Annotated in this window: 49 protein-coding genes (1 of these 49 only partly in view); 32 read left to right on the top strand and 17 right to left on the bottom strand. The window is 70.8% G+C overall.

The genetic code is table 11. The features are described 5' to 3' along the window. Nucleotides 1–1,834: the 5' portion of a CARDB domain-containing protein gene (locus AB0H21_RS33650; RefSeq protein WP_358524937.1), read on the bottom strand. It extends 1,799 nt beyond the left edge of the window; 1,834 of the gene's 3,633 nt are visible here — the first part of the coding sequence; it begins with the start codon at nt 1,832–1,834; its stop codon lies beyond the left edge, outside the window. Nucleotides 1,835–2,489: 655 nt separating this feature from the next. Between AB0H21_RS33650 and AB0H21_RS33645 the strand changes: the two genes are divergently transcribed. Beyond that, nucleotides 2,490–2,699, top strand: coding sequence for a multicopper oxidase domain-containing protein (locus AB0H21_RS33645; RefSeq protein ID WP_358524934.1), 210 nt, complete (start codon nt 2,490–2,492; stop codon nt 2,697–2,699). Between the two features lie 371 nt (nt 2,700–3,070). Then, nucleotides 3,071–4,477: a multicopper oxidase family protein gene (locus tag AB0H21_RS33640; protein WP_358524931.1), complete on the top strand. Its 1,407-nt coding sequence runs from the start codon at nt 3,071–3,073 to the stop codon at nt 4,475–4,477. An 81-nt stretch (nt 4,478–4,558) separates the two neighbouring features. Here AB0H21_RS33640 and AB0H21_RS33635 read toward each other — a convergent pair whose 3' ends face one another. Both AB0H21_RS33635 and AB0H21_RS33630 read right to left on the bottom strand, forming a co-directional pair. After that, on the bottom strand, nt 4,559–5,164 hold the full coding sequence (locus AB0H21_RS33635; RefSeq protein ID WP_358524928.1) for a Uma2 family endonuclease: 606 nt from the start codon (nt 5,162–5,164) through the stop codon (nt 4,559–4,561). Nucleotides 5,165–5,319: 155 nt separating this feature from the next. Continuing rightward, nucleotides 5,320–5,967 (bottom strand): FHA domain-containing protein, encoded by a 648-nt coding sequence (locus AB0H21_RS33630; RefSeq protein ID WP_114031322.1) that lies wholly within the window; start codon nt 5,965–5,967, stop codon nt 5,320–5,322. A 183-nt stretch (nt 5,968–6,150) separates the two neighbouring features. Between AB0H21_RS33630 and AB0H21_RS33625 the strand changes: the two genes are divergently transcribed. The 4 genes from AB0H21_RS33625 (at nt 6,151) to AB0H21_RS33610 (ending at nt 11,005) form a co-directional block, all read left to right on the top strand. Then, nucleotides 6,151–7,272, top strand: coding sequence for a citrate/2-methylcitrate synthase (locus AB0H21_RS33625; protein WP_358524925.1), 1,122 nt, complete (start codon nt 6,151–6,153; stop codon nt 7,270–7,272). Next, nucleotides 7,259–7,543, top strand: coding sequence for a DUF3017 domain-containing protein (locus AB0H21_RS33620; protein WP_358524923.1), 285 nt, complete (start codon nt 7,259–7,261; stop codon nt 7,541–7,543). The genes AB0H21_RS33625 and AB0H21_RS33620 overlap by 14 nt, the downstream gene beginning before the upstream one ends. 101 nt (nt 7,544–7,644) lie before the next feature. Continuing rightward, nucleotides 7,645–8,862, top strand: a complete 1,218-nt coding sequence (locus AB0H21_RS33615) for an NADP-dependent isocitrate dehydrogenase (protein WP_358524920.1) — start codon at nt 7,645–7,647, stop codon at nt 8,860–8,862. A gap of 220 nt (nt 8,863–9,082) precedes the next feature. Next, nucleotides 9,083–11,005, top strand: a complete 1,923-nt coding sequence (locus tag AB0H21_RS33610) for a serine/threonine-protein kinase (protein ID WP_358524917.1) — start codon at nt 9,083–9,085, stop codon at nt 11,003–11,005. Here the strand turns inward: AB0H21_RS33610 and AB0H21_RS33605 are convergent, their stop codons facing one another. Next, nucleotides 11,006–11,572: a PadR family transcriptional regulator gene (locus AB0H21_RS33605; RefSeq protein ID WP_358524914.1), complete on the bottom strand. Its 567-nt coding sequence runs from the start codon at nt 11,570–11,572 to the stop codon at nt 11,006–11,008. It abuts the gene before it with no gap. A gap of 91 nt (nt 11,573–11,663) precedes the next feature. On the opposite strand from AB0H21_RS33605, the gene AB0H21_RS33600 reads away from it, so the two are divergent. Both AB0H21_RS33600 and AB0H21_RS33595 read left to right on the top strand, forming a co-directional pair. Continuing rightward, the gene (locus AB0H21_RS33600) at nt 11,664–13,166 is read left to right on the top strand and encodes an MDR family MFS transporter (protein ID WP_358524912.1); all 1,503 of its coding nucleotides are present in this window, start codon (nt 11,664–11,666) and stop codon (nt 13,164–13,166) included. 184 nt (nt 13,167–13,350) lie between these two features. Then, nucleotides 13,351–14,064: a hypothetical protein gene (locus tag AB0H21_RS33595; protein ID WP_358524910.1), complete on the top strand. Its 714-nt coding sequence runs from the start codon at nt 13,351–13,353 to the stop codon at nt 14,062–14,064. A 69-nt stretch (nt 14,065–14,133) separates the two neighbouring features. Here the strand turns inward: AB0H21_RS33595 and galE are convergent, their stop codons facing one another. Further along, nucleotides 14,134–15,096: a UDP-glucose 4-epimerase GalE gene (gene galE, locus AB0H21_RS33590; RefSeq protein ID WP_358524908.1), complete on the bottom strand. Its 963-nt coding sequence runs from the start codon at nt 15,094–15,096 to the stop codon at nt 14,134–14,136. Between the two features lie 154 nt (nt 15,097–15,250). Here galE and AB0H21_RS33585 point away from each other — a divergent pair, with 154 nt between their 5' ends. The 3 genes from AB0H21_RS33585 (at nt 15,251) to AB0H21_RS33575 (ending at nt 18,721) form a co-directional block, all read left to right on the top strand. Further along, nucleotides 15,251–16,564, top strand: coding sequence for a hemolysin family protein (locus AB0H21_RS33585; RefSeq protein WP_358524906.1), 1,314 nt, complete (start codon nt 15,251–15,253; stop codon nt 16,562–16,564). 84 nt (nt 16,565–16,648) lie between these two features. Next, complete coding sequence (gene trpS / locus AB0H21_RS33580) at nt 16,649–17,653, top strand: tryptophan--tRNA ligase (protein ID WP_358524903.1); 1,005 nt, start codon at nt 16,649–16,651, stop codon at nt 17,651–17,653. A 126-nt stretch (nt 17,654–17,779) separates the two neighbouring features. Beyond that, nucleotides 17,780–18,721, top strand: a complete 942-nt coding sequence (locus AB0H21_RS33575; RefSeq protein WP_358524901.1) for a YihY/virulence factor BrkB family protein — start codon at nt 17,780–17,782, stop codon at nt 18,719–18,721. Between the two features lie 7 nt (nt 18,722–18,728). On the opposite strand, the gene AB0H21_RS33570 is transcribed toward AB0H21_RS33575, so the two are convergent. Further along, the gene (locus tag AB0H21_RS33570; RefSeq protein ID WP_358524898.1) at nt 18,729–19,868 is read right to left on the bottom strand and encodes a D-alanyl-D-alanine carboxypeptidase; all 1,140 of its coding nucleotides are present in this window, start codon (nt 19,866–19,868) and stop codon (nt 18,729–18,731) included. A 110-nt stretch (nt 19,869–19,978) separates the two neighbouring features. Between AB0H21_RS33570 and AB0H21_RS33565 the strand changes: the two genes are divergently transcribed. The 9 genes from AB0H21_RS33565 to AB0H21_RS33525 all read left to right on the top strand — a co-directional run bounded on the left by AB0H21_RS33565 (nt 19,979) and on the right by AB0H21_RS33525 (nt 30,325). Beyond that, complete coding sequence (locus AB0H21_RS33565; protein ID WP_358524896.1) at nt 19,979–20,191, top strand: hypothetical protein; 213 nt, start codon at nt 19,979–19,981, stop codon at nt 20,189–20,191. 191 nt (nt 20,192–20,382) lie between these two features. After that, entirely contained in the window at nt 20,383–21,564 is a 1,182-nt protein-coding gene (locus AB0H21_RS33560; RefSeq protein WP_358524893.1) for a glutamate--cysteine ligase, read from the top strand. Beyond that, nucleotides 21,551–22,786 (top strand): M20 family metallopeptidase, encoded by a 1,236-nt coding sequence (locus tag AB0H21_RS33555; RefSeq protein WP_358524890.1) that lies wholly within the window; start codon nt 21,551–21,553, stop codon nt 22,784–22,786. The genes AB0H21_RS33560 and AB0H21_RS33555 overlap by 14 nt, the downstream gene beginning before the upstream one ends. Nucleotides 22,787–23,006: 220 nt before the next feature. Beyond that, nucleotides 23,007–24,083, top strand: coding sequence for a BMP family ABC transporter substrate-binding protein (locus AB0H21_RS33550; RefSeq protein WP_358524887.1), 1,077 nt, complete (start codon nt 23,007–23,009; stop codon nt 24,081–24,083). Between the two features lie 302 nt (nt 24,084–24,385). Beyond that, nucleotides 24,386–26,020, top strand: a complete 1,635-nt coding sequence (locus AB0H21_RS33545; RefSeq protein WP_358524884.1) for an ABC transporter ATP-binding protein — start codon at nt 24,386–24,388, stop codon at nt 26,018–26,020. Continuing rightward, nucleotides 26,017–27,210, top strand: coding sequence for an ABC transporter permease (locus AB0H21_RS33540; RefSeq protein ID WP_358524881.1), 1,194 nt, complete (start codon nt 26,017–26,019; stop codon nt 27,208–27,210). Before AB0H21_RS33545 ends, AB0H21_RS33540 begins: the two co-directional genes overlap by 4 nt. Next, on the top strand, nt 27,207–28,475 hold the full coding sequence (locus tag AB0H21_RS33535; RefSeq protein WP_358524879.1) for an ABC transporter permease: 1,269 nt from the start codon (nt 27,207–27,209) through the stop codon (nt 28,473–28,475). The genes AB0H21_RS33540 and AB0H21_RS33535 overlap by 4 nt, the downstream gene beginning before the upstream one ends. Nucleotides 28,476–28,509: 34 nt before the next feature. After that, nucleotides 28,510–28,923, top strand: coding sequence for a cytidine deaminase (locus AB0H21_RS33530; RefSeq protein ID WP_358524877.1), 414 nt, complete (start codon nt 28,510–28,512; stop codon nt 28,921–28,923). Nucleotides 28,924–29,047: 124 nt separating this feature from the next. Further along, entirely contained in the window at nt 29,048–30,325 is a 1,278-nt protein-coding gene (locus AB0H21_RS33525; RefSeq protein WP_358524874.1) for a thymidine phosphorylase, read from the top strand. Between the two features lie 181 nt (nt 30,326–30,506). Here AB0H21_RS33525 and AB0H21_RS33520 read toward each other — a convergent pair whose 3' ends face one another. Then, the gene (locus tag AB0H21_RS33520; RefSeq protein WP_358524873.1) at nt 30,507–30,899 is read right to left on the bottom strand and encodes a MarR family transcriptional regulator; all 393 of its coding nucleotides are present in this window, start codon (nt 30,897–30,899) and stop codon (nt 30,507–30,509) included. 86 nt (nt 30,900–30,985) lie between these two features. Between AB0H21_RS33520 and AB0H21_RS33515 the strand changes: the two genes are divergently transcribed. The 5 genes from AB0H21_RS33515 to AB0H21_RS33495 all read left to right on the top strand — a co-directional run bounded on the left by AB0H21_RS33515 (nt 30,986) and on the right by AB0H21_RS33495 (nt 35,757). Further along, nucleotides 30,986–32,431 (top strand): MFS transporter, encoded by a 1,446-nt coding sequence (locus tag AB0H21_RS33515; protein WP_358524871.1) that lies wholly within the window; start codon nt 30,986–30,988, stop codon nt 32,429–32,431. A 303-nt stretch (nt 32,432–32,734) separates the two neighbouring features. After that, nucleotides 32,735–33,421 carry a hypothetical protein gene (locus AB0H21_RS33510; protein ID WP_358524868.1) on the top strand — a complete coding sequence of 229 codons (687 nt, stop codon included), beginning with the start codon at nt 32,735–32,737 and terminating at the stop codon, nt 33,419–33,421. 48 nt (nt 33,422–33,469) lie between these two features. After that, entirely contained in the window at nt 33,470–33,823 is a 354-nt protein-coding gene (locus AB0H21_RS33505; RefSeq protein WP_358524866.1) for a cupin, read from the top strand. 96 nt (nt 33,824–33,919) lie between these two features. After that, complete coding sequence (locus AB0H21_RS33500) at nt 33,920–34,999, top strand: adenosine deaminase (protein WP_358524865.1); 1,080 nt, start codon at nt 33,920–33,922, stop codon at nt 34,997–34,999. Nucleotides 35,000–35,133: 134 nt separating this feature from the next. Further along, nucleotides 35,134–35,757, top strand: a complete 624-nt coding sequence (locus tag AB0H21_RS33495) for a hypothetical protein (protein WP_358524863.1) — start codon at nt 35,134–35,136, stop codon at nt 35,755–35,757. Nucleotides 35,758–35,839: 82 nt separating this feature from the next. Here the strand turns inward: AB0H21_RS33495 and AB0H21_RS33490 are convergent, their stop codons facing one another. After that, complete coding sequence (locus AB0H21_RS33490) at nt 35,840–37,471, bottom strand: phospho-sugar mutase (RefSeq protein ID WP_358524860.1); 1,632 nt, start codon at nt 37,469–37,471, stop codon at nt 35,840–35,842. Between the two features lie 99 nt (nt 37,472–37,570). After that, nucleotides 37,571–38,374, bottom strand: coding sequence for a purine-nucleoside phosphorylase (locus tag AB0H21_RS33485; protein WP_358524981.1), 804 nt, complete (start codon nt 38,372–38,374; stop codon nt 37,571–37,573). A gap of 238 nt (nt 38,375–38,612) precedes the next feature. Between AB0H21_RS33485 and AB0H21_RS33480 the strand changes: the two genes are divergently transcribed. Then, a complete protein-coding gene (locus AB0H21_RS33480) occupies nt 38,613–39,134 on the top strand; it encodes an RDD family protein (protein ID WP_358524858.1) in 522 nt (173 codons plus the stop codon). A gap of 193 nt (nt 39,135–39,327) precedes the next feature. Beyond that, nucleotides 39,328–39,639, top strand: a complete 312-nt coding sequence (locus AB0H21_RS33475; protein WP_358524856.1) for a hypothetical protein — start codon at nt 39,328–39,330, stop codon at nt 39,637–39,639. A gap of 61 nt (nt 39,640–39,700) precedes the next feature. On the opposite strand, the gene AB0H21_RS33470 is transcribed toward AB0H21_RS33475, so the two are convergent. Together AB0H21_RS33470 and AB0H21_RS33465 are read right to left on the bottom strand one after the other, a co-directional pair. Beyond that, entirely contained in the window at nt 39,701–40,195 is a 495-nt protein-coding gene (locus AB0H21_RS33470; protein WP_358524854.1) for a DUF6114 domain-containing protein, read from the bottom strand. Beyond that, nucleotides 40,186–40,785, bottom strand: a complete 600-nt coding sequence (locus tag AB0H21_RS33465; RefSeq protein ID WP_358524852.1) for a DUF6230 family protein — start codon at nt 40,783–40,785, stop codon at nt 40,186–40,188. The genes AB0H21_RS33470 and AB0H21_RS33465 overlap by 10 nt, the downstream gene beginning before the upstream one ends. Before the next feature lie 466 nt (nt 40,786–41,251). On the opposite strand from AB0H21_RS33465, the gene AB0H21_RS33460 reads away from it, so the two are divergent. Both AB0H21_RS33460 and kynU read left to right on the top strand, forming a co-directional pair. Next, complete coding sequence (locus AB0H21_RS33460) at nt 41,252–42,715, top strand: PHB depolymerase family esterase (protein WP_358524849.1); 1,464 nt, start codon at nt 41,252–41,254, stop codon at nt 42,713–42,715. A gap of 108 nt (nt 42,716–42,823) precedes the next feature. Further along, nucleotides 42,824–44,005 (top strand): kynureninase, encoded by a 1,182-nt coding sequence (kynU, locus tag AB0H21_RS33455; protein ID WP_358524846.1) that lies wholly within the window; start codon nt 42,824–42,826, stop codon nt 44,003–44,005. Nucleotides 44,006–44,055: 50 nt separating this feature from the next. Here kynU and AB0H21_RS33450 read toward each other — a convergent pair whose 3' ends face one another. After that, nucleotides 44,056–44,508, bottom strand: a complete 453-nt coding sequence (locus AB0H21_RS33450; RefSeq protein WP_358524844.1) for a gamma-glutamylcyclotransferase — start codon at nt 44,506–44,508, stop codon at nt 44,056–44,058. Between the two features lie 220 nt (nt 44,509–44,728). Between AB0H21_RS33450 and AB0H21_RS33445 the strand changes: the two genes are divergently transcribed. After that, the gene (locus AB0H21_RS33445; RefSeq protein WP_358524842.1) at nt 44,729–46,123 is read left to right on the top strand and encodes an NAD(P)H-quinone dehydrogenase; all 1,395 of its coding nucleotides are present in this window, start codon (nt 44,729–44,731) and stop codon (nt 46,121–46,123) included. A gap of 16 nt (nt 46,124–46,139) precedes the next feature. Here AB0H21_RS33445 and AB0H21_RS33440 read toward each other — a convergent pair whose 3' ends face one another. The 3 genes from AB0H21_RS33440 to AB0H21_RS33430 form a co-directional block, all read right to left on the bottom strand. Beyond that, the gene (locus AB0H21_RS33440) at nt 46,140–47,414 is read right to left on the bottom strand and encodes a pentapeptide repeat-containing protein (protein ID WP_358524839.1); all 1,275 of its coding nucleotides are present in this window, start codon (nt 47,412–47,414) and stop codon (nt 46,140–46,142) included. Between the two features lie 257 nt (nt 47,415–47,671). After that, nucleotides 47,672–49,081, bottom strand: coding sequence for a hypothetical protein (locus AB0H21_RS33435; protein WP_358524836.1), 1,410 nt, complete (start codon nt 49,079–49,081; stop codon nt 47,672–47,674). A gap of 237 nt (nt 49,082–49,318) precedes the next feature. Further along, entirely contained in the window at nt 49,319–51,064 is a 1,746-nt protein-coding gene (locus tag AB0H21_RS33430) for a biotin carboxylase N-terminal domain-containing protein (protein WP_358524833.1), read from the bottom strand. 255 nt (nt 51,065–51,319) lie between these two features. Here AB0H21_RS33430 and AB0H21_RS33425 point away from each other — a divergent pair, with 255 nt between their 5' ends. After that, entirely contained in the window at nt 51,320–51,592 is a 273-nt protein-coding gene (locus AB0H21_RS33425; RefSeq protein ID WP_358524830.1) for a WXG100 family type VII secretion target, read from the top strand. 143 nt (nt 51,593–51,735) lie between these two features. Next, nucleotides 51,736–52,125, top strand: coding sequence for a TadE family protein (locus AB0H21_RS33420; RefSeq protein WP_358524827.1), 390 nt, complete (start codon nt 51,736–51,738; stop codon nt 52,123–52,125). A 10-nt stretch (nt 52,126–52,135) separates the two neighbouring features. Here AB0H21_RS33420 and AB0H21_RS33415 read toward each other — a convergent pair whose 3' ends face one another. After that, nucleotides 52,136–56,803 (bottom strand): FtsK/SpoIIIE domain-containing protein, encoded by a 4,668-nt coding sequence (locus AB0H21_RS33415; protein ID WP_358524825.1) that lies wholly within the window; start codon nt 56,801–56,803, stop codon nt 52,136–52,138. A gap of 102 nt (nt 56,804–56,905) precedes the next feature. Continuing rightward, nucleotides 56,906–57,517 (bottom strand): hypothetical protein, encoded by a 612-nt coding sequence (locus tag AB0H21_RS33410; RefSeq protein WP_358524822.1) that lies wholly within the window; start codon nt 57,515–57,517, stop codon nt 56,906–56,908. Between the last annotated feature and the right edge of the window lie 154 nt (nt 57,518–57,671).

The raw sequence follows: 57,671 nt of genomic DNA, 5'->3' as shown, positions 1-57,671 counted from the left end.
CGTTGGTCGCGTCGGCGGTCGCGGTGATGGTGGCGCCGCCGGCGGTGGCGGTCCAGCTTCCGCTGATGGCCACGTTCACCGTCGCGCCCGCCGCGATCGACGGGGTGTTGGTGTTGAGCGTCGTGCCGCCCACGGCCACGCGGGTGACCGTGGTGGCGCCGGTCGCGGTGGTGCCGCGGTTCTTCACGGACACGCTGAACGTGACCGCAGCTCCGACGGCCGGGTTCGGCGGGTTGGAGGTGACGCCGAGCACCTGCAGGTCGGGGCCGGGAGCCTGCGCGACCACGAGCTGCGACGCCGCGGTGAAGAGGTTGTTGGTCTCGTCCTGCTCGAAGACGCTGTTGTCCGCGTCCACCCGGGCGCTGACCGTGTACGAGCCCTCGCCGCGGGTGCCGATGTTCGCGATCACCGTGGCGGTGGCGCCGACGGCCAGGGCGGGGACGTTGGCGGTGCCGACCAGCGCGCCGCCGAGGTTGAAGTTGACGCTGTCCGCCGGGGAGGCCAGTGTGCCCTGGTTCTTGACCGTGGCCGACAGCGTGATCGCCTGGGTCTCGTCCGGCGAGGCCGGGGACCAGGTGAGTCCGGTGACGGTGAGGTCGGGGTTCGGTGCGGGGGTGCCGATGACCTGGAACTCGGCGGCCTGTCCGGCGGGGGCGCCGGAGTTGCCGGTGTACTTGAACTGGACGTCGGCGACGCGGCCGGTGACCGGGATGGTGACGGTGTTGCCGGTGGCCGGGCTGAAGCTGTACTGGGTGGCGTTGGTGAGGCCGGTGAACGCGGTGGCGCTCTGCTCACGTCCGAGGACCTGGATGGTCTGGGTGCGCGGGCCCCAGATGCTGTCGGGGTTGAGCTTGACGACGACCTGGTTGATGTCGGCGTTGGCGCCGAGTTGCACGGTGAGGGTGTTGGGGTAGCCGGCGGCGCCTTCCCAGTAGGTGGCGAGGTTGTTGTCGTTGGCGTTGGCGGGCACGAAGGTGAACACCGACCCGTTGGCGGTGATCGGTTTGCCGATGGCGAGGTTGGTGCCGCCGCCGCCCGAGCCGGTGCGGGTGACGGTGTTGCTGGGGTCGGACTCGTTACCGGCCGCATCCTTGGCCGTGACGTGGTACGACACGGTGGCGGTGTCGGGCTGGTCGTCGGTGTAGGTCAGGACGTTACCGGCGACGCTGCCGCGCAGGGCGCCGCCGGCGTAGACGTTGTACGTGGTGACGCCGGTGTTGTCGGTGGAGGCGTTCCAGGTGAGGCGGATCTGGCCGGAGGCGGGCAGGGCGTAGGCCAGGTTGCCCGGGGCGGTGGGTTTTTGGGTGTCGCCGCCGCTTGCGGGGCCGTAGACCTCGAATTCGGAGATCTGTCCGGCGGGCCAGCCGGTGTTGGCGGTGATGTTCAGCCGGACGTAGCGGGCGGTGGTGGCGGTGAAGTTGATGGTGACGGTGTTGCCGGTGGCGGGGTTGAAGGTGTATCCGGCGGAGGCGACGGTCGTGGTGGTGGGCGGGCCGGCGGTCCCGGTCAGCACGGACAGGGTCTGGGTGCGGGTCTGCCAGGCGGCGATGCCGGGGAGTTTGAGGACGATCTGGTCGATGCTGAGAGCGGAGCCGAGGTCGACCTGGATCCATTGGGGGAAGGCGTTGTTGACGCTTTCCCAGTAGGTGGTGGCGTTGCCGTCGGTGGCGTTGCCGGCTCCGTAGACGTCGGCGTGGCCGCTTTCGGTGGTGGGTTTGCCGGCGGCGAGGTTGGGGCCTGCTGCCGATGCCGGCAGGCCGGGCCCGAACGCGACCATCAGGGCGGCCGAGAGCACGGCCGCGACCAGCCGTAACACCGGATGCTTTCTGCTCATTACTGTCTCTATCTCTCATCAGGGACAAAAGACGCGGCGGGAATCCGGGGAAACCGTCGCCGGGGGGTGCTGATCTCAACGCGGAGGGCGGAAAGCGCTCGGTCCGTGCCGCGGAAAGGCGGCGACCGTCCGCGCGATGCGGTAGCCGACATCACCGGGGGCCTCCATGGGGGGATGGGGGCGGGGCGGATGCACGGACGCGGTGCGCTCCAACCAGAAGTTGCGGAGATTAGAGAGAGAAATAACAGTGGTTTGCAAGATTTTTGCAGACCATTGGCCAAAGGTTACATACGTGCTACGGCCGCGTCAACGGTTGGAAAGCAAGGCTTCTGAACCGGTCCGATGCCGAAAGTGGCAAGAGCAGGTCAGGACGCCCGCCGGGTCGCCTCGCCGTGAACTCCCAGGCGTGGTCGGCGGCACGATCTCCGTATCCGTAGGCGGATCCCTCCGCGCGGCCATGACCTCCGATGCCGCGCGCCGCGGCGATCCGTGCCCCCGCCGTCCCTGTCGGTCACCGCGCGCGGGCGCGGCGGGCGCGGCCCGGCACGGCATTTTGGAAGAAGACGCAGAGAGGCGTCGATGCAAGATTTTTCCTAATGCCGATTCCCCCGGGTCTGTTCGGCGTGCAGTCAGGGAGTCCACTCGGGGCCGTCACGTGATTGGGGAAAATCGATGCTGCACCGGCAACGGCGCCGCGCCGCTACCCGAGGACGCGGGCCTCAAGGACACCGTGCAACTCCCCGCGAACGACACCGTGAAGGTCCAGGCCATCTTCAAGGACTACCTCGGCCGGTACGTGTACCACTGCCACTTCCTGGAGCATTCGTCGCTCGGGATGATGGCGCAAATGGAGATCGTCCCCTGACTGGGAATGTCAATTCCTCGGATGTGTGAGGTCGCCATCGCTCTCCGGAACGAGGGCGAATCCGGGATTCCGAGCACGCGAGACGGCCGCGGCCGTCGGAGCGTCAGCGCGGCGTCGCGCTGTGAGCTGCGATGAGGCCGCGACCGTCCGTGTTCATGGGGCTCGGATGTAACTGAGCAGGCCGGTTATTTCTGGAAAATAATTGCCAGTCAGGTCATAGGAGGCCTTTCCTATGCTCTGATTCCCCCGGAGTGTCTTCAGCGGCCTGTCGGGGAGAGCGCACGGGCTGTCACGTTGACCGGGGAGACAGGGGAGAAAACATGCTCAATCGACGACGCTTACTTGCCCTGGGGGCGGTCACGGGCGGAGCCATGGTGCTTCCGTTCACGAAGCTCCCGGCGCTCGCCGACGATCCGGCGGCGCTGCGTAAGCAGGACCTGATCCCGCGCCAGGCACGGGCGGGGACGCGGGCGGCGGTGACGCCGTTCTCGGTGCGGATGCCGATCCCGCCGGTCGCCCAGCCGGTGATGTCGACCGGCGGCCTCGACCTGTACACGATTCCAATCAAACCGGCGAACGCCGACATCCTGCCCGGCGTGAAGACCCCGGTGCTGACCTTCGGCGGCTCCTTCATCGGGCCGACGATCCGCGCCAGGACCGGGCGGGCGGCCAGGGTCGTGTTCGTGAACCAGCTCGGCACGCCGGCCAACGTGCACCTGCACGGGGGTCACGTCGCGGCGGCCGACGACGGCCACCCGATGGACGTGATCAACCCCGGGCAGATGCGGACGTACAACTACCCGAACACCCAGCAGGGCACCACGTTGTGGTACCACGACCACAGCCACCACGGGGAGGCCGAGCACGTCTACCGCGGCCTGCACGGCATGTACGTCATCGACGACCCGGCCGAGCGGAACCTCGGGCTGCCCGAGGGCCAGTACGACGTGCCGATCCTGCTGCGCAACGCCCAGTTCGACGACGCCGGCGCGCTGGTGTTCGGTAGCCCGTTCGACCGGGCGACGATCCTCGCCAACGGCAGGCCGCAGCCGTACTTCCCGGTCGCGGCGCGCAAGTACCGGTTCCGGCTGCTGAGCGTCGCCAGCGAGTACACCTTCCGCCTCGGCCTCGGCGGCGTGGAGATGAAGCAGATCGGCTCCGACGGCGGCCTGCTGCCCGCGCCGCTGCCGCTGACCGAGCTGGTGCTGGGCACGGCGCAGCGGGCGGACATCGTGATCGACTTCTCCTCTTTCGCCGTCGGTACGCAAATCGTCATGACCGACGCGACGAGCGGGACCCCGGTGCTGCGGTTCGACGTGACGTCGCGGGCCTCCGACACCAGTCGCGTGCCGAGCACGCTGCGCCCGCTGCCGCCCATGCCGGCCGCCACGGTGGAGCGCGACGTGCGGCTGAGCTTCGACTTCTCCAGCGGCGCGCCCGTGGGACTGGTCAATGGCGTCGCCTACGACCCGAGCCGGCCGGACTTCACGGTCAAACGCGGCAGCACCGAGATCTGGACCATCACCAACGGGGACAGCGCGATCGGCATCCCCCACACCTTCCACATGCACCTGGTGCAGTTCCGGGTGCTGGACCGCAACGGCGGGGCCCCCTTGCCCGAGGACGTCGGTCTCAAGGACACGATCGAGCTACCCCCGAGCAGCACCGCCCGCGTCCAGGCGACCTTCAGCGACTACCTCGGCCGCTACGCCTTCCACTGCCACTACCTGGAACACTCCACCCTCGGCATGATGGCCCAGATGGAGATCGTCCCCTGACCCGACATGGCTGACGCGGCCGGCTCGGTGCCTCCAACGGCCACCGAGCCCGGCCGTTCATGCTCGCTGCCGGCGCCTCGTTCAGAGTCTTTCGACCTCGGTCAGGTCGATGTCGATCTCGAACGGGTCAGAGAGTTGCAGCTTGTCCTGGTAGACGCTCGGCTCTCCGTAGGCACCCGTGGCCCGATCCAGCTTGTAGGTGTAGACGATCGCCGAATCCGCGTCAGCTTCGACTCGCCAGAAGTGAGGGATCCCGGCCTCGGCGTACAGGGTGGGCTTGCGCTCGCGGTCACGTACTTCCGACTCCGGGCTGACGACCTCGACGGCGAGCAGGACATCGGACGCCCGGTAGGCGGTGACGCGGAGCCTCAGATCGGCGCTGGCGCGGATTATGGTGATGTCCGGTTCTGGACGTTGCCTTGGTCCGAGGATGACACTCATCTCGCGGCGGACGCGGAACTCGGACGGTACGTACCTGCGCAGTCCCACTTCGAGAATTGTGGTGATCAGCGCATGGAAGGAAGCTTGCGGGCTCACAAGGACCAAGCTTCCATCGATCAACTCTGTGTGTGCAGGCAAATCCGGAAAGTGATCGAGGTCTTCCGCCTTGAACCCTTCTGGCGGCGGAATCAGCCAGTCGGGAAGCTGGGGGTCTGTCATGATTTCGCTCCGGACCTGGACTGTCATGTCTTCACGGTAGCAATCGCACCCGCTTCTCCAGGTGACTTTCCCCGTACCGGGGCGACCGAACGCGATCGGCCGATCACGCTACGGCCCCTCCGTCGCGCTTCGGGTTCCGGGCGTCGCCGTGAAGATCACGACGAGGCCCGGAACGCGCGGAGCTACGAGGCGCGGCGTCCCGCGGTCTGTGGGGGGGACTCGCCGGGGCCCGCGGTGCGCTGCGGGGGGACCACCGGGGTCGGGCGGACCAGGCCGAGGGCGACGACCTCGTTGGCCAGCCGGGTGCGGCGGTTGATGCCCTCTGGGATGCGGAACTTCTGGTACAGGCGCAGCAGGTGCTGCTTGACGGCGGCCTCGGTCACCACGAGGTCGTCGGCGATCTCGCGCGCGGTCGCCGGCGCCACGAAGGCCTCGTCCGACAGCGCGGGGCGGCACAGGGATGTGAGCACGTCGACCTCGCGCCGGGTGAGCTCGGGCGCGGCGGCCCTGCGCAGCTCGACCTCGGGCGCGAAGTCCTCCCTGGGCACGCCGCCCACCCTGCACCGGGCGGCGCCGAAGGACACGACGTCGCCGTCGTCAAGGACCCTCCGGGCGATCGGCCTGCCGTTCACCCGTGTGCCGTTGCGGGACAGGCCCAGATCAACGACATACAGGTAAGGTCCACGGCGGACGAACTCGGCGTGCAACCGTGACACGCTCGGATCGGCCAGCCTGACGTCGACGCCTCGGCCTCGGCCGATCGTCGTGACTTCGGGGCGCAACGGGACGACCTCACCGGTGTCCTCGACGCGTATGAACGGCCCCTCCACCGGCAGTTCCTCCCCAGGTAGCCCGCCGTTACTTCCGCTACAGCTCCGGCTTACCCAAACGAGGGGTTGGGGAATCGCCTTTGCCGTAACGAGAATCGCTGCAGAAATTGGTCTGGACCTCCTCGGCCGGTTTTACCTGCTCACAGGTAGACTTCGGACGAAGATAAGCGGAGGAAACAACACATGGCGGACAACCCCACCAAAGGTCTCGCCGATGTCGTCGCCGCGTCTACAGCGCTGAGCGACATCGACGGCAGAGCCGGTCGCCTCTTCTATCGCGGCTACGACATCCATGATCTAGCCGGGCGTACGAGCTTCGAAGAGACCGCGCACCTGCTCCAGCACGGCACGCTCCCCACGCGTAAGCAGCTTGCCGACTACTGGGCGGAACTCGTCCGGGGTCGGGCGCTGGGAGATCTCGTCCAGGCGAACATCGCCGAGATCGCCGAGAAGCAGGCCCCCATGGAGGCCCTGCGCACCCTGGTGTCCCTGGCCGGTGCCGACGACGCCGACAAGGACTCCAACGCGGCCGACGCCAACCGGCGCAAGGCGGCACGCCTGACGGCCCAGCAGCCCCTGCTCGTCGCGCGCTACCACGGCGCGCGCACCGGCGTCACCCCCCGTGAGGCCGACCCGTCCCTCAGCATCGCGGCGAACTTCCTGTTGCAGATCACCGGTCGCGAGCCGGACCCGCGCCAGGTCGAGATCTTCGACGAGTGCCTCGTGCTGCACGCCGACCACACCATGAACGCGTCCACCTTCGCCGCCCGCGTCTGCGCGGCGACGCTGTCGGACATGCACTCGGCGATCGTGGCGGCGATCGGCACGCTGAAGGGCCCGCTGCACGGCGGCGCCAACGAGCAGGTGATGCGCACTCTTGAGAGCATCCCCGCCGACGGCGTGGCGGCGGCCGTGCGCGAGAAGCTGTCGCGCGGCGAGAAGATCATGGGCTTCGGCCACCGGGTCTACAAGACCGAGGACCCACGCGCGACTCACCTGCGCAAGATGTCGCGCGAGTTGGGTGAGGCGAGCGGGGACGACACCTACTATCGGATGTCGAAGGAGATGGAAGAGGTCGTCTTCGCGGAGAAGGGGCTGTACCCGAACGTCGATTTCTACGCGGCGACCGTCTACCACTACCTCGGCATCCCGACGGACCTGTTCACTCCGGTGTTCTCGGTCAGCAGGATGTCCGGTTGGACGGCGCATGTGATCGAGCAGCACGCCGACAACCGGCTGATCCGCCCGGACAGCGAGTACATCGGAGAGCGTGACCAGAAGTGGACACCGATTGACGAACGGTAAGGCATGGGGGCCGTACCTGCTGACCGTGGTGGGTGCGGCCTTCGGCCTCGGCGCGATCGCGATGGGCCTGCCCGCATGGGCGGGCTCATTGATCGTCGCCTGCTCGGTGCTCGCGGGCGCCGTCCTGCGGTTGATCGTCCCCGGCGAGGGCGACAACCTGCTCGCCGTGCGCAGCAGGCGCACCGATGCGGTGATCTCCGGCGTCCTCGGCGTCGCCCTTGGTGTGGTCGCCGTCAGCGTCGCCGTGCAGTGGATCATGGGTAGGCAGTAAGCCGGATTTGCCCGGTCCGGTAGCCTCAACCGGCATTGTTTCCACGAAAGACCGGTTGGCCAGCCTAGTCGTAAGAAGTTGTGAGAAGGGGAACCCCAAGCATGCCCAAGATCAAGGTAGCGGGTCCCGTCGTCGAACTCGACGGCGACGAGATGACCCGGATCATCTGGAAGTTCATCAAGGACCAGTTGATCCTGCCCTACCTCGACGTCGACCTCAAGTACTACGACCTGGGGATCGAGCACCGCGACGCGACCGACGACCAGGTGACGGTCGACGCCGCGAACGCCATCAAGCAGTACGGCGTGGGGGTGAAGTGCGCCACCATCACCCCGGACGAGGCGCGGGTCGAGGAGTTCGGCCTGAAGAAGATGTGGCGGTCGCCGAACGGCACCATCCGCAACATCCTCGGCGGCGTCATCTTCCGCGAGCCGATCATCATGTCGAACGTCCCGAGGCTCGTGCCCGGCTGGACCAAGCCGATCGTCGTCGGCCGTCACGCCTTCGGCGACCAGTACCGCGCCACCGACCTCAAGGTGCCGGGCGAGGGCACGCTGACCCTGACGTACACCCCCAAGGACGGCTCGGAGCCCATCGAGCTGGACGTCTACGACTTCCCCGGCCCCGGCGTCGCCCTCGCGATGTACAACCTGGACGAGTCGATCCGCGACTTCGCCCGCGCCTCCATGCGGTACGGCCTGGCCCGCAACTACCCGGTCTACCTGTCGACGAAGAACACGATCCTCAAGGCCTACGACGGCCGGTTCAAGGACATCTTCGCCGAGGTCTTCGAGACCGAGTTCAAGGCCGAGTTCGAGGCCGCCGGCATCACCTACGAGCACCGGCTGATCGACGACATGGTCGCCGCGTCGCTCAAGTGGGAGGGCGGCTACGTCTGGGCCTGCAAGAACTACGACGGTGACGTGCAGTCCGACACCGTCGCCCAGGGCTTCGGGTCGCTCGGCCTGATGACCTCGGTCCTCATGTCCCCCGACGGCCGCACGGTCGAGGCCGAGGCCGCGCACGGCACGGTCACGCGCCACTACCGCGAGCACCAGAAGGGCAACCCCACCTCCACCAACCCGATCGCCTCGATCTTCGCCTGGACCCGCGGCCTCGCCCACCGGGGCAAGCTGGACGACCAGCCCGAGGTGACCGCGTTCGCCGAGGCGCTGGAGCAGGTCTGCGTCTCGACCGTCGAGGGCGGTCAGATGACCAAGGACCTCGCCCTGCTCGTGGGCGGCGACGCCAAGTGGCTGACCACCCAGGACTTCCTGGCCGCGCTGGACGAGAACCTCAAGAAGAAGATGGCCGGCTGATCTTCCGGGCCGCCATGTGACGCACGAGGGGCCGTCCGCCGTCGTACCGGCGGGCGGCCCTTGGCGTTCCCGGTGTTCCCGCCCGGCCCGGGTGTCTCGACCGGGGGTGTCTCGGCGGGGCGACTCGGGAGGTTACGGCGTGGTCTCGGCCCCCTGTAAAGCCACCAAGGAGTCGTAAAGTTCTCATGGTCGACACTTGGCGAAACCAACGGGACGGGGAATGCCGGAAATCGGGCCGCTCGAACGGGGAGACCCCCGGCAGTTAGGCCCTTTCGAACTCACCGGGCGCATCGGGGAGGGCGGTCAGGGGGTCGTCTACCTCGGCCAGGACGCGGCGGGTGAGCGTGCGGCGGTCAAGCTGCTGCACGTCAAGTTCAGCGGCGACCGCACGGCCAGGTCGCGCTTCGCCCGCGAGCTCAAGGCCGCCGAGCGGGTGGCCTCGTTCTGCACGGCCCGGGTCCTCGGCGCCGACCTCGACGGCGACACCCCGTACATCGCCAGCGAGTACATCGACGGCCGGCCGCTGCGCCAGACCGTCGAGACCACGGGCCCGATCTCGGGCAGCGCGCTGGAGCGGCTCGCGGTGGGCACGGCGACGGCGCTGACGGCCATCCACCACGCGGGCATCGTGCACCGCGACTTCAAGCCCGACAACGTGCTGATGGCCGCCGACGGCCCGCGCGTGGTCGACTTCGGCATCGCCCGCATCCTGGACTCGACGGGGACGATCACCAGCAGGGCCGTCGGCACGCCCGCGTACATGGCGCCCGAGCAGATCTCCGGCGGCGAGGTCGGCCCGGCCGCCGACGTGTTCGCCTGGGCGGCGACGATCGCGTTCGCGGCCACCGGGGACGTGCCGTTCGGCGGCAACTCGATCGCTGTCGTGCTCAACCGGGTGCTCAACGACGACGTGGACGTCAGCGGCCTGCCGGACCCGCTGCGCGGCGTCGTGCGCGCGTGCCTGAGCAAGGCCCCGGCCGAGCGCCCGACGGCCGACCGCATCCTGCTGCGCCTGCTCGGCCACTCTGAGGAGGCCGGCGCGTCCACCGCCGTCCTGAGCCAGGGCGCCGAGCTGGCCGCCCGCGAGACGGGCGCGCGCACGCTGTTGTCGGGCGTGTGGAACCGACGGGGGAGCGGGACCCGCGGGACCGAGACGAGCGGAGGGAACGGAGGCGCGGTCGTCGCGCCGCCGGAGCCGGTCGTCGTCGCGGCCGGCTCACCGCCCCGGGACAAGAGGCGCGGCGGCCGGTGGCTGGCGGCGGCGGTCGCGGTGGCCGTCCTGGCCGGTGGCGGCGCCATGGCCGTACAGCGGTGGGGGCCCGAGCTGGGACTGACCGGTCCCGGATCTCCGAAACCTCCGGCGGCGACGCCGACCGCGAAGGCGAGCACGTCGCCCCGGACGTTCTTATCGGTCGCGGACAAGGCGGCCGAGACGAACAAGCTGACCATCGCCATGCGCAACCTGCTGCCGGGCATCGCGCTCGGCAGCGGCGGTGCCTGGACCGGGTTCGAGGTCGAGCTCGGCACTTACATCGCCCGGCAGCTCGGCGTCCCCGCGAGCGGCGTCACCTTCCGCGAGTCCGGCCCGGCCGAGCGGGTGCCGATGCTGGAGAAGGGCGCGGCGGACCTGGTGATCGCCACGTACTCGATCAACGACGACGATCGGGTGACCTTCGCCGGGCCGTACTACACGGCGCACGTGGACGTGCTCGTCCGCGACGGGGACCCGTACACCAAGATCGAGGATCTGAAGGGCCGCAACCTCTGCGCTCCCGCGACCAGCGTCACGATCGGCATGGTGCAGGACGTCGTCAAGGTGCGGCTGGTGCCCGCCGGGCACTACAGCGAGTGCATGAACCTGCTGCGGGAGGGCAAGGTGGACGCGGTCCCCGGCGACGACCTGCTGCTGGCGGGCTTCGCCGACCGCGAGAACATCCGCTACCGCGTGCTGGGCGCGAAGCTGTCGAACGAGCGGTACGCCGTGGCGATCAAGAAGGGCGACACCCGGACGTGCAAGGCCGTGCGGGCGGCCATCGTCCGGTTCTACACCGACGGGACGGCCAAGGCGCTGCTCAAGAAGTACTTCTCGAAGGTGCACTTCAGGCCCGAGACGGCGATGCCCGCGCCGGTGAGCTGCGACTGATCACTCGCCGGACGGGGCGTCCGTCCCGCCGTCGCAGGCCGTCCTCGTGGTGGCCTCGATGGTCTCGGCGGCGGCCCTGGCCCAGGCCACGGTCGTGCGGGTGTTCTTGATGCCGAGGTCGAGGGCGAAGTCGCCGACGTTTCCCGGCTCGGCGCCGAGATCCCTCTCGGAGGCGAACAGCTCCTCCAGCTCGCGGAGCCTGGCGGTCGCGTCCGCCTCGACCCTCCGCAGGACGGTGAGGGCGTCGGACGGCTCCAGCAGCGGGAGCAGGAAGGCCTGGAGCGCCCTCTCGCTGCGCACGGGCCCCGAGGGGGTGTGCTCGGTGAGCCAGCGGCGCAGCTCGTCCGACCCCTCCCGCGTGATCGTGTAGGTCTTGCGCCCGCGCGTGCCCTGGGCCTCGACCGTGATCAGCCCGTCGGCCGCCATCTTCGCCAGCTCCGGATAGATCTGGCTGTGCCCCGCCTGCCAGACGTAGTTGATCGACCGCTCGAACGCCTTGGTCAGGTCGTATCCGCTGGCCGGTCCCGCGTACGTGAGCAGGCCGAGGAGGGCGACGCGAAGAGACATGACGTCATCGTACTCAAGCATTGACATGTCTGGCTAGACATGTCACCTTCTACATGTTTGCTCAGACATCAAATGGCCTTGAGAGGGCGACATGACGATGACCGGACCGGCGGCCGCGGCCCCGGCGGACGTGCGCGGCGAATCGGTCGCCGGCGCGGCACAAGGGGCGAAGGGCAACGGGCTGCTGCTGTTCGCCGTCCTCGGCGGCATGTTCCTGGCGATGCTCGACCAGACGATCGTGGGCACGGCCCTGCCGCGCATCACCGCCGAACTCGGCGGCGCCGGCGGGCTCTACACCTGGGTCGTGACCTCCTACCTGCTCACCTCGACGGTGACGGTCCCCCTGTACGGGAGGCTCTCGGACGTCTACGGGCGCAAGCCGCTGCTGCTCATCGGCGTGACGGTCTTCCTCTTGGGGTCCGTGCTGAGCGGCCTCGCCCAGGACATGGGCCAGCTCATCGCCTTCCGCGGCGTCCAGGGGCTCGGCGCGGGCGCGCTGCTGCCGCTGTCCCTGGCCCTGGTCGCCGACCTGTTCCCGCCGGAGAAGAGCGGCAGGGTGCAGGGCGCGCTCGGCGGCGTGATGGCGGCGAGCTACATCGCCGGGCCCTTCCTCGGCGGCGTCTTCACCGACCAGACGAGCTGGCGCTGGGCGTTCTACGTGAACATCCCCATCGGCCTGGTGCTGCTGGCGATCATCGTCCGGCGCCTGCCCCGCGTGCCCGGCAGCGGCGGGTCGCGCCCCGACTACCTGGGCATCGCGGTGTTCAGCGCCGCGATCAGCTCCCTGCTCATCGGCCTGACCGAGCGCGGCCTGGACGACCACACCTGGACCAGCGCCCCCGTGATCGGCCCGCTGCTCGCGGCGGCGGTGCTGCTGGTGGCGTTCGTCCTGGTCGAGCGGCGGGCCGTGCAGCCGATCATCCCGCTGGAGCTGTTCCGCAGCCGCACCTACACGATCGGCAACATCGCCTCGTTCTGCACCGCGTCCTGCCTGTACGCCGGGGCGGTCTTCCTGCCGCGCTACTTCCAGGAGGCGCAGGGCCAGAGCGCGACGGCCTCGGGCCTGCACATCTACCCGCTGATGCTCGCCATGCTCGCCGGCAGCGTCCTCACCGGCGCGCTGATCAGCAAGACCCGCCGGTACAAGCCGTGGCTGCTCGCCGCGCCGTTCTTCGGCGTGGCGGGGGCCGTGCTGTGCGCGGGCCTGGAGGTGGACACGCCGTCGTGGGCGCTGGTGGGCTGGATGGCGCTGATCGGCCTCGGTGTCGGCCCGATGCTGTCGGGCCTGACGGTCGCCGTCCAGTACTCCGTGCCGCCCGCCCACATCGGGACGGCCAGCGCGAACCTCACGTTCTTCCGCCAGATCGGCGGCTCGGTGGCCCTGGCCATCGCCGGGACCGTCTACACCTCGGTCGTCCGCGAGCAGGCGACCGCCCACCACGCGCTGACGGACGCGCACGCCGCCGCGGCGGCGACGGTCATCCCGTGGCTGGCGGCGATCGGGGCCGCCGTCGCGCTCGTAGCGCTGATCTTCCTGCCGAACAACACGGTCACGCCCAGGCGGGGCGCGCCCATGCCCGCCGCCGTCGAGTAGCCCGGTCGGGGAGGGGCGCGCCGGGTGGTCCGGGCGGGGACGATCTCCCTCGCCCGGACGGAGGCGGTGCGCGAACTTTGCCCTCCTGTGGGGTTGACCTGGACGGGGAAGCGCGTGTCGGGCGGGCGGGGCGCGAGCCCCACGGCGTTGAATTGATCACGAAACGCTTGGGGGTCGCACAGTAATGGGTCTGTTCTCGACGGGCGTCGCCGCCGGTCTCGTCCTCTTCCTCATCACCGGGGTCACCGCCGCCCCGGTGGTGGCGAACGCCTCGTCCCTGCCGGTTTCCCGCCTCTGGGGAGGGGCCGATCTGTCGGTGCGCATGACCGTCTCCCCGCGCGTCGCCCAGCCGGGGCGGTGGCTGGCGTACCAGGTGAGGGTGCGCAACGCCGGGCCGGGCGACGCCGTCCTGCCCGTGCTCACGATCAAGATCCCGGACGAGGTCGAGATCGCCGCGGTCAACGTGGCGAGCTGCCGGCCGGGCGCAGGGCGGGGCAAGAACCATGCCGGCAATCATGTCGGCAATGAGGTGGTGTGCCCGTCGCCCGTGGACATCCGGGCGGGGGGCACCGGCGCGGTCACCGTCCTCGGGGTGGTCCGGCCGGGCGCCCGGGGGCCGCTGCGGGCGTCCGCCGTCCTGACCTCCGAGGTGGTCGACGAGAACGAGGCCGACAACCGTGCCGAGGTCGTCACGCAGGTCGCAGAGGGGGCGGGCCCGCCCGTGCGGCTCTCGCCCGGCCACCGCGCGCGGCCCGGGCGGCGCGCCCCGGCCAAGGCGGCGGCGGGCGGGAAGACGACCAAGGCGGCGGGTGGGACCAGGGCGGCGGGCGGCAAGGAATCGTGGCGGGCGCGCGCGGCACGGCCGGCCGTCCGTCCGGGGCCAGGCCGGCGGCGCTGAGGACGCCGGGGAGGAGACCGGGGCCACCGGTGACCCCGGTGCCCTGGACGGCGGCGGGTAGCCCGCGTGTCAGCGGGTGAGGGCGGCCCAGGCGTCGGCGACGATGGTGCGCAGGCCGGTGTGCTCGGCCTCCCAGCCCAGCTCGCGCCGGATGCGCTCGGAGGACGCCACCAGCACGGCCGGGTCGCCGGGACGGCGCTCGGCGAACTCGGCGGGGATCGCGTGCCCGGTCACCTCACGGCAGACCTCCAGCACCTCCCGTACCGAGAAGCCCGTGCCGCTGCCCAGGTTGTAGATGGCGTGCGCGCCGGGACGGCAGGCGTCCAGGGCCAGCAGGTGGGCCCGCGCGAGGTCGGTGATGTGGATGTAGTCCCGCACGCAGGTGCCGTCCGGGGTGGGGTAGTCGGTGCCGAAGACGCTCACCGAGGGGCGGCGGCCGAGCGCGACGGCGAGCACGTTCGGGATGAGGTGGGTCTCGACGGTGTGCCGCTCGGCGTACACGCGCCCGTCGGCGGCGGTGTGGGCGCCGGCCACGTTGAAGTAGCGCAGGCTGACGGCGCCGAGGTCGTGCAGGCCCGCGTACGCGGTGAGGGCCGTGTCGACCGCCAGCTTGGAGGCGCCGTAGGGGTTGGTGGGACGGGTGGGGTCGGTCTCGACGATGGGTGTGCTCTCGGGCTCGCCGTAGGTCGCCGCGGTGGAGGAGAAGACGATGCGCCGCACCCCGTTCTCGCGCATGGCGTCCAGGAGGGCCAGCGCGCCGCCGAGGTTGCCCTCCCAGTACAGGCCGGGCTTCTGGACCGATTCGCCGACCAGCGAGCGCGCGGCGAAGTGCAGCACGCCGTCGAAGGCCGGGGAGAGCGCCTTGCCCGCCTCGGTGATCGAGCCCTCGACGAAGGACGCGCCCGGGGGGACCGCGTCGGCGTGACCGGTGGAGAGGTCGTCAAGGACGGTAACCTCGTGACCGGCCTCGACGAGCTGGGCGGCCACGGCGCTTCCGATGTAGCCCGCGCCCCCGGTGACGAGCAACTTCACGTGACTGTTCCTTCCCGTTCGATTGTGTTTGATGTTGTTTGAAAGTGTAGGGCCTTTGCCCCGCTTATGCACCTCCGGACACGAGCGGCAGGCGCTTCAACAGGTACGCTGACAGATCATCGTGTGAGTCTCGTGTGAACGGACATCGATCGACGTGCACAACGTCGCGGCTAATATCGTCCTCGTCCTGGTCTTCGTACTGATCGGCGGGTTCTTCGCGGCGGCCGAGATGGCCATGGTCTCGCTGCGCGAGAGCCAGGTCCGCAGGCTGGCGGACGAGGGGCGGCGCGGCTCGCGCGTCGCCAAGCTGGCCCGTGATCCCAACCGTTTCCTGTCCGCCGTGCAGATCGGCATGACCGTGGCCACCGTGCTGTCCGCCGCCGTCGGCGCGGACACCCTCGCGGGCCAGCTCCAACCGCTCCTGACCGGATCCTGGCTGCCCGCGCCCACCGCGCGCCCGCTGTCACTGGTCGTGGTGACCCTCGCCATCTCCTACGTCACCCTCGTGCTCGGCGAGCTCGCCCCCAAACGCCTGGCCCGCCAGCGCGCCGAAGGGCTGTCCCTGCTGGTGGCGCCCCTCCTCGACCGCATGGCCGCGCTGTCCCGGCCGGTGATCTGGGTGCTGTCCAAGTCGACCGACGGCGTCGTGCGCCTGCTCGGCGGCAACCCCCACGCCGACCGCGCCGCGATGACGACCGAGGAACTGCGCGACATGGTCGTCGGCCACCAGGAGCTCACCAAGGACGAGCGCGACCTCATCGACGAGGTCTTCACCGCCGGCAAGCGCCACCTGCGCGAGGTGATGCTGCCGCGCACCGAGGTGGAGTTCATGGCCGCCGACACGCCGCTCGCCGAGGCGGCGATCCTGGCCGCGGCCATGCCGCACTCCCGCTTCCCCGTCTACCGCGACTCCTACGATGACATCGTCGGGTTCGTCCACGTCCGCGACCTGCTGGACCCGGTGCTCACCGGGCGCATCGAACCGATCAGCGAGCTGGTGCCCATCCGGCCGGTCAAGCTGCTGCCCGCCAGCAAGCGGGTGCTGGCCACGCTCACCGAGATGCGCGACGACGGGCAGCACCTGGCCATCGTCGTGGACGAGTACGGCGGCACGGCCGGCATCGTCACCATGGAGGACCTGGTCGAGCAGCTCACCGGCGACATCCGCGACGAGTACGACACCGACGGGCAGTCCGTGCGCCTGGTGGCGGGCGAGATCGAGATCGAGGGCCTGACCAACCTGGACGACTTCGCGGGCGAGACCGGCATCCGGCTGCAGGAAGGGCCGTACGAGACGCTCGGCGGCTACATCATGGCCGCGCTCGGCCACCTGCCCGGGTTGGGGGAGCGGGTGGAGGGGCCCGGATACACGTTGGTCGTCACCGAGATGGACGGCCGCCGGGTGGCCCGGGTGCGGGTGATCAGGCGGATGGGCCCGCCCGAGCCGCCGGAGACCGCCGACGACTGAGGGGCGCCGGGACGGGCGGGTCCGCCGACGGCTGAGGGGCGCCGCGTCACACAGCGCCCCCGGATCCTGACACAATTGTGTGCTATGGCCAGACCTCGTGTTCTCTCCGGCATCCAGCCCACCGCCGACTCGTTCCACCTCGGCAACTTCCTCGGCGCCGTGCGCCAGTGGGTCGGCATGCAGGAGACCCACGACAACTTCATCTTCATCGCCGACCTGCACGCGATCACGGTGCACCCGGCGCCCGCCGAGCTGCGGCGCCGCACCCGCGTCTCGGCCGCCCAGCTCTTCGCCGCCGGCATCGACCCCGAGCGCAGCACGCTGTTCGTACAGAGCCACATCCGCGAGCACAGCGAGCTGGCGTGGATCCTCATCTGCCAGACCGGCATGGGCGAGGCCGCCCGCATGACGCAGTTCAAGGACAAGGCGGCCAAGTTCGGCGAGAGCTCCGCCGGGGTGGGCCTGTTCACCTACCCGATCCTCCAGGCGGCCGACATCCTGATCTACCAGGCCGACCAGGTGCCGGTGGGCGCGGACCAGAAGCAGCACGTCGAGCTCACCCGCGACCTCGCGCAGCGCTTCAACAACCGGTACGGCGAGACGTTCACCGTCCCGGAGCCCTACATCGTGAAGGAGGTCGAGCGCATCGCCGACCTCCAGGATCCGCTGGCCAAGATGTCCAAGTCGTCCTCCAGCCCGCAGGGCATCCTGGACGTCCTGGAGGAGCCGGGCCCGCTGCGCAAGAAGATCATGCGCGCGGTGACCGACACCGGCTCGGAGGTCGTCGCCGACGAAGAGAACAAGCCGGGCGTCACCAACCTGCTGCGCATCCAGTCCGTGCTGACCGGCACGCCGATCGCCGACCTCGAGAAGCGCTACGAGGGCCAGGGCTACGGCACGTTCAAGAAGGACGTCGCCGAGGTCGTCATCGACGCCTTCGCGCCGATCCGCGAGCGCACCGAGAAGCTCCTGGCGGACGAGGCCGAGCTCGACCGGCTGCTCGCCGTCGGCGCCCGCCGCGCCTCGGCGATCGCGCGCCAGACCATGGAGGCCGTCCGCGAGCGCGTGGGGTTCCTCCCCCAGCTCTGAGCCGCCTTTCCCGACCTTCGTGACGTTCTTGGACAGCAACGTCATGAAGGTCAGGGGCGGGGTTTCTTCCCCGTCCGATGACCGTGCCTGTCCGCATACCGTACGCCTGCTGGGTAGGTGGCCAGGATGGGGAGCGTGTGGGCCGGGCTCATGCGGCGCGTCGAGGCCGTCAAAGAGTGGGGCAGGATCCGGACCGAGCTGTCCCGCGTCCGCTGGCCCTGGCTCGACCATCTGATCCGCACGTTCCACCGCTACCAGAGCCTGCGGGGCGACCGGCTGGCGGGCGCGGTCACGTACTTCGCGTTCCTGTCGTTCTTCCCGCTCATGGCGCTGGCCTTCGCCGTGTTCGGGTACTTCTTCGCGGTCAACCCGGACGCGCTGAACACCCTGGAGGCCGCGATCAACCGGCAGCTTCCCGGGCTGGCCGGACAGCTCCAGATCAAACAGCTCGCCGAGGCCCGCGCCGGGGCGGGCGTCATCGGCCTGCTGGGCCTGGCCTACGCGGGCATCGGGGCCGTGGACGCGCTGCGCGACGCCCTGCACGAGATCTGCGTGAGCTGCGAGCCGCCGATGAACTGGTTCGTGGCCCGGCTGCGCGATCTGGCGGGCCTCGTGATGATCGGCCTCACGCTCGTGCTGTCGGTGCTGGTCGGCGGCTTCACCGCGCAGGCCACGGGGACGGTCCTCGGCTGGTTCGGGGCGCAGGACTCGCTGCTCGGGACCGTGCTGGTGCGGGCCGCCGGTGTGCTGATCAGCGTCGGCGCGGACATGCTGGTCTTCCTGATCATCCTGTGCTGGCTGGCCAGGATCCGCCAGCCGTGGCGGTACCTGCTCGAGGGCGCGCTGCTCGGCGCGATCGGGTTCGGCGTGCTGAAGCAGGTCGCGACGCTCCTGCTCTCGCACACCCTGTCCAACCCGATCTACGGCGCGTTCGCCGTGGTCGTCGGCCTGCTCATCTGGATCAACCTGTCGGCGCGCTGGGCGCTGTACGTCGCGGCGTGGACGTCCACCGCCGGCGGTGCGCCGCCGCCCGAGCCCACCCCGGCCCCGGTCAGTGGGTACGAGTGACCGAACCTCAGGGGGTCAGGCTCTCGTCGCCGGTACGGGCGGGCGGCCCGCCCGGCCGGGAGCGCCGGCGCACGCCGTACACGACCCAGGCGGCGCCGCCGAGCAGCCCGACCGCGACCACCAGGGCCCCGATGCCCACGACCGGCGAGTCGTGCGCCAACTCGACGGGCTTGGCGGCGGGCGCCGGGGTCACCTTTGCGGGGCCGCCGACGGGCTTGGTGGGCTTGACCTTCGGGACGGGGGCGACCAGCGTGCCGACGGGCTGCACCTTGCCGCGGGCGGCGAAGCCCCAGTCGAGCAGCTCCTGCACCTCGTTCCAGAACGACCCCTCGTGGCGCATGACCGAGACGATGATCGTGTGGCCGTCGCGGCGGGCGGCGCCGACGAAGCTGCCGAGCGCCTTGGTCGTGTAGCCGTTCTTGACCCCGATCATGCCGGGGTACTTGCCGAGCAGCTTGTTGTGGTTGGCGATCTCGTAGTGCTTGCCCTCGGGCGCGGGGAACTTGGCGATCTTGGTGCCGACGTACTCGCGGAAGTCGGCGCTGGCGAGCCCCGCGCGGGCGATCAGGGCCAGGTCGTAGGCCGAGCTGCTCTGGCCGGGCTGGTCCAGGCCGTTCGGCGTCTTGGCGACGGTGTCGAGGGCCTGGAGCCGCTTGGCCTCGGCGTTCATGTCGGTGAGGGTGCGCGCGAGGCCGCCGTTGGCCTCGGCGAGCGCCACGGCGGCGTCGTTGCCGGAGACCATCATCAGCGCGCGGAGCAGGTCGTGCACCTTGTAGATCTTGTTCGGGGTGAGGCCGACGGCGCTTCCCTCGATGTTGCACGCGTCCTGGCTCGGCTTGATGATCTTGTTCTTGTCCAGGCGGGGGATGAGGGTGACGGCTGTGAGGATCTTCAGGGTGCTGGCGGGCGCGTGCCGTCCATGGGGGTCCTTGGCGGCGAGGATCTCGCCGGTGTCGGCGTCGGCGACCAGGAAGGAGGACGCCTCGCTCTTGGGCAGTGGCTTGGCGCCCGCGCCGATCACGATGCCGCGCTGTCCCAGCATGGCGCCGCCGATGGGCGTGCCGTCGTCGGACGCGGCGCGCGCGTGGGCCGGGGTGACGAACGCGAGTCCCCCGATGAGCGTGGTCGCTACTGCTACGTGCTTCATCCCCATAGGGAACTCACTGTAGCTTTGTCGCTTTTCGCATGGGGCAAGACACGACAAAGATCGCGAAGGTGCTGGTCAGGAAGCGTGGCGGTACCATGAAGGAGGTGAAGATGACCCGACGCGTCGCCGCGTTCCTCCTGGCCCTGGCCGCATTCATGGTCTTCGAGTGGATCAACCTCGGCTTCAACCTGGCCGACGGCCACCCCACGGCCTTCTACGTGGTGCACGGCATTCTGATCGCGGTGAATCTGATCCTGGCCCTGGTGGTCGCGGCCCTCGGCTGGCGTGCCTGGCGTGCCGCCGGACGTGAACGCGGCATATAAGCCCTCCTGCGCGGGCAGAGATGGTTAACGACCATTTTGCGGTTGACCATGCTTGCATGGGTGCCGTCTCCGCTTTGGTAGCCGACGCCCGGAAAACCGCAAGTGACGGAGTACTGGGGTAACCCTACGGGTTGGCCGATTCCGCTGCGTAGCGGAAACTCGGCCTGAGACCATTGCCTTGGAGGCGTGCCGTGACAATCGAGTTCAATCCATCGCGCGGCCCGACGCTGGGCGTCGAATGGGAACTCCAGCTTGTCGACAGGCGCACGAGACGCCTCCGCCAGGACGCCCGCCAGGTACTCGAGGCGATCCCCGAGTTGAGCGAGAGCCCCCGGCCCAAGGTGATGCACGAGCTGATGCAGTCCCAGCTCGAGATCATCACCGACGTCTGCCACACCGCGTCGGAGGCCGTCGAGGACCTCCGGCGGACGATCGAGCGCGTGCGCCAGGTCGTCGAGCCGCGGGGGATGTCCCTCGCCTGCACCGGCACGCACGCCATCAGCGACTGGCGCGACGCGGTCTACGCACCGGTCCAGAGGTACGCAGAGCTGGTCGAAGAGATGCAGTGGCTGGCATGGAGGATCCAAACATTTGGCGTACACGTCCACGTCGGGGTGCGGGAAAGGGATAAAGTCATCCCCATCGTCAACGCACTTGCGGCCTACCTGCCGCATTTCCTCGCGCTGACGGCCTCCAGCCCGTACTGGGGTGGCCAAGACACCGGGCTCGCCTCCAGCAGGGCCATCGTCTTCGGCGCGCTGCCCACCGCCGGGCCGCCACAGATGCTGGCCGACTGGGCGGAGTTCGAAGAGTACATGGACACCCTGAAGCGCGCGGGGACCATCAAAAGCATCAAAGAGGTGTGGTGGGATATCCGGCCACACCCTGACTTCGGCACGATTGAGATTCGAATGTTCGACGGTATACCGACGCTCCGAGAGGTCGGGATGGTGACGGCGTTGTCGCAGTGTCTGATCCAGCAGTTCGATCAGCAGCTCGACCGGGGCTACCGCCTGCCGCACCCCGCTCCGTGGGTCGTGCGCGACAACAAGTGGCGCGCCACCCGCTATGGCCTGGACGCCACGGTCATCACCGACGACAACGGCACCACCGCGCCCGTCCGCGACATGCTGTACGAGCTGACGCGCGAGCTGGCGCCGATGTCCGAGCGGCTGGGCTGTGCCGACGAACTCGCCGTCGTGTCAGACGTGCTGGAGCAGGGCAACTCCTGCGAGCGCCAGCGCGCGATTCTTTCCGGAGGCGGCACTCTTGACGACATCGTGGACGCCACGCTCGTCGAGCTCGCGGAGGACCGCTTCGTCACCACCAATCTGAGGATGTCGAACGGGGCGATCGGCCATGCTGGCACGTGATCTACGGGGGGAGCTCGACGCTTTCCTGAGGGTCCATGAGGGCCCTCTCATAGATTTCCGGCGCGACCTTCACGCTCACCCCGAGCTCGGGTTCGTCGAGTACCGCACCACCGAGCGCATCGCGGAGCGGCTCACCGAGGTCGGCCTGACGCCGGTGACGCTGCCGCGGGGCACCGGCCTGATCTGCGACATCGGCAGCGGCGACGGTCCCACCGTCGCGCTGCGCGCCGACATCGACGCGCTACCCCTCCCGGACGAGAAGGACGTCCCCTACCGCTCGACGGTCCCCGGCGTCTGCCACGCCTGCGGCCACGACGTCCACACCGCCATCGTCCTCGGCACCGGCCTGTTCCTCGCCGGGCAGGCGGCGGCCGGGCTGCTCCCCGGGCGGGTCCGCCTGATCTTCCAGCCCGCCGAGGAGGTCATGCCCGGCGGTGCGCTGCGCGTGCTGGAGGCCGGGGGCATCAACGGCGTCGACCGCATCTTCGGCCTGCACTGCGACCCCCGGCTGGAGGTCGGGCGGCTCGGCCTGCGCGTCGGCCCGATCACCGGCGCCTGCGACAAGGTCAGCGTCCGGGTCGCCGGCCCCGGCGGCCACACCGCCCGCCCCCACCTCACCGCCGACCTGGTCTTCGCCCTCGCCAAGATCGTCACCGAGCTGCCCGCCGCGCTGAGCCGGCGTGTCGACCCCCGCGTGTCGCTGTCGCTGGTCTGGGGACGGGTGCAGGCCGGCTCGGTCGCCAACGCCATCCCCGACGACGGCGTGGCCGAGGGCACGATCCGCTGCCTGGACGAGCAGGCGTGGCACGAGGCCCCCGACCTGTTCAAGTCCCTGCTGGACTCGGTGGCCATCGCCTACGGCGTCGAGGCCGAGATGAACTACATCCGCGGCGTCCCCCCCACCATCAACGAGGCGACCAGCGTCCACATGCTGCGTGACGCCGCGGGCCAGGTGCTCGGCCCCGACGCCGCCGTCCCCACCCCCCAGTCGCTCGGCGGCGAGGACTTCGGGTGGTACCTGGAGTCGGTCCCCGGCGCGTACGCCCGGCTCGGCGTGCGCACGCCCGGCGACACCCGCCGCATCGACATCCACCAGGGCACCTTCGACGTCGACGAGAAGTGCATCGGCGTCGGCGTGAGCGTGCTGGCCGCAACCGCGCTCACCGCGCTGTGGGACGGTGCCCGCGCGCCCGCCGAGGCCGCCGAGCCCGTCACCGCCTGAGCCCGGCCAGGTCCACCGGGGGCCCGTATACGGCGCCCCCGGTGCGTGATCGCGTGGTTTCGCAGGTCACAGGGCGGACTGAGCTGCATAACGGACCTATTTCGGACCCGGGCTGCGGTTTGGTCAACACCGGGCGAACAACTATCTTCCGTGCAGGGTTGCCGTGCGTTCCTTCGCGCGTGCACACGAGTTGGACGGCGAAGACACGGAAGGAGTCACCTTGCTCCGCGATCACGCAAGCAAGTTGGCCGCCACGGCGGCGGCGGGGGCCATGCTCATGGCCGTCGCGGCCTGCGGTGGCAGCAGCGACACCGGCACGGACACCGCGACGCCCGGGACGTCGAGCGCGGCGAGCTCGGCCCCCGCGGCCGGGGGCCCCAAGGTCGGCCTGGCGTACGACATCGGCGGCCGGGGCGACCAGTCGTTCAACGACGCCGCCGCGGCGGGCCTGGAGAAGGGCAAGGCCGAGCTCAAGATCTCTGAGACCAAGGAGCTCGAGGCCAGCCCCGGCGAGACGGGCGCGCAGAAGGAGCAGCGCCTGCGCCTGCTCGCCCAGACCGGGCACAACCCGATCATCGCGGTGGGCTTCGCCTACTCCGACGCGATCAAGAAGGTCGCCGGCGAGTTCCCCGACACCAAGTTCGCGATCATCGACGACGCCGCGGCCGGGCCGAACATCTCCAACCTGGTCTTCGCCGAGAACGAGGGCTCCTTCCTGGTCGGCGCGGCCGCGGCCCTGAAGTCCAAGAAGGGCCACATCGGCTTCGTCGGCGGCGTCCAGGTGCCGCTGATCAAGAAGTTCGAGGTCGGCTACACCAAGGGCGCCCAGGCCGTGAAGCCGGACATCAAGGTCGACGTCAAGTACCTCACCCAGCCGCCGGACTTCGGTGGCTTCAACGACCCGGCCAAGGGCAAGACCGCGGCGCAGGGCATGTACGACGCCGGCGCCGACGTCGTCTACCAGGCGGCCGGCGGCTCGGGCGGCGGCGTCTTCGAGGCCGCCAAGGCGGCCGGCGCCAAGGCCATCGGCGTCGACTCCGACCAGGCGCTCACGGCCGACCCGAGCGTGCGCGACGTCATCATGACCTCCATGCTCAAGAAGGTCGACGTCGCGGTGTTCGACTTCCTCAAGAGCTTCGTGGACGGCACGGTCAAGGCCGGCGCGACCACCTACGACCTCAAGGCGGGCGGCGTCGACTACTCGACCACCGGCGGCCAGGTCGACGACATCAAGGCCAAGCTCGACGAGTACAAGCAGAAGATCGTCAACGGCGAGATCACGGTTCCCTCCCAGTGACGCGCTGAACGAGCCAGGGGGCCCGGTGGCCGTACTACCGGGCCCCCTCGGCTACCGTCGGTACCGCCCGCCCGGGGGTCGTGTCCGTCCACAAGGCGAGCCGGTGCTCCAGGAGGCCTCCCCATACGCCCGCGTGCCCGGCCGCGGCCTTGAGACGCTCACGTGGTCGGGCCCGATCCCGCCTGTTCCGCCCCGCACCCCCGTGCTCCGCCCCAGTTACCGCCCAGTACCGCCCTAGTACCGCCGACCAGGCCGACCGGCACGCTCACGAGGCCCATCCGTCCGCCAACGAGGCCATCCGCATGGAGGAGGCCGCCATCAGCACCTCGACTTCTTCGGCCAGCACCGCCGATCCCGGCATCGAGCTCGCCGTCGAGCTGGAGGGGATCACCAAGAGGTTCCCCGGCGTGGTCGCCAACCGCGACATCCGCCTCAGCGTCCGGCGCGGGCACGTTCACGCCATCGTCGGCGAGAACGGCGCCGGCAAGTCCACGCTCATGAAGATCCTTTACGGCATGCAGCGGCCGGACGAGGGGGAGATCCGCGTCAACGGGTCGCCGGTCCACTTCCGCACGCCGACCGACGCCATCGCCGCCGGGATCGGCATGGTGCACCAGCACTTCATGCTGGCGGACAACCTCACCGTCCTCGAGAACATCATCCTCGGCAGCGAGCCGCGCAGGTTCGGCGGCGCCATCGACTTCGCCGCGGCCCGCCGCAAGATCAAAGAGATCTCCGACGCCTACGGCCTCGGCGTCACCCCCGACGCGCTCGTCGAGGACCTCGGCGTCGGCGCGCGGCAGCGGGTGGAGATCCTCAAGGTGCTCTACCGGGGCGCCCGCATCCTCATCCTGGACGAGCCCACCGCCGTGCTGGTGCCCCAGGAGGTCGACGAGCTGTTCGACAACCTCCGCGGCCTGGTCCGCGAGGGCCTCACCATCATCTTCATCTCCCACAAGCTGGACGAGGTGCTCTCGGTCGCCGACGCCATCACGGTGATCAGGCGCGGCACCACCGTCGCCGGCGTCAGCCCCAAGGACGTCACGGCGCGGCGGCTGGCCGAACTCATGGTGGGCAGCGAACTGCCGAGCCCCGAGACCCGCGAGTCCACCGTCACCCCCGACGTCGCGCTGGCCGTACGCGGCCTGACCGTGCGCGGGGACGGCGGGCGGCCGATCGTGGACGACGTCTCCTTCGAGATCCACAAGGGCGAGGTGCTCGGCATCGCCGGCGTCGAGGGCAACGGCCAGGCCGAACTCGTCGAGGCCATCATGGGCATGCGCCCGGCCGAGGGCGTCATCACGCTGGGCGACCAGGACATCTCCGCCTGGTCCACGCTGCGCAGGCGCGAGGGCGGCATCGGCTACATCCCCGAGGACCGCCACCGGCACGGCCTGCTGCTGGATGCCCCGCTGTGGGAGAACCGCATCCTCGGCCACCAGACCCGCAAGCCCAACGTCAAGGGGCCCTGGATCGACCGGGCCGGCGCCCGGGCCGACACCCAGCGGATCGTCGACTCCTACGACGTCCGCACCCCGGGCATCGACGTCATCGCCGCCGCCCTGTCCGGCGGCAACCAGCAGAAACTGATCGTCGGGCGGGAGATGAGCGGCGACCCCGTCGTCCTCATCGCCAGCCACCCCACGCGCGGCGTGGACGTCGGCGCACAGGCCGCCATCTGGGACCACCTGCGGGCCGCGCGCGCTGCCGGGCTCGCCGTCCTGCTCATCTCGGCCGACCTGGACGAGCTGATCGGCCTGTCGGACTCCCTGAAGGTGATCCTGCGCGGGCGCATGGTGGCCGACGTCGACCCCGCCGACGTCACCCCCGAACGGCTCGGCTCGGCCATGACCGGCGCCGGGGCGGGCGGCGACCGCGACACACCCGCCCCCGAGCAGCTCGGCCCGGCCGCGACCGGCGCCGGGGAGGAAGCATGAGTTCGTCCTTCACCGACCGTTTGCTCGGCAAGGTCAGGCTCGGCGGCCTGCTGGCGCTCGCCGCCCCGCTCCTCGCCATCGTGTTCGCCGGCGTCATCACCTCGATCATCCTGGCGCTCACCGGCAACCCGCCGCTGGAGACGCTGCGGCTGCTGGTGGACTACGGCGCGCAGTCCCGCACGATCGTCAACATCATCAACCTGGCCACGACGTACTACATCTCCGCGCTCGCCGTCGCCGTGGGCTTCAGGATGAACCTGTTCAACATCGGCGTCGACGGCCAGTACCGGCTGGCGGCACTGATCGCGGCGGCCGTCGGCGGCGCGCTGGTGCTCCCGGCCCCGCTGCACGTCGGCGTCACCATCCTGGTCGCCGTGGCCGTCGGCGGCCTGTGGGCGTCCATCGCCGGGCTGCTCAAGGTCACCCGCGGCGTCAGCGAGGTCATCTCCACGATCATGCTGAACGCCATCGCGACCGGCGTCGGCGCCTGGCTGCTCACCACCGACCGGCTCGCCGTGGCCGTGTCCGGCAGCAACAACATCGGCACCAAGCCGATCCCGCCGTCCGGCCAGTTCCCCGGGTTCGCCCTCATCCCCGGCACCCAGGCCAAGGTCTTCGGGTTCGTCGTCGTCGCGGCCCTGCTCGGCGTCGCCTACTACGTGCTGTTCAACTGGACCCGCTTCGGCTTCGACATGCGCGCCACCGGCCGCTCGGAGTCGGCCGCGGTCGCGAGCGGCGTCAGCGTCAAGAAGATGGTGCTCGTCACGATGATCATCTCGGGCGCGGCGGCCGGGCTCGTGGGCATGCCGCAGCTGCTCGGCGCGTCCTACAGCTACAGCCTGGACTTCCCGACCGGGCTCGGCTTCACCGGCATCGCCATCGCCCTGCTCGGACGCAACAACCCGGTCGGCATCGCGATCGGCGCGCTGCTGTGGAGCTTCCTCGACAACTCCTCGGACATCCTCGACCTGGAGGGCATCCCCAAGGAGATCGTGATCATCATGCAGGGCACGATCGTGCTCTCGGTCATCATCGCCTACGAGCTGGTCCACCGATACCGCACGACCGCCGAGCAGCACCGGGTGAGCCGCCAGCTCTCCGCGGAGCCCTCCTCCACGCCCGGCTCCGGCTCCGGCTCCGCGTCCCGCTCCGAGTCCGACTCCGCGTCCGAGGAAGGAGCGAAGGCGTGACCACCGTCTCCGATGCCCCCGCGACGGCCCCGGCAGCCCCCGGCGCCCGCCGCCTCCGCAAGAACTGGCAGATCCTCCTGCTCGGCCTGCTCGCCCTGCTGGTCATGATGTCCATCGCCCGCGTCGTGACCGGCGCAAACGACATCACCTCCGGCGGCACGATCGGCGCCGCCGTAGGCCTCGCCGTGCCCATCGGCCTCGCCGCGCTCGGCGGCCTGTGGTCCGAGCGGTCCGGCGTGGTCAACATCGGCCTCGAAGGCATGATGATCCTCGGCACCTGGTGCGGCGCCTGGGGAGCCATCACCTTCGGCACGTGGGGCGGCGTGCTCGCCGGCGCCATCGGCGGAGCGCTCGGCGGCCTGCTGCACGCCGTGGTGACCGTCACCTTCGGCGTCGACCACATCATCTCCGGCGTCGCCATCAACATCCTCGGCCTCGGCGCCACCCAGTACCTCTCCAAGCTGGTCTTCACCGGCATGAAGGGCGGCGGAGAGACCCAGTCGCCGCGCATCCCGGCGGTGGCCGACGTCAGCGTGCCCGGCATCGGCGGCCCCCTGCTGGACCTGGAGAACCGCCACCTGTTCCTGGTGTCGGACCTGGCCGGCGTGCTGCGCGGCATCACCCAGGACGTCTCGCTGTTCACCATCGTCGCCGTGCTGCTGGTGCCGATCAGCTTCTACGTGCTGTGGCGCACCGCGTTCGGGCTGCGGCTGCGCTCCTGCGGCGAGCGGCCGGTCGCGGCCGAGTCGCTGGGCGTCAACGTCTACTTCTACAAGTACGTCGCGGTCGTGATCTCCGGCGCGCTGGCCGGGCTCGGCGGCGCGTTCCTGTCGATGGTCGCCGCGGGCATCTACCGCGAGGGCCAGACCGGCGGCCGTGGCTTCATCGGCCTGGCGGCCATGATCTTCGGCAACTGGCGTCCCGGAGGGCTCGCCGGCGGCGCGCTGCTGTTCGGCTACACCGACGCGTTGCAACTGCGCCAGGGCGGCACGTCCGTCCACGCCCTGCTGCTGGTGGTGGCGATCATGCTCGCGGGCTTCGCCGTCTACCAGCTCGTCCGGCAGAACCGCACCCGGGCCGCGCTGATCACCGCCGTCTTCGCGGTCGCGGTGTTCGCCGTGTTCGCGATGACCGACACGGTGCCCGAGCAGTTCACCTCGTTCACCCCCCACCTGACCACGCTGCTCGTGCTGTCGCTGGCCTCCCAGCGGCTGCGCATGCCGGCGGCGGACGGCGTGCCGTACCGCAAGGGCCAGGCCAAGTGACCTGCCGCGTGCGCGTGAAACCCGGAGGGATAACGTGAGCGACGTGACACCGGACGAAATCGACTGGGACGCGCTGCGCGAGCGGGCCACCGACGCCATGGCGGGTGCCTACGCGCCGTACTCCAAGTTCCCGGTCGGCGCCGCCGCGCTCGTGGACGACGGGCGCGTGGTGACCGGCTGCAACGTCGAGAACGCCTCCTACGGCCTCGGCCTGTGCGCCGAGTGCGGACTGGTCTCCGCGCTGCACGCCTCGGGCGGTGGGCGGCTCGTGGCGTTCACCTGCGTGGACGGCCACGGCGAGCTGCTCATGCCCTGCGGGCGCTGCCGCCAGCTCCTGTTCGAGCACGGCGGGCCAGAACTGCTCGTGGAGACCCCTGAGGGGCCGTGGAGGCTGGCCGATCTGCTGCCGTTCGCCTTCGGCCCCGACGACCTCTCGCGCGGCGCCTGACCCGCCCCGTTCGGGGGTCCTGGGCGTGCCGCCTGGGTGCCCCGCCCTTGATGTCTTGCGGCGGGTATCTCGTCCGATATCCGCCTTTCCACCACCGTTCACCGTTCCGGGGAGTCAGGAGTCCATGGACGCGATCGACGTCATCGTCACCAAGCGGGACGGCCGCGCGCTCTCGGCCGAGCAGATCGCGTGGGTGGTCGACGCCTACACGCGCGGCGAGGTGGCAGACGAGCAGATGTCCGCGCTCGCCATGGCCATCCTGCTCAACGGCATGGAGCGGGAGGAGATCGGCCGGTGGACCGAGGCCATGATCCGCTCCGGCTCCCGCATGGACTGGTCGGGGCTCGACCGGCCGACCACCGACAAGCACTCGACCGGCGGCGTCGGCGACAAGATCACGCTGCCGCTGGCCCCGCTGGTCGCCGCCTGCGGCGCGTACGTCCCCCAGCTCTCCGGGCGCGGCCTCGGACACACCGGCGGCACCCTGGACAAGCTGGAGTCCATCCCCGGCTGGCGGGCGTCCCTGTCCAACGACGAGATGCTTGGCGTCCTCCGCGAGGCCGGCGCGGTCGTGTGCGCGGCCGGAGACGGGCTCGCCCCCGCCGACAAGAAGCTGTACGCGCTGCGCGACGTCACCGGCACCGTCGAGTCGATCCCGCTGATCGCCTCGTCCATCATGTCCAAGAAGATCGCCGAGGGTACGGGCGCGCTCGTGCTCGACGTCAAGGTCGGCTCGGGCGCGTTCATGAAGAACGTCCAGACGGCTCGCGAGCTGGCGCGCACAATGGTCGACCTCGGCACCGACCACGGCGTGGCGACGATCGCCCTGCTCACCGCCATGGACCGCCCGCTCGGCCTCGCCGTGGGCAACGCCCTGGAGGTCGAGGAGTCCGTCGAGGTGCTCGCGGGTGGTGGCCCGTCCGACGTGGTCGAGCTGACCGTGCGGCTCGCGCGCGAGATGCTCGCCGCCGCCGGAATGTCCGGCAAGGACCCGGAGACCGCCCTGAAGGACGGCTCCGCCATGGACGCCTGGCGCCGCATGATCACCGCCCAGGGCGGCGACCCGGACGCCGCGCTGCCGAAGGCCCCCGAGACCCACGAGGTCACGGCCCCCGCCTCCGGGGTCCTGGCCAGGCTCGACGCCTACGGGATCGGGCTGGCGGCGTGGCGGCTCGGCGCCGGCCGCGCCCGCAAGGAGGACGCGGTGTCCTTCGGCGCCGGCATCACCCTGCACGCCAAGCCCGGGGACACGGTCCACGAGGGCCGGCCCCTGATGACGCTGCACGCCGACGACGCCGGCCGTTTCGACCGCGCCCTCGCGGCCCTCAACGGCGCCTACGAGGTCGCCGACACCCCCGACCCGACCCTCCTGCCTCTGGTAATCGACCGCATCACCGCCTGACTATTTCCAATCCACTTCCAATCCACGACGGCGCGGGCGTTCCGGGCAGCCGAGGCCCGTTCCCCCGCCGTCGTGGTTGTTCACCGTGATCCCACCAACGTGCGCTAGAGCCCGAGTGTCCCTTTCGCTGAGCTCATCTCGCGGCCTCCCCGGCTCCGTTAGGTGCCGGAGAGTCGGCTGTTCAGGAGATCAGGGAGGGCTTGGTGGGGGTGAGGCTTTGGCTGAGGACGGTGCGGTGGGTGGGGAGGGCTTCGGCGTGGCGGAGGCGGCCGGCCTCGGTGATCTGGACGAACACCCCGCGACGGTCCTCGGCGCACATGTTGCGGCAGACGAGCCCGGCCTTCTCCAGGCGGGAGATCAGGCGTGACAGCGCGCTCTGGCTGAGGTGGATGGCGTCGGCGAGTTCCTGGACGCGGTACTTGCCGTGCTCGGACTCGGCCATGTGGTCGAGGGCCTCGAAGTCGCTCACGCCGAGCCCGTGCTTGTCGCCGAGCTCGCGCTCCAGCGCGCACCACGTCGTCGCGTGGCGGGCGAGCAGCTCGCGCCACGAGTTGACGACATCCGTGTCCTCCATGTCCGGACTATAGCATGCACGTTCATTAGATGCACGCGAATTAAATGCTTGTGCATTGAATGCATGCGCATGTAGTGTCCATCCTCATGACCACCACCTCACAAGAGCAGCGTTGGGACGCGCGCCTCTGGGGAGCGCTCACCGTGCTCTGCGCCGTCGTGTTCCTCGACGCCCTCGATGTCTCGATGGTCGGAGTGGCACTTCCGTCAATCCAGGCCGACCTCGGCCTCACCACCTCTTCCCTCCAGTGGGTCGTCAGCGGGTACGTCCTCGGATACGGCGGCCTGCTCCTCCTCGGCGGGCGCACCGCCGACCTGCTGGGCCGACGCCGCGTCTTCCTGACCGCGCTCGCCCTGTTCGCCGTCGCCTCGCTGCTCGGCGGCATCGTCGACAACGGCGGCCTCCTCATCGCCGCCCGTTTCGTCAAGGGCATCAGCGCCGCGTTCACCGCGCCCGCCGCGCTGTCCATCATCACCACCACGTTCCACGAGGGCCCGGCCCGCAACCGCGCGCTCAGCATCTTCACCGCCTGCGCCGCCAGTGGCTTCTCGCTCGGCCTCGTCCTGTCCGGCTTCCTCACCGAGCTCGGCTGGCGCTGGACGTTCCTCATGCCGGTGCCGGTCGCGATCATCACGCTGGTCGCGGGCTTCAAGCTTCTTCCCCGCCACTCCGGCGAGGAGCGGGCCACGGGCGGCTACGACCTCGTCGGCGCGGCCACCATCACCGGCTCGATGCTGCTGTTCGTCTACACCGTCGTCCAGGCGCCCGGAGCCGGCTGGTTCTCGGCCCGCACCCTGGGCGGCATCGCCGGCGCGGTGGCCCTGCTCGCCCTGTTCATCGTCGCCGAACTGCGCGTCAAGCACCCGCTCGTCCGCTTCGGCATCCTGCGCTCCGGCCCGCTCGTCCGGGCCAACCTAGGCCTGGTGATCCTCTTCGGGTCCTACGTCGGGTTCCAGTTCGTCGCCATGCAGTACTTCCAGAACCTCCTCGGATGGTCCGCCCTGCACACCGCGCTGGCGTTCCTGCCCGCCGGTCTGCTGGTCGCCGTCACCTCCACCAAGATGGGCGACCTCGCCGACCGGTTCGGCACCCCACGGCTGATCGCCCTCGGCTCGGCCGCCCTCGCCGGCGGGTACGCCATCTTCCTCGGCGCGGGGGACCACCCGAGCCTGGCGACGATGGTCATCCCCGGCATGGTGCTGCTGGGCATCGCCTTCGCGCTGACCTTCCCGTCGCTCAACATCCAGGCCACCGCGGGGGTGCCGGACGACGAGCAGGGGCTCGCCTCCGGGCTGCTCAACACCTCCGGCCAGGTCGGCGGCGCGCTCGTGCTGGCCATCGTGACCGCTGTGGCGACCGCCGACGGGGGCGCGGTCACCATGCCGGCCGTCCGGTCGTCGTTCGCCGTCTGCGCCGCGATCGCCCTGGTCGGGCTGGGCATCGCCCTCACCGGTCTCCTTCGCGCCCGTACGGCGGGTGCGGGGGCGAAGGACGTCACCGAGGAAGACGTGAAGGTCCTGGAGACCATCTGATCCGCAGCCCTTCCGCGGAACCGTAGAACCGAAAGAACGGGAGAGCCGAACAGCCCCTGGCGCCGCTCGCGTGCCGGGGGCTCCATGTTCGTTACAGGGCAGATCGGACACATTTTCGGGACCTGTGGCTAGGGGCCGAACGGGTGGGGCATTCTCGGCGTCAAAAGAAGTAGCGGGAACCGGCCGCGCACCCGGGGACCATCGCACGGGACCGTCCAGGTCACGGCGCCGGCGCGACGCCCGGGGCCGGCCGGGAGGACGGGCACCGTCCCAAGGACCGACCACCCCAGGAGGCCACAGGCCATGAGAAGCACCGCCGTCGCCGCAGCCCTCGTCCCGCTCGCCCTGCTCACGGCCTGTGGCGGCCAGTCGGGCGCGTCCCCGGAGACGACGGTCACCACGCCCGTCTCCGTCACCCCCTCGGCCCCGCCGCAGGAATCCCCAGTGACCCCGATGACCCCAGTGACGCCCGTGACCCCGGAGCCGACCGCGCCCGGCGCCCCGTCCCCGATCCCGTCCCCGATTCCGTCCCGCCGGCACACCGCCGCGACGCCCGACCTGCCGCCGCCCTCCGGCACCGGCCAGGTCGAGGTCAAGCGGTCGCCGCAGAGGCCGCCGCTGGTCAAGGGTGTCCGCTTCGCCGCGCACCAGGGGTTCGACCGGGTGGTCGTCGACCTGCAGGGGCCCCCGACGGGGTACCAAGTCCGCTGGGTCACCCAACTCCTCCAGGACGGCTCAGGCGACCCTGTAGAGGTCAAGGGCGGCGCGTACCTCCAGGTCGCGCTGACCCCGGCGAGCGCGCACACCGAGGACGGCAAGCCGACCTGGCAGAGGATCCAGAAGACCGGGCTGCCGAACGTGCGCGGCGTCGTGCGCACCGGCGATTTCGAGGGCACCGTCACCCTCGGGCTGGTGCTCGGCCACCGCGCCGGCTTCCGGGTGGACGAGCAGACGGCGCCGTACCGGCTCGTCATCGACGTCGCCCACTAGCTCGGACGCCGTGACCGGCGGCGGGGCGATGAGCTCTAGACTGGCCGCGTGGTGCGCAAAATAGCGGGGGCGACCCGCATCCCGGTGCCCGGCGGCAAGGTCATCGACGAGTATGTCGGACGCGTCAACAGCGGCGACGAGCAGGTGTCGATCGCCCGCATGAACGCCCCCGCGGGCTGGGAGGAACCCGCCCAGACCCCCGAGTTCACCGAATACACCCTCGTGCTGCGCGGCATGGTCGTCGTCGAGCACGAAGAGGGCGTGACCGAGGTGGGCGCGGGCGAGGCCTTCGTCAGCCTTCCCGGCGAGAAGATCCGCTACATCGCGGGCCCCGACGGCGCCGAGTACATCGCGGTGTGCGCCCCGGCCTTCTCTCCCGACACGGTGAACCGCGAAGAGTGACCGTCCCGCCGGACGTCAGGGAAAGTCATACGACGGCTCGGCGGACGTCACTCATCTGACGGCCGCAGGGCCGGGACCACTGTTTAAGATGTTCCGATGACCCACCAGCCGACTCTCGACGAGATCCGCAAGGCGCCCAAGGTACTGCTGCACGACCACCTCGACGGGGGCGTCCGGCCGCAGACCGTCATCGACCTGGCGCGTGAGGCGGGTTACGACGCGCTGCCCACCACCGACGTGGACGAGCTGCGCACCTGGTTCCGCGAGGCGTCCAACTCCGGGTCGCTGGAGCGCTACCTGGAGACGTTCGACCACACCGTCGGCGTCATGCAGACCAGGGACGCGCTGGTGCGGGTCGCCGCCGAGTGCGCCGAAGACCTGGCGAACGACGGCGTCGTGTACGCCGAGGTGCGCTACGCGCCGGAGCTGCACACCTCCGGCGGCCTCAGCCTGGACGAGGTCGTCGAGGCCGTGCTCGAAGGCTTCAAGATCGGCTCGGAGGGGCGCGACATCCGTGTCGGCGCGCTGCTCACGGCCATGCGCCACCAGGCCAGGTCCATGGAGATCGCCGAGCTGGCCGTGCGCTACCGCGATGTCGGCGTCGTCGGGTTCGACATCGCCGGCGCCGAGGCCGGGTTCCCGCCGACCCGCCACCTGGACGCGTTCGAGTACCTCCAGCGCGAGAACTCCCACTTCACGATCCACGCGGGGGAGGGCTTCGGGCTGCCCTCGATCTGGCAGGCGCTCCAGTGGTGCGGCGCCGACCGACTCGGCCACGGTGTGCGCATCATCGACGACATCCAGGTCGCCACGGACGGCACGCCCAAGCTCGGGCGCCTCGCCGCCTACGTCCGCGACAAGCGCATCCCGCTGGAGATGTGCCCGACGTCCAACCTGCAGACGGGCGCGGCGACGTCCCTGGCCGAGCACCCGATCGGCCTGCTGCGCCGCCTGTACTTCCGTGTCACCGTCAACACCGACAACCGGCTGATGAGCGACACGAGCGTGTCCAAGGAGTTCGCCAACCTCGTCGAGACCTTCGGGTACGGGTGGGACGACCTTCAGTGGTTCACCGTCAACGCGATGAAGTCGGCCTTCATCCCGTTCGACGAACGGCTCGCGCTCATCAACGGCGTCATCAAGCCCGGCTTCGCCCAGCTCAAGTGGCAGTCCTGACCGCCCCGCCGCAGACGTCCCGCGCCCCCCGCGGGAGCGTCGCGAACGCCGTGCCGGAGACGTTACGAGCACTGCGCCGCAGGCGTTAGCGTGGTGACCGCACGGTGAAGTGGAAAGGTGACGGTGAGCGAGCGGTGAAACCCCAGGTTTTCCGGTCCAAGACGGCCTGGTTTCTCGGCTGGGTGTGGATGGCGTTCGCCGCGTTCAACGGCGTCGACCTGATCCTCCACGGGCGCATCCCGTCGGCGATGGTGGCCGGCGCGGTGCTCGCCGTTCTCACCGCCGCCGTCTTCGTCGGCTGCCTGCGCCCGGGCATCCTCCCCCAGGAGGACGGAATCCTCGTGCGCAACCCGCTGCGCAACGTCTTCGTGCCGTGGAAGGCCGTCGACAACATCCACGTCTCGCACGCCATCATCATCGAGTCGGGCGACGGCGTCGTGCGCTGCTGGACCCCACAGGCGTCCGCCCGCGAGCGCGCCAAGGCCGTGCGGCGCGGCGCGGTGGCCACGCCCGCCAAGTCGTCGGGGCGCTATCCGTCCAGCACGCCGCAGATCTCGCGGTCCGAGGAGGCCGCGCTCAAGGCCATGGCGGGCCGCACCCACGCCGACTGGGTGGCCCAGCAGCTCACCGAAGAGGCCGAGAAGAAGTCCCGCGGCCCCGAGCCCGCTCGCCCGCTCACCACGACCTGGTCTCCCACGGCCCTGACCGCCCTCGCCGCCGCGCTGAGCTTCGTCATCGCCGCCCTCATCGTCGCCTGACCGTACGCACGGCCGGATCGTACGCACGGCCCGACCTTGCGTACGGCCTGATGGCCGTCCGGGAAGGCCGCCGTGCGCGCCGTCAGAGCGCGAGCGCCGCCGAGACAGCCGCCTTGAGGGAGGACAGCTCTTCGGCGGCCCGCGCCCGCGCGGACGCGACGTCGCGTTCGACCGGAGTGACGATCTCCAGGTAGCACTTGAGCTTCGGCTCGGTGCCCGACGGGCGGATCACCACGCGGGCATCGCCGGCGAGGCGGTAGCGCAGGCCGTCCGTGGGCGGCAGGCCGTCGATGCCCGCGCTCAGATCCTCGGCCGACAGCACCCTACGCCCGGCGAGTTCCTTCGGCGGGGCCGACCTCAGCCGGTCCATCGCGCCGGTGATGAGCGACAGGTCGTCCACGCGCACTGAAAGCTGTGTGGTCGCGTGAAGGCCGTACGTCTCGGCCTGCCGGTCGAGCAGGTCCAGCAGCGTGCGCCCGTCCCGCGCGGCCTCGGCCGCCATCGCGGCGATCGTCATCGCGGTCCCGATGCCGTCCTTGTCCCGCACCGGCAGCCCACGGTCCGAGCCGACGGTGTACCCGAGCGCCTCCTCGTACCCATAGACCAGCCCATCCCCGGCCTTCACGATCCACTTGAAGCCGGTGAGCGTCTCGGCGTGCCCCACTCCGTGCGCTTCGGCGATCCGGCCGAGCAGGGAGGACGACACGATCGAGGCGGCCACCAAGCGGCCTGGCCCCGACGTGCGCGCGATGACGTACTCGCCCAGCAGCCCGCCCACCTCGTCCCCGGTGAGCATGCGAAAGCCCCCCTCGGGGAGCGGCACGCCCACGGCGCAGCGGTCCGCGTCGGGGTCGTTGGCGATGATCAGGTCGGCCCCGGCCTTCTCGGCCAGCTCCAGAGACAGGTCCATCGCGCCGGGTTCCTCCGGGTTGGGGAACGCGACGGTGGGGAAGTCCGGGTCCGGGGTGAACTGCGCCTCGACGACGGCGGGCGCCGGGAACCCGGCCGAGGTGAACGCCCGCAGCAGGATCGCGCCGCCCACGCCGTGCATCGGCGTGTAGACGACGCGCAGGTCGCGGGCCTCGCCCAGCGGCAGCGCGGCGAGCGCGGCGATGTACGGCTCGACGATCGCCGCGTCGTCCAGCGTCCGCCACTCGCTCCCGAGCGGCAGCTCGTCGACCCGACCGACGGCGTCGATGGCGACCGAGATCTCCTCGTCCAGCGGGGGGACGATCTGCGAGCCGTCGCCCCAGTACACCTTGTACCCGTTGTCCCGGGGAGGGTTGTGCGAGGCGGTCACCATGACCCCGGCGTCCGCGTTCAGGTGCCGGACGGCGAAGGCGAGGACCGGGGTCGGCCAGTGGTCGGCCATCAGCGAGACGCGCAGGCCCGCGCCGGTGAGCACGGCCGCCGAGTCGCGGGCGAAGACGTTGGAGTTGTGCCGCGCGTCGTACCCGATGACGACGTGTTCGCCCGGCCCGAGCCGCCGGGCCAGACCGGCGGCGGCGCGCATGACGGTCACCCGGTTCATACGGTTGGGCCCGGCGCCGAGCTCGCCGCGCAGCCCGGCCGTACCGAACTCCAGCTTGGCCCCGAAGCGGTCCCGCAGCGCCGCCCGGTCGTCGTCGGCGAGGACGCGGCGGAGCTCCTCGCGCGTCTCCGGGTCCGGGTCCTGCGCCAGCCACTCCTGCGCGCGCCGCACGAGGTCACTCATCGCTTCTCGCTCCACGAAATTTCCGGGGTCCACGGACGTCTTCGCAGGTTCTCAGACGTCCGTGACGGTTCCCAGACGTCCTCAGAAGTCCACGGACGTCTAAAGCTTGTTGACGACCTTGGCCAGCAGCACGCCCATGCGGCTCGCGGTCGCGCGGCCCACCGCGAGGACCTCCTCGTGGTTGAGCGGCACGCCGACCAGCCCCGCGCCGGGGTTCGTCACCAGGGAGATGCCCAGCACCTCGGCCCCGCCCTCCCGCGCCGCGATCGCCTCCAGCACGGTGGACATGCCGACGATGTCCGCGCCGAGCGTGCGCACCATGCGGATCTCGGCCGGCGTCTCGTACGTCGGCCCGCGGAACGCGACGTACACCCCCTCGGCCAGCGACGGGTCGGCCTCGCGGGCCAGGTCGCGCAGCCGCCGGGAGTAGACCTCCGTCAGGTCGACGAAGGTCGCGCCGGTGATCGGGTTGGCCCCGGTGAGGTTGATGTGGTCGCTGATCAGAACGGGGTCGCCGACGTTCTGAACCTCCGGCCGCAGGCCCCCGGCGGCGTTGGTGAGCACGACCGTGCGCGCTCCGGCGGCCAGCGCGGTGCGCACGCCGTGCACGACCGGCTCGACGCCCTTGCCCTCGTACAGGTGGGTGCGACCCATCAGGACGAGGGCCTTGCGCCCGGACTCGGTGTCCACCGCCCGGATCGTCCCTGGATGACCGGCCACGGCGGGTGCGGCGAAACCGGGCAGGTCGGTCACGCGGTGCTCGGAGATCGTCCTGCCGAGGGCGTCGGCGGCCGGACCCCAGCCGGACCCGAGGACGAGGGCCACGTCGAACGAGTCGACCCCGGTGAGGTCCTTCAGCGCGGCCGCGGCTTCGGCGGCGCGGGAGTAGGCGTCTTTGCTCACGTTCACCGAGGCTACCGTGCAGCTCCGCTCCCATGTGACCTGGCCGCGCGCACGAAGATGCCATGGAGGTCGCGGGTCGCGCGGGGCACCGATCCAGCGGGCGAACGCTCAAGCACGCCGATGATGTGCGGCAGCCGAATCCATTACGCCATGAGGGCCGAGAGGGGTGACGGTTCGGCTGCGTAACAGGGCTGCATAAGGCCCTATTCAGGCTGATCACGTCTGGCAGACTGACCCGGTGACGTTACCCTACGAAGTGACGACAGGTCCGACGGTCGCTGCCAGGCGTTACCGCCTTCTCGCCATGCTGATCGACTGCGTCCCGCTCTTCTTCGTCAACCTGGCCCTGGGAAGCCTGCTGAACCCGCAGTGGTTCAACGCGACGACCGGCAACGGCTCGCTGTCGTCGTCGGGGGGCCTGCTGGGCCTGTTGTTCGTCAACCCGTTCAAGGACCCGTACTGGTTCTCGAACCTCGTGTTCGCCGCCGTGGCGGCCCTCTACTTCTGGTGGACGCACGCCCGCTGGGGTCAGACCCTCGGCAAGAAGATCTGCCGCATCAAAGTCGTCACCGTGGACGGCGAACCCCTGACCTCCCGCCAGTCCGCCCTCCGCGCCGTCTTCTACGCCGGCCAGGTGATGATCCCGTACCTCGGCATCCCCCTCGCCCTGGCCGACCAACTGACGATCGCCGCCTCCGAAAAAAGATGCCTCCACGACATCGTCACAGGAACCGTCGTCATCGACGTCCCACGCATGTAGCCGACGTCCACCTGAATCGCGCCGGATCACTTTCCGTTCGGCCTGGCCGAACAATTGGTGACAATTTTTCGTAAACCACATGGGCGGCTACCGAGAGATTCCGCCGTGCTGCTTCCAGGATGCCGGTGACCCATGGATCGGTTACCGCCCGTGTACCGTTCCATGTTGATCTGTGATGTGATTTGGGTGGGGTGTGATGCTGACATTCTATGTGGAAAATCAGCTGCACGAACGGGTGTACAGCTTCTCGGATGACGGGCTTAATTCATTTCTCAACCTGTGTCGTCGCTGCGCTGAGCACGGGCGCACCGTTCTGGAGGCGGTCGATCCATATGCCGACACTATGTTCAACGTCAAGCAACTTGAGATGCTGTTGAAGGAGCTGGACGCCCTGGAGCGCGGAAACCTCCTATCGGGAGACGAGGCTGAGATCGCTGTCAAGGTGAATTCCGCTGCGCTTCACGCGCGGGGGCTGAGCGGCTACCTGTTTATTGCAGGTGACTGATTTGCTGTCGTGATTCGTAGCGGACAGCAGTTCGCTCATGCTGGGGTGACCGTGTCGTTCGTCACCGCTCATCGGGACCTCCCGTTTCCCCTGGGTCGGTGGACCGTGATGAGTGTGGCACGCCGTGTCGATGGTGATTGGCGATGGCGGGGTCCAAGAACTCCGAGGACGGCTCTGGAAACGGTTCTGCGGAGGGCTTCAGGGGCTGGTCCGAGCGGCGGGTTGGGGTCCAGGCGGCGGAGAGGGCGCCGCCTAGGAGGCCGAGGAGCATGCCGAGCAGGAAGCCGCCCATGTTGGAGTAGACGATCGACGCGATCGACAGCAGGATCGCCACGACGCCGAGGAAGACGCGCTGGGCGGGCTGGAGCCAGAGCAGCACGCCCAGGATGATCATCGTGGCCGCTATCACGGAGGTCAGGCCGGCCTGGGGTGACTGGATGACCAGGGGGAGCGCCTCCAGTGTGAACGGGGCGGCGAGGTGTTCCACGCCCGCGAGCAACGTGAACAGCCCGCCCCAGAACGGCCGTGAGCGCGTCCAGGTTCGCATCAGAAGCATTCGTGCACGCCTGGGATGACGCGGGCGTCGCTGTCGGGGGTGGTGATCGTGCCTGCGGTGGTGGCTACCAGGATTTGGCGGGAGTTGAATACTGTGATCGTGTCGGCGTGCTCGCCGACGAAACCCGGAGGGCCGCTGACGCCGGGGACGCTTTCCACGGTGCTGGCGTCCAGGCCCAGCTTGTCGTTCGTGGCGGTGATCTCGTCGTTGGTGAGGCGGAGCGCGTAGAGGACGGCGTCGCGGCTGATCACCGGCTTGCCGTTGGTGCCGCCCGTGAGTTTGAGGGTCGCGGGGCCGAGCGGGGTGTCGAAGAGGTAGCTCTGGCAGAGGCCGAAGGACTCTGTCCGTTTGTTGGAGGCGACGTGCACGGGGATCTTCCTGCCGTCCTTGGTCTCCACCGTGGTGTCGAACTGCGTGACGTCGAACGCGCGGATCTTCTCGACGGAGGTCTTGATCTTCCTCCCCGAGACCACGAAGGAGACGCCGATGGCGCCCTGGGCGGCGGCGAAGACCAGCAGGGACGCCGCCAGGGTGGCGGGAATGAAGATCGCGGCAAAGCGCCTCCACCGCACGCGTCCTTGTTCACGCATGGGCACTCCTTACGTCCCCGGGCCGGACCACCGTGCGGCGACCGTCCGCAGGTTCGATGCCGAGCATGCGGATCTTGCACGGTCTCATCAACCGCCCGCGCGGGAGCATCACGTGATGTTTGCGCTGGTCCATGCCAGAAGCGGGAAAAGCCGCCGGAGTCAGCAAATCTCTTGGCGCGTTCCCGCGTGTGAGATGAGCAAATGTACTGGGACGTTCCGGCTCGTGAGTCGAACGGCGCCCGGCCGCCCTCAGTCCGGGGGGACGACTCCGATGACGTTTGGGGGAGATGATATTTGAGGGTATTTCGTAAAGCGCCCGACATCTCGCCGACATGGCGTCGTCACACACCTCGCCGTGACACTGTGTGACCTCGGCCCATTATTCGGCGCGGAAGCGCGACCTACGCTGGCGGGAACTCTGTGGCCGTTCGTGCCGCAAAGGCCTCACCTGCGGAGGTAACCCCCCATGATCCATCCGCGATCTCTGGCCGCCCCTCGCTCCCGGCTCCTCCTGCTCGCCCTCCTGGCCGCCGTGGTCGCCGTCCTCGGCGTCGCACAGGTCCCCAGCCCCGCCCGTGCCGCCTCGCTCACCGCGGTGAGCGGGTTCGGGTCGAACCCCGGCAACCTGTCGATGTACAGCTACCGCCCGGACGGGCTGCCGTCGAACGCGCCCCTGGTCGTCGCCATGCACGGCTGCACGCAGAACGCCACCGACTACTTCGGCCACTCCGGCTGGCAGAAGTACGCGGACCTGTGGAGGTTCGCGCTGGTGCTGCCCGAGCAGAAGTCGGGCAACAACGCCCAATCTTGCTTCAACTGGTTCCTGCCCGGCGACACGAGCCGGGGCCAGGGCGAGGCGCTGTCGGTGAAGCAGATGGTCGACTACGCCGTCGCGAACTACGGTGTCGACCGCTCCCGCGTCTACGTGACCGGCCTGTCGGCGGGCGGCGCGATGACCGGCGTCATGCTGGCGACCTACCCCGACGTGTTCGCCGGCGGCGCGGTGATGAGCGGCATCGCCTACGGCTGCGGCACCGACACCGTCAGCGGCGTGCTGTGCATGTCACAGAACAAGGGGTACACCGCCCAGAAGTGGGGCGATCTGGTCCGCGCGGCCTACCCCGGCTACTCGGGCCCCCGTCCGCGCGTGGCCGTCTGGCAGGGGACGAGCGACACCACGGTCTACCCCTTCAACGCCGACCAGCTGCGCGACCAGTGGACCAAAGTGCTCGGCGTGCCGCAGACGCCCACCAGCACGTCCAGCCTCCCCGGCGGGACCACGCTCAAGGAGTACGCCGACGGGACCGGCACGGCGGCCGTCAAGGTGTACACCATCAGCGGCATGGCGCACGGCCTGCCGGTGAGCCCGGGGTCGGCGACCGACCAGTGCGGCAGCACCGGCCAGTACTACATCAGCACAATCTGCTCGTCGTACTACGTCGCCACGACCTGGGGCCTGAACGGCGGCGGCACGCAGCCCCCGCCCGCGCTGCCCGCGCCCGCCGGCCTCATCGTGACCGGCACGACGGCGTCCTCCGCGTCGCTGTCGTGGGACGCGGTCTCCGGGGCGAGCGGGTACAACGTGTACCGCAACGGTGCGAAGGTGACCGCCTCCCCGGTGGGCGGGACGACGTACACCGACTCCGGCCTGGCGTCCGGCACGACCTACACCTACGCGGTGAGCGCCGTGACCTCCTCGGGCGCCGAGGGCGCGTGGTCGGCCACGGTCACGGCCACCACCACCGGCGGCGGCCCGTGCGTGACCGCGAGCAATTACGCGCACACTGTGGCAGGCCGGGCGTACGCGTCGTTGGGCTACACCTACGCGCTCGGGTCCAACCAGGCGATGGGCCTGTGGAACGTCATGGTCACCCACACACTCCGCCAGACCGGTACGAACTACTGGGTGATCGCCGACGGTCAGTGCTGAGCCACCGGTATAAGCCGCCAGGCGACCTATCACCTGGTGGGATGATCGGGCGGATGCCGGGGAAGGTGGTCCCAGACGACGGCACGCGCGGGGGAAGGACACGAGCACATGACGGATCTGAACGAGCGGGCGGCGAAGGCGGACGCCGGCGACCCCCTGGCCTACCTGCGCGCCGAGTTCGACCTCGACCCCCGCGTCGTCTACCTGGACGGCAACTCTCTCGGAGCGCCGCCGAGGCGGGTCGCCGGGCGGGTCGAGGAGGTCGTGCGCGAGCAGTGGGGGCGGCGGCTGATCAGGTCGTGGCCGGAGCGCTGGTGGGAGGCGCCCGAGCGGGTCGGCGAGAGGATCGCGCCGCTGGTCGGCGCCGCCCCCGGGCAGGTCGTCGTCGCCGACTCGACCAGCGTCGACATATTCAAGGTCCTCGTGGCCGCGGTGCGGCTGGCGCCAGGCCGCCGCGAGATCGTCGTGGACGCGGCCACGTTCCCCACCGACGGCTACATCGCGGAGTCGGTGGCCGAGCTGACCGGCACGCAGGTGGTCCCCGCGGCCGTGGACGACCTGGACGAGGTGCTGGGCGAGCGGACGGCCGTGGCGCTGCTCAACCAGGTCGACTACCGGACCGGCCGGCTGTACGACATGGCCGCCGCGACCGCGAAGGTGCACGCGGCGGGCGCGCGCGTGGTCTGGGACCTGTGCCACAGCGCGGGCGTGTTGCCGATCGAGCTGGACGCCCTGGACGTCGACCTCGCGGTGGGCTGCACGTACAAGTTCCTCAACGGCGGCCCCGGCTCGCCCGCGTTCGTCTACGTGCCGCATCGCCTGCAGGCGTCGTTCCGCACCCCGCTGCCGGGCTGGGGCGGGCACCGGGACCCGTTCGCGATGGCGCCGTCGTACGAGCCCGCGCCGGGCGTCGCCCGCGCCCGCGCCGGCACGCCCGACATCCTCTCGCTGGCCGCCCTGGAGGCGGCGCTGGAGGTGTGGGACGGCGTCGACCTCGCCGCCGTGCGGGCCAAGGGGCTTGCGGTGACGGGGTTCTTCATGGAATGCGTGGACGAGCTGCTGGGCAACGCGGTCGAGGTCGTGACGCCGCGGGACGAGTGGCGGGGGCACCAGGTCTCGCTGCGCCACCACGCCGCGCGGGAGCTGATCGGCGAGCTGACCGCCCGGGAGGTGATCGGCGACTTCCGTCCGCCGGACGTGCTGCGTTTCGGCTTCGCCGCGCTCTACAACACCTACGGGGACGCGCTGCGGGCCGCGCGGACGCTCGCGGAGATCCTGTCCGTGGGGTGACCCGGGTGATCTGGGACGACGGTCGCGGGCCCGCGTGTCGATGGCCCCGGTCAGCCGCCGATCGAGGTGCAGGGACGGGTGCGCAGGTCGGTGACGTAGTCGTCGGGGGCGCCGGCCTTTTCGGCGGCGTCGGCGAGGATGCCGAGGTAGTGAGCCGAGGGCAGGCCGCCCTCGTAATCGTCGAGCACGTAGAACCAGGCGACGATCTCGCCGTCGAGGGTGGCCACGCGCAGCCTGACCTTGTGGTAGAGCCCGAGCGCGGCGCCCTCCCACTGGTCGAGCGACTGCTCGTCCCACTCGGGGACGTCGTAGAGAACGACGAAGACGTGCTCGTCGGGGTCTTCGACGAGGGTGGCGAGCGCGCCCTCCCAGCCGACGTCCTCACCGCCGAAGGTCAGGCGCCAGCCTTGCAGCCAGCCGGTCCCGCGCATGGGCGAGTGCGGAGCCCTCTGAGCCATCTGCTTGGGATCCATGTTGCTGCCATAGGCGGCGTAAACAGGCACGGTATCTAAGGGTAATCCAAGATCCGCCCGCTGATCCGGCCCGGCGCTCGCAACACGCGACCCGGTGTGGGCGGCGCGTCGCGTTCTTCCGGTGATCGCGTCCAGGACCCATGGATTCATAGGGGTTTTCGTGGATAAATCACCGTTTTTACCGGCCTACGCGCCTTCTGTATGGGTATTGCACCACGGGCACCCCATCGCATGCGGGACAATGGGGTACGTGACGACGATTGTGATCATTGGTGGTGGGCCTGGCGGTTACGAGGCGGCGTTGGTCGCCGCGCAGCTCGGCGCCGAGGTCACCGTGGTCGAGCAGGATGGTCCCGGCGGAGCCTGCGTGCTCACCGACTGCGTGCCGTCCAAGACCATGATCGCCACATCTGTCCGTAAACAGGCCCTCCTGGATGGATCGTCCCTCGGGGTCAACTTCACCGGCGGGCCCGACGGCGACCTCGGTGGCATCTACGTCGATCTCCCGCTGGTCAACACCCGCGTCAAGGAGCTGGCACAGGCCCAGTCCAACGACATCGGCGCGCGCCTGGTCGCCGAGGGCGTCAAGATCATCAAGGGAAGGGGCCGCCTCGTCGACCCGCAGGTCGTGCGCGTGGGCGACGCGACGGTCCACGCCGACGTCGTCATCGTGGCCACCGGCGCCACGCCGCGCGTGCTGCCCGGCGCCGAGCCCGACGGGGAACGCGTTCTCACCTGGCGGCAGCTCTACGACCTGGACGAACTGCCCGAGCACCTGATCGTCGTCGGGTCGGGTGTCACCGGCGCCGAATTCGCCGGCGCGTACCGCTCGCTGGGCTCGGAGGTCACGCTCGTCTCCTCCCGCGACCGCATGATGCCCAACGAGGACGCCGACGCCGCCGAGGTCCTCGAAGAGGTCTACCGGCGCCGCGGCATGAACGTCATGGGCAGGTCCCGCGCGTCCTCGGTCAAGCGCACCGAGGACGGTGTTGTCGTCACCCTCGAGGACGGGCGCACCGCCGAGGGCACCCACTGCCTCATGACCGTCGGCATGGTCCCCAACACCTCCGGCATCGGCCTGGAGGAGTGCGGCGTCACCCTGGACCGCTACGGCTTCATCCAGGTCGACAAGGTCTCGCGCACCTCGGCCCCCGGGGTGTACGCGGCGGGCGACTGCACCGGCGTGCTGATGCTCGCCTCCGTGGCCGCCATGCAGGGCCGCATCGCCGTCTGGCACGCGCTCGGCGAGGCCGTCCAGCCGCTGCGGCTCGCGACCGTCGCCTCCACGATCTTCACCGACCCCGAGATCGCCGCGGTGGGCGTGTCCCAGCGGCAGATCGAGCAGGGCGAGGTCGAGGCCAACGTCATCAAGCTTCCCCTCGCCACCAACCCGCGGGCCAAGATGCAGGGCTTCAACGACGGCTTCGTGAAGCTGTTCTGCCGCCCGCACACCGGCATCATCCTGGGCGGCGTCGTGGTCGCCCCGCGCGCGTCCGAGCTGATCCTGGCGCTGTCGATCGCCGTCCAGCACCGGCTCACCGTCGACCAGCTCGCGCACTCGTTCGCCGTCTACCCGTCGCTGGCGGGGTCCATCACCGAGGCGGCGCGGCGGCTGATGATGCCGGTCACCTCGGCCGTCCTCTGACGCCCCGGACGGCGGGTCACCTCATCCGGGACCGGACGCGGCCGAGGGCGTCGCGTCCCTGGTAGACCGCGGACGCCACCCCGCCGAGCTGCGGGATATCCTGCGCCGTGTTAAGCGCCTGCTTGGCCGCCTCGTAGGCGTCCAGGGCGCGGCGCCAGTCCTGGTCGACGCTGCCCGCGGTCATGTGGTTGACCTTGTAGTCGAAGTCCAGCGCGTCGATCTCCTCGCCGAGCCGGATCACGTCCTCCTCGGCCGTACGGCGCGCGGCGGTGAACCGGGCGGTCCGCTCCACCCGGCGGCGGTAGGACAGCCCCCAGAGGATCAGCGTGAGGCTCAGCCCCAGCCCGCTGAGGATCACCAGGACGAGCCCGAGCCCGCCGCGCCCGCCCGAAGTCGTGGCCGGGAGCACCCCGCCGCCGGTGTCCGTGCCGGTGTCGGTGCCCGAGCCGAAGTCGGGCAGGTCCGAGGTGCTGCCGACCGCGTCGTCCGGGACGTTCTTCGGCTCGCCGAGCGCGCCGGTGAGGTTGACGTCGTCGGCCTGGATGAAGGACGCGTCCTGCACCGTCGCGCCGTGTAGGTCGGCGCCGCGCAGCTCGGCCTGGGTGAACTCCGCCTCGGTGAGGTTCGCGCCCTTGAACACCGCGAACTGCAGCTTGGCCTGCCCCAGCTTCACCTCGCGCATCTTGGCGCGGGTGAAGTCCGCGTTCCTGCCCTCGACCTGGCCGAGCGTCGCCTCGTTGAGGTCGGCGTCGACCAGCGTGGCGTCCGTCAGGTCCGCCTGGGTGAGATCGGCCCGCGCCATGATCGCGCCGGTGAGGTCCGCGTGCGGGAACTCTGCCTGGCCCGCCTTGGCGTCCGTGAGGATGGCACTGCGCAGGACGGCGTGCTTGGCGTGCATCTGCCCGAGATCGGCCTTGGACAGATCCGCGCCGGTCAGGTCGGCGTACTCCAGCTTCGCCTGCGTGAAGTCCGCCTCCTTCATCGACGCGTTGTGCAGTAGCGCGCCGCTGAGATCCTTCTGGGTGAAGTCGGCCTCGTCCAGCTTGGCATTGGTGAGGTCGGCACAGCGCAGGTTGTCCGGGAGAGTGGCGCCGCCGGTGAAGTCCTTGCCGCGCAGCTTCAAGCCGGAGCCGGGCTTGCAGGGCGCGGAGGCCGTGTGGGCCGTGTGGGCTGTGTGGGCCGCCGAAGCGGACGACGGCACCGCCGCCGACGCGGGCCCGGCGGGCACGGTGAGCACGGACAACCCGGTAATCGCGCATACCAGGGCCAGGGGGATTGAACGACGCAACACAGGCCTCCTCGACAACTGCGCCGAGCCTCGCAGATGATCATATACGCGGGGTTGCATGTCTCTTGCAGATCGCTTTCGTGCTCCCCGGCTCACCGCGCCGTATGGACCCTGGCGGGCCCCTGTGGGCGCCTGCGGACACGGAAGAGCCCCGGCGGGCGGATGGCCGCCGGGGCTCCGTGAACGTGGGTGCTGAGACTGCTCAGCGTCGTGAGGTCATGCGCCGGCCGGTGCGGGCCGGGGCGGTGCCCCGGGGACCGTCACCAGTCGCCGCCACCACCGCCGAAGTCGCCGCCACCGAAGTCGCCGCCACCCCAGTCGCCTCCGCCTCCGCCGCCTCCGCCCCAGTCGCCGCCACCGCCGAAGTCGCCGACTCCGGAGTCGGCGCCCTGGGCGTAGCCCGCCTCGTACCCGGCGTGGTACCCGCCGCCGCCCCAGCCGAAGCCGCCGAGCGAGCTGCCGAGGACGGTGCCGATGAGCATGCCGGTCATCAGGTCGCCGCCGAAGCCGCCGTAGTAGCCGGAGGCGTAGGGCGCGTAGGCCGGGCCCGCGTCGTAGTACGGGCGGCGCTCGCCGTCGATCATGACCTCGCGGGTCATCGGGTCGAAGCCCTGCTCGACGCGCCGCGCGTCGTCGGCGCAGGCCGGGACGTCACGGGGCGCGCCACCGGGCGGAGCCCAGCGGACGTCGCGGGCGGACGGGCCGTGCTGCGGGTTGAAGAAGCACGGCGCGCGCCGCTCGGGGATCGGCTGGCCGTTCACCCGCGCCTTGACGCAGGCCAGGGCGTAACGCCCCTCCTCGAGAATGCCGGTCACGCCGCGCAGGTCGTCCGCGCGCTTGACGGCGGCGAGCTCGGTCTTGGCCCGCTCGTAGGAGTCGAGGGCCTGGCGCCAGTCGTCCTGGTCGGACGCGCCGGCGCCCGCCACCTTGACGTCCAGGTCCAGCGCGGTGATCTCTTCGCCGAACTTGGTGACGTCCTCCTCGACGGTCTGCTTGACGGCGGCCAGCTCGCGGGCCTCACGCGCCTCGCGGTCGCGCCGCCTCTTGCGGGAGATCAGGAAGATGCCCAGGCCGCCGACCGCGGCGATCACCAGGATGCCGATCAGCACCCCCGCGCCACCGCCGCCCCCCGCGGAACTGCCCGTCTTCAAGGCCCCGCGGGTGTCGCCGCTGACGGCCTTGTCGACGCGGGCCACGAAGTCCTTCATGCCCGACACGACGTCCTTGTTGTTGGCGACGGCGGCCTCGGCGAGGTCGCCGGCCAGGCCGGTCCTGCGGATCGCGCTGGAGCCGGCGAACAGCGAGTTGCCGTCCAGGATCGCCACCGTGGCGCGGTTGCGGCCTTCCTGGGCGAGCGACTGGCCCAGGGCGGTGATCAATTGCCCGGCGGCGGATCCGCTGGTCACCGTGCCGTCCGCGAGGGCGGCCACGTAGATCTTGCTATCGGCGCCCTTGACCGCGTCACGGATCTCGGACAGCTGGTCCTTGCTCAGTGTGACGCCCGGGCCGGCGAACACAGGGTCGCCGGTCTTCCATGCGGCCACGATCGTGCTCGGATCGGGCGGTGGGGCCGCGGCCTGCGCCGAGGGCGCCAGCGCGAGCAGCGTGAAAAGGCCGACCAGGGCGGCCACGACTGTGGCCGCCGCGCGGCGCACCGAATGAGTGGTCACGGCTATATGCCTCCTTCGCCCTACAGGACGAACGGCGGGTCGACAAGGTTCCTCGATTGGCCACCGTATCCTGTGCCGATTGCCGCGCCTCCGGCACGGCGGTTCGGGACGCCCCTTTTGGCGGCGTTCTTCCGCCCTCGCGGGTGAGGACTCCAGAACACCGCCGCGCCCCGAACTGTGCCTATTGCCGCGCCCCCGGAGCGGCGGTTCGGAGTGCCCTTTCAGGCACGAACGGGATCAGGCGTCTTTGATTTCGCAGATCGCGGCGCCGGTCGTGACGGTCTGGCCGACCGTGGCGACCAGCCCGGTGACGGTTCCGGACTTGTGGGCGGTGAGCGGCTGCTCCATCTTCATGGCCTCCAGCACCACGATGACGTCGCCGGCCTGGACGGCGTCGCCGTCGGAGGCCGCCACCTTGACTATGGTCCCCTGCATCGGGCTGACCAGCGCGTCCCCGCCCAAGGCCGCCGCGCCGCCCCTGCCGGCCGCGCGGCGGGCGGGCTTCTTGGGGGTGGCCTGGCGCGTCGTGGCGGAGGCGGCGGGCAGCACGACCTCCAGGCGCTTGCCGCCGACCTCGACGATCACGCGCTCGCGTTCCTCGGGCTCCTCGGAGGAGGCGACGTCCCCGGCGTAGGGTTCGATCGCGCCGGTGAACTCGGTCTCGATCCAGCGGGTGTGCACGCCGAACGGCTCGCCGGTGAAGGCGGCGTCCTCGACGACGGCCCGGTGGAACGGGATGACCGTGGGCATGCCCTCGATGACGAACTCCGCCAGCGCGCGCCGCGAGCGGGCCAGGGCCTCGGCGCGGGTGCGGCCGGTGACGATCAGCTTGGCGACCAGCGAGTCGAAGGACTGCGGGACGGTCATGCCCGGCTCGTACCCGGCGTCCAGGCGCACGCCGGGGCCCGAGGGCACGTGCATGGTGGTCAGCGTGCCGGGGCTCGGCAGGAAGTTGCGGCCGGCGTCCTCGGCGTTGATGCGGAACTCGATCGAGTGCCCGCGGACCTCGGGGTCGTCGTAGCCGATCGGCTCGCCGTCGGCGACGCGGAACATCTCGCGCACGAGGTCGATGCCGGTGACCTCCTCGCTGACCGGGTGCTCGACCTGGAGGCGGGTGTTGACCTCCAGGAACGAGATCGTGCCGTCCTGGCCGACCAGGAACTCGCACGTGCCCGCGCCGACGTAGCCGGCCTCTCTGAGGATGGCCTTGGAGGAGGAGTACAGCAGCTCCAGCTGCTCGGAGGAGAGGTAGGGCGCGGGGGCCTCCTCGACGAGCTTCTGGTGGCGCCGCTGGAGCGAGCAGTCGCGCGTGGACACCACGACGACGCCGCCGTGCTGGTCCGCCAGGCACTGCGTCTCGACGTGGCGCGGCCGGTCGAGGTAGCGCTCGACGAAGCACTCGCCGCGCCCGAACGCGGTCACCGCCTCACGCACCGCCGACTCGAACAGCTCGGGGATCTCCTCCAGGGTGCGGGCGACCTTCAGCCCGCGCCCGCCGCCGCCGAAGGCCGCCTTGATCGCGATGGGCAGGCCGTGCTGGGAGGCGAACTCGACCACCTCGTCCACCCCGGAGACCGGGTCGGGGGTGCCGGCCACGAGCGGGGCGCCCACCCGCTGGGCGATGTGGCGCGCGGCCACCTTGTCGCCGAGGGCGTTGATCGCCGCGGGCGGCGGGCCGATCCACGTCAGGCCGGCGTCGATCACGGCCTGGGCGAACTCGGCGTTCTCGGCCAGGAAGCCGTACCCCGGGTGCACGGCGTCCGCGCCGGACTCGGCCGCGATCCGCAGGATCTTGCCGATGTCGAGATAGGTCTCGGCCGGGGTCCGCCCTCCGAGGGCGTACGCCTCGTCCGTCATGCGGACGTGCAGAGCGTCGAGGTCTTGCTCGGCGTACACCGCCACGCTGAGAAGCCCGGCGTCCTTGCATGCCCGGGCGACCCGTACCGCTATTTCGCCACGATTGGCGATCAGGACCTTCTCCACCGAGGTCGTCCCTTTCCTTTTCCTCCCAAGGGGTCTGATCCTCCCAAGGGCCTTGCGCGCCTTCCACGGAGTGTAAGCGGCCTCTGATCTCACGAGAGCCCCTACCCCCGGCCCCGGGAAATGAGGCCCCTGGGGCCTATAAGCGGGTTGAACGCGATATCCAGTCGCTATAAGCAGTGCATCCTAGGGGTTGGACGTCTAAGGTAGGGGCGTTTGGCTACCCCCTGTGTGCATACGATCCCCAAGGAGACCGGCATGAGCCAGAGCTTGCTCGGCGGCGACCCCGCGGAAATGCAGAACATGGCCGCTCAGTTCACGCAGCAGGCCGAGCAGGTGCGTCAGACGATGGCGACGCTCGACCGCGAGGCGGCGAAGGTCGGCACGGCCTGGACGGGCCCGGGAGCGGTGCGGTTCGGCGGCGCCTGGCAGAACTACCGCCAGGCGTTCCAGCGGATGTCGGAGGAGCTCGCCGAGGCTTCCCGGCTGATCAACACCTACCGCGGCAACATCGAGTCCGCGACGCGATAGCGCAGCACGTGAGACGCGGGGGCTCGGGGACGGCGGACCGGCCGTCCCGTACGGACCGCGCTCGGGCCCGGCGGGTGGCTTTCCCCCGCCGGGCCATCGCATTTCGGGGGCGGGACGCGCAGGCGCGCGACCGCGGGGCGTCGGTGATCGAGCTGGCGCTGATCATGCCGGTCGTGCTCGTGGTCATCCTGCTGATCGTCCAGTTCGCCCTGGTCTTCCATGGCCGGCAGGTCGCGGACGCGGCGGCGCGCGAGGGCGCGCGGATCGCCAGGTCCGCCGGGACCGGGTCCGAGGGCTGGCAGGGGGCCGCCGAGGCGAAGGCGCGCGGCATCGTGCGCGACGTCGGGCCGAAGATGCTCCAGTCGGTGACCGTCCGGGCCTGGCAGAAGGGCGACCAGCGCGGGGTGACGGTCGAGGGGAACGCCGTCGCGGCCGTCCCCCTGCTCCCGGGCATGTCCTTCACGATCACCTCGACGTTCGGCGGGCCCGTCGAATGCTTCCGCCCCGACGACGGCCGCGGCGGCTGCCGGTAGCCGTCCGGGCTCAGCTCGTGAGAGCGCCCTGCATCGGCGTGGCGGCGCCCGAGACGACCAGCAGGCCGCGCCCCGGAGGGCCGCCGACCGCGCCGCGCGGCAGCCGCACGTTGAACAGGTCGCCGTCCGCCGGGCTCTGCACGGCCAGCAGCAGCCCGGTGCGCGACTTGCGCGCCTCGGCCACGAACCCGCGGTACGCCGTCGCCAGGTCGCCGGTCGTGCCCGCGATCAGCAGCCCGTGCTCGCCGTCGCGCCCGCTGCGCAGCGTGGCCTCCAGCGCCATCCCGAGCGGCGAGTCGGGGGAGACGAGCTCGGCGTCGTCCACCAGCACGACGTACCGGTCGTGCCCGGCCAGCGCGCCGGGCAGGTCGTCGCCCTCGCCGGTCAGGACGCCGAGCACGCCGTCCTGGCCGGACAGTTCGCGCAGCGGGCTGCGGCGCGGGGCCACCACGGCGACCGGCGTGTCCTGGCCGAGCAGCCAGCGCGCGGCCGTCAGCAGCGCCGAGGACCGCCCGGACCTGGACGGCCCCGCGACCACCGCCGCCGGGCCCTGCGCGCTCAGGTCGACGCCGAGCGGGGCCAGCGAGTCCCCGCCCGCGCCGAGCAGCGCCCACAGCGGCGAGGGCGGCTTGAACCCGGGGGCGAGGTCAAGGGCCTGGGCGGCGGTGATCCGCATCGGCAGCGCGTCCACGCGCAGCAGGGACGCCGGCGCGGGGTGCCGCTCGGCGGAGGCGCGGGCGAGCGCCTGCAGGACCGCCACCTGGGCCGGCCCCGCCGGGTCCTCGTCCAGCAGCGCGATCTGGTTCTCCACGAGCCCTTGGTCTCCCATGGACAGCGCGCGGCCGGGCGGCATGACGGACGGCAGGCTGCGCGGCGGCAGGCCCGCCAGCCCGTAGTCGGCGGGGTCGGCCAGCCGCATGATCAGCCGGTCGTCGAACAGCGTGGAGATCTGGCCGAGCAGCCCGGACCTGTCCGCGGTGACCACCGCGCGCAGCCCGACGGCGGGGCCCTCGCGCAGCAGTTGCATCAGCGCGTCCAGCAGCCGCCCGTAGTCGTAGCCCTCGAAGGCGGCGGCGAAGCCCTCCCAGCGGTCCAGCATGAGCACGAGCCACGGCATCCGCAGCGCGTCGCCCTGCCCAGCGGTGGGCCCAGCGGTCTGCCCGGCCGCTTGCCTGGCCTCGGCCAGGGACGCGAACCCGGCCTCGGCGAGCACCTGCTGCCTGCGGCCGATCTCGGCGCGCAGGCGGGTGAGCAGCCGTTCGACGCGGTCGAGCTGGTCGCGGGTGACCACCGCGCCGCAGTGGGGGAGCGTCACGAGCGGCAGCAGCGCGCCGGAGCCGCAGTCGATGGCGTGCACGTGGACGTCCTCGGGCGAGGCCAGCCGCGCGATCGAGCCCGCCAGCGTGCGCAGGGCGGTCGACCTGCCGGTGCGCGCGGTGCCGGCGATCAGCAGGTGGCCGCCGCGCGGCAGGTCCAGGGCGAGCGGGCGGCGGTCCTGCGCCCACGGCAGGTCGGTGACGCCGAACGGCAGCGGCGGCACCTCCCCGGCCCTGGTCAGGGCCCGTGCCGGCCGGGTGGGCGTCTCCCGCGCCTCCTCCAGCAGCGTCAGGTCAGGCAGCGGCGGCAGCCACGGGCTGGGCTGCTCGGGGACGCCCGCGATCCGCGCCGCGTCCACCAGGGCGTCGACCAGGACGGCCAGGTCGGACGCGGGCCCCGACACCGAGACGCCGCCCGTGGACTCCGGGACGGCGCGCAGCGGGTGCCCGAGGTCGCGCCAGCCGACCTCCACGACCCGCGCCCCCTGGGCGCGGCGCGCGGCCTCCGGCGTACGGCCGCCGATCCTGGCCGTCTGGACGGGCTGCGCCGGTCCCGCGCCCGAGCGCACGTAACAGCGGCCGGGCGTGGACTTGGAGATGTGCGCGGCCTCGGGCCCGCTGATGACGTCGGCCGACTCGGCGGGCTCGGTGACCCGCAGCGCGATGCGCAGCGAGGTGTTGGCCTGGATGTCGGCGGTGACGACGCCGGCCGGCCGCTGCGTGGCGAGCACCAGGTGGATGCCCAGGGACCGGCCGCGCCGGGCGATGTCGACGAGCCCGTCCACGAAGTCGGGCAGTTCGGACACCATCGCGGCGAACTCGTCGATGATCAGCAGCAGGCGCGGCAGGGACGGGCGGGAGCCGGTGAGCTCCTGGTAGTCGTCGATGTCCTTGGCCCCGTGGGCGAGCAGCAGGCGCTCCCTGCGGCGGATCTCGGCGGCCAGGGAGGACAGCGCGCGCTGGGTGAGGTGCTCGTCCAGGTCGCTCACCATGCCGACGGTGTGCGGCAGGCGCACGCACTCCTTGAACGCGGCCCCGCCCTTGTAGTCGATGAGCACGAACGTCATCTCGTCCGGCCGGTTGGCCACGGCGAGCGAGCAGATGAGCGTCTGGAGCAGCTCGGACTTGCCCGCGCCCGTGGTGCCCGCGACCAGCGCGTGCGGGCCGTCCGTCCGCAGGTCCACGCTGAACGGCCCGTCGGCGCCCACTCCGATCGGCACCGTGGTCGTACGGCCGCCCGCGCGCCAGCGGGACGCGATCGCGCGGCCGCTCGGGGCGGGCAGGGCCAGCAGGTCGAGCAGGCGCACCGAGCCGGGCAGCGCGGCCGTCGCGTCGTCCCTGCTCACGTCCCGCAGCGGGGCCAGGGAGCGCGCGAGGCGGTCGCACCAGGCGGCGGACACCTGGTCGGCGAGGATCTCCCCGATCGCGTCCAGGCCTCCGCCGCGCAGCCGGACGAAGCCGCTCTCGCCGCAGTCGACGACGGTGGCGCACTCCTCCGGCAGCAGCCGCTGGTCCTCGTCCACGGCGATCGTGTAGACGCCCGCGCGCGGGCCCTGCCGGAGCACCTGCGGCATTCCGGGCAGGCCGCGCAGCACCTGGGCGCCGTCCAGGATCACCAGCACGTCGTACGGGCGGTCGTCGTAGGACGCGAACAGCGGCTCCTCGCCGGCCTGGAACGAGCGTCCCCAGGACTTGAGCGCGCCGCCGAGGGCGCCCTGCGGGTCGTCGTCGCCGAGGCGCGCGCCGATCAGGGAGGCGAGCTCCGCGACGCGCTGGGCGGCGGCCTCGGGGTCCGCGCCGACCAGCGCCAGGGCGTCGGTCTCGCGGGGGGCGCAGTGCGGCAGCCAGCGGGCCCAGTTCCACTGCGCCGCGCCGTCGGCGTTGGCCGACAGGACGACCACCGACAGGTCGCGGGGGCTGTGCAGCGTGGCGGCGGCCCCGACCAGCGACCGGGCGACGCCGAGGGCGACCTCCCGCGGGCCGGTCACGCCCACGACGCCGAGCCGCCGCATGGCCAGCGAGACGGGCACCGCGCCGGAGGTCGGCGGCTCGGGCATCGCCAGGTCGGCGGACGCGCCGCGCTCGGGCACGAAGTCGATCTCGGCGGGCAGGTCGGCGAGGCCGACGCGCAGGCGCAGGGCATCCGGGTCGTGGCTCCTGCGCTCCCACAGGCGCCGGCGTGGGCCGGTGGCGGTGAGCAGCAGATCGGCAGGGTCGGGGGAGGCTGCGCGGCGTTCGAGCTCGTTGACGGCCCTGGCCTTCTCGACCGCGGCCTCGAACGCGGCCTGGCGTTCCTTGTACGCCTTGAGCTCCTGGCGGTACTTCCTGCGGCCATGCCGCCGGTCGCTGATCCACTGGCCGATCATGATCATCGGGGTCATGAGGGCGATCAGCAGGTAGAACCACATCTGGAACACCGCGGCCAGCGCGAAGCCCAGCACGGCGGGCAGGCACGCGGCCAGAAGCTGGAGGCGCACGCCCTCGCCCCGGGTGGGCTCCGCGGGCACCTCGAACCGCCTGCGCCGCTCGGCCGGGCGCAGTCGCGGCGGGCGGTTGTAGGCCAGGCCGCCCTCGGGCAGGGCGTCCAGGTGCGCGTCGGGCGGTTCGGTGGCCCGCAGCACGAGCACGGAGTTCCCGCAGGTCAGCGGGGCGCCGTCCGGCCACGCGCGGGGCACGCCCACCGGCTCCCCGCCGACGTGGGCGGTGGTGTGCGTGGCGCCGCGCGTCATGGCGCCGATGATGTCGCCGCCGATGACGTCGAAGGAGGCCGCCTCCGGGCCGGGGGCGTCGCGGCGTGCCCGCCCGCGTCTCTTCCGCGGGGGCCTGGCCGCCTCCTTGCCCGGGGGCGCGGCGGAGCGCAGCAGCACCTCGTCCGGGGTGACCCGCACCTCGACCGCCTCGGCGGGCATGTCGGGATCGGCCACCGGCACCGCGCAGCCCGGATCGGAGCCGATGACGTGCACGCCGAGGCCCAGCCGGTGCACCGACCCGGCGGCGGGCCCTCCGGCGACCCTGATCTCGATCACGCCGCCCGGCTCGGTCAGCAGCGTCGACCCGGCGGCGCGCTGGTCGAGCGTGACCAGGTCGCCGTCGCGCAGCGCGGCGACCACCGTCGCGTCGGGGTCGAGCCGCCTGCCGTCCACCCACAGCGACGGCGCCTCCTTGGCGGCGCGCGGGCGCGGCGCCTGCCCTCCCATGCCGTACGGCGCGCGTGCGCGCGGCAGGCGTACGACGTTGCCGAGGGTCTCGGCCGGCGCGCCCTTCAGCGCGGCGGCGAGCCCCGCGACCGTGGTCTCCTCGTCGCCCTCGGCCACCACGTCGCGATGGCCGTGATCTGAGACCACGGTAAGCATGATCCGCATGCGGCGTCTCCTCCGGGTACCGGCTCCCGCGCTTCAACGTAGCGACGGGAGTCCGCCCGGTCCGGAGGTTTACGCCAACCAGACCCGCGGGTGCCCGTTCTCCTACTTCTCCACTTTCTTGCCATCTGGGTGGATGAGATACCACTTGCCCCCGAAATCGGTCTTGCCCTGGCCGTTGAAGTCTCCGGCCGCCTTGTCGCCGCTGTAGTAGTACAGCGGGTGCTTGTCGTAGGTGACCTGCTTGTCGCCCTGCGGGAGCGTGGTGGTGCCGAGCAGGCTCTCCTTGACCCCGTCGCCCGCCCGCGGCTTCTCACGGGTGACCATCGGCGGCCAGGCGGTGGCGCAGGCGCCGGTGCAGCTGGGCGTGCCGCCGGTGTCCTTTTCGAACACGTAGAGCGCCCTGCCGTGCTCGCCCACCAGGACCTTGCCGTACTTGGAGTCGGCGACCTTGACCTTGGCGTGCTCGGGCGTGGGCATGGGGCTCATCGACTCTGTGCCGGTGGGCGACGCCCCGGGCGAGGCCGTGGGGGACCCCGTGGGAGAGGCTCCCGGGTAGCCGGGGTAGCCGGTCTCCGTACCGGTCGGGGACGGGGACTCCGTGGCGTTCGCCGCCGCGTTGCTGTAACTCGTCGTGGGCGTGGCGGAATTGCCGCATGCGCCCACCAGCAGGACGGTTGTGGCCAGCCCGACGCCGGACGTCAGGATTCTGTTCATGACCCCCTCCTTCTCACGTGCTCCGCACCTGCGTGCCGAGACGGACATATGCACCTGTCGAGGGGGGACGTAGCTATCGTTCCCGCCATAACGGGTTTCAGCACATCCGTCTGGTTTCGACTGGTCTCGTACTCAAAGACCGATACGAAAAGAC

It is taken from the genome of Sphaerisporangium sp. NPDC051011 (genome assembly GCF_040653595.1).
GTDB lineage: Bacteria > Actinomycetota > Actinomycetes > Streptosporangiales > Streptosporangiaceae > Sphaerisporangium.
The sequence above is the reverse complement of the archived record's forward strand: the minus strand, read 5'-3'. Positions and strand labels throughout refer to the sequence as shown.

Coding starts and splice junctions, on each gene's coding strand:
- AB0H21_RS33500 (WP_358524865.1), top strand. CDS start 33,920: ATGACCCACCAGCCGACTCTCGACGAGATCCGCAAGGCGCCCAAGGTA.
- AB0H21_RS33425 (WP_358524830.1), top strand. CDS start 51,320: ATGAGCCAGAGCTTGCTCGGCGGCGACCCCGCGGAAATGCAGAACATG.
- AB0H21_RS33615 (WP_358524920.1), top strand. CDS start 7,645: ATGCCCAAGATCAAGGTAGCGGGTCCCGTCGTCGAACTCGACGGCGAC.
- AB0H21_RS33415 (WP_358524825.1), bottom strand. CDS start 56,803: ATGCGGATCATGCTTACCGTGGTCTCAGATCACGGCCATCGCGACGTG.
- AB0H21_RS33545 (WP_358524884.1), top strand. CDS start 24,386: ATGGAGGAGGCCGCCATCAGCACCTCGACTTCTTCGGCCAGCACCGCC.
- AB0H21_RS33575 (WP_358524901.1), top strand. CDS start 17,780: ATGGGGAGCGTGTGGGCCGGGCTCATGCGGCGCGTCGAGGCCGTCAAA.
- AB0H21_RS33605 (WP_358524914.1), bottom strand. CDS start 11,572: ATGTCTCTTCGCGTCGCCCTCCTCGGCCTGCTCACGTACGCGGGACCG.
- AB0H21_RS33640 (WP_358524931.1), top strand. CDS start 3,071: ATGGTGCTTCCGTTCACGAAGCTCCCGGCGCTCGCCGACGATCCGGCG.
- trpS (WP_358524903.1), top strand. CDS start 16,649: ATGGCCAGACCTCGTGTTCTCTCCGGCATCCAGCCCACCGCCGACTCG.
- AB0H21_RS33570 (WP_358524898.1), bottom strand. CDS start 19,868: ATGAAGCACGTAGCAGTAGCGACCACGCTCATCGGGGGACTCGCGTTC.
- AB0H21_RS33610 (WP_358524917.1), top strand. CDS start 9,083: ATGCCGGAAATCGGGCCGCTCGAACGGGGAGACCCCCGGCAGTTAGGC.
- AB0H21_RS33410 (WP_358524822.1), bottom strand. CDS start 57,517: ATGAACAGAATCCTGACGTCCGGCGTCGGGCTGGCCACAACCGTCCTG.
- AB0H21_RS33625 (WP_358524925.1), top strand. CDS start 6,151: ATGGCGGACAACCCCACCAAAGGTCTCGCCGATGTCGTCGCCGCGTCT.
- AB0H21_RS33470 (WP_358524854.1), bottom strand. CDS start 40,195: ATGCTTCTGATGCGAACCTGGACGCGCTCACGGCCGTTCTGGGGCGGG.
- AB0H21_RS33460 (WP_358524849.1), top strand. CDS start 41,252: ATGATCCATCCGCGATCTCTGGCCGCCCCTCGCTCCCGGCTCCTCCTG.
- AB0H21_RS33525 (WP_358524874.1), top strand. CDS start 29,048: ATGGACGCGATCGACGTCATCGTCACCAAGCGGGACGGCCGCGCGCTC.
- AB0H21_RS33565 (WP_358524896.1), top strand. CDS start 19,979: ATGACCCGACGCGTCGCCGCGTTCCTCCTGGCCCTGGCCGCATTCATG.
- AB0H21_RS33600 (WP_358524912.1), top strand. CDS start 11,664: ATGACGATGACCGGACCGGCGGCCGCGGCCCCGGCGGACGTGCGCGGC.
- AB0H21_RS33515 (WP_358524871.1), top strand. CDS start 30,986: ATGACCACCACCTCACAAGAGCAGCGTTGGGACGCGCGCCTCTGGGGA.
- AB0H21_RS33510 (WP_358524868.1), top strand. CDS start 32,735: ATGAGAAGCACCGCCGTCGCCGCAGCCCTCGTCCCGCTCGCCCTGCTC.
- kynU (WP_358524846.1), top strand. CDS start 42,824: ATGACGGATCTGAACGAGCGGGCGGCGAAGGCGGACGCCGGCGACCCC.
- AB0H21_RS33465 (WP_358524852.1), bottom strand. CDS start 40,785: ATGCGTGAACAAGGACGCGTGCGGTGGAGGCGCTTTGCCGCGATCTTC.
- AB0H21_RS33490 (WP_358524860.1), bottom strand. CDS start 37,471: ATGAGTGACCTCGTGCGGCGCGCGCAGGAGTGGCTGGCGCAGGACCCG.
- AB0H21_RS33520 (WP_358524873.1), bottom strand. CDS start 30,899: ATGGAGGACACGGATGTCGTCAACTCGTGGCGCGAGCTGCTCGCCCGC.
- AB0H21_RS33555 (WP_358524890.1), top strand. CDS start 21,551: ATGCTGGCACGTGATCTACGGGGGGAGCTCGACGCTTTCCTGAGGGTC.
- AB0H21_RS33595 (WP_358524910.1), top strand. CDS start 13,351: ATGGGTCTGTTCTCGACGGGCGTCGCCGCCGGTCTCGTCCTCTTCCTC.
- AB0H21_RS33635 (WP_358524928.1), bottom strand. CDS start 5,164: ATGACAGTCCAGGTCCGGAGCGAAATCATGACAGACCCCCAGCTTCCC.
- AB0H21_RS33540 (WP_358524881.1), top strand. CDS start 26,017: ATGAGTTCGTCCTTCACCGACCGTTTGCTCGGCAAGGTCAGGCTCGGC.